Annotated in this window: 36 protein-coding genes and 3 pseudogenes; 31 read left to right on the top strand and 8 right to left on the bottom strand. The window is 63.7% G+C overall.

All coding sequences use genetic code 11. The features are described 5' to 3' along the window. Window positions 1-181: pseudogene (locus HV796_RS33315) on the top strand (alpha-ketoglutarate permease); the annotation flags it as partial. Window positions 182-265: 84 nt separating this feature from the next. Here HV796_RS33315 and HV796_RS33310 read toward each other — a convergent pair. Next, window positions 266-1,336: an MBL fold metallo-hydrolase gene (locus tag HV796_RS33310; protein WP_175232150.1), complete on the bottom strand. Its 1,071-nt coding sequence runs from the start codon at window positions 1,334-1,336 to the stop codon at window positions 266-268. A gap of 173 nt (window positions 1,337-1,509) precedes the next feature. On the opposite strand from HV796_RS33310, the gene HV796_RS33305 reads away from it, so the two are divergent. The 13 genes and pseudogenes from HV796_RS33305 (at window position 1,510) to HV796_RS33245 (ending at window position 15,046) form a co-directional block, all read left to right on the top strand. Continuing rightward, complete coding sequence (locus HV796_RS33305) at window positions 1,510-1,995, top strand: MerR family transcriptional regulator (RefSeq protein ID WP_175232149.1); 486 nt, start codon at window positions 1,510-1,512, stop codon at window positions 1,993-1,995. Window positions 1,996-2,068: 73 nt separating this feature from the next. Further along, on the top strand, window positions 2,069-3,880 hold the full coding sequence (gene aceK / locus HV796_RS33300; protein ID WP_175232148.1) for a bifunctional isocitrate dehydrogenase kinase/phosphatase: 1,812 nt from the start codon (window positions 2,069-2,071) through the stop codon (window positions 3,878-3,880). Between the two features lie 126 nt (window positions 3,881-4,006). Further along, window positions 4,007-4,783: a carbonate dehydratase gene (gene can / locus HV796_RS33295; protein WP_175232147.1), complete on the top strand. Its 777-nt coding sequence runs from the start codon at window positions 4,007-4,009 to the stop codon at window positions 4,781-4,783. Beyond that, the gene (locus HV796_RS33290) at window positions 4,776-5,966 is read left to right on the top strand and encodes an acetyl-CoA C-acetyltransferase (RefSeq protein WP_175232146.1); all 1,191 of its coding nucleotides are present in this window, start codon (window positions 4,776-4,778) and stop codon (window positions 5,964-5,966) included. The genes can and HV796_RS33290 overlap by 8 nt, the downstream gene beginning before the upstream one ends. Before the next feature lie 29 nt (window positions 5,967-5,995). After that, window positions 5,996-6,079, top strand: a pseudogene (locus tag HV796_RS33285) (SDR family oxidoreductase); the annotation flags it as partial. Window positions 6,080-6,105: 26 nt separating this feature from the next. Then, complete coding sequence (locus HV796_RS33280; RefSeq protein WP_175232145.1) at window positions 6,106-7,242, top strand: acyl-CoA dehydrogenase family protein; 1,137 nt, start codon at window positions 6,106-6,108, stop codon at window positions 7,240-7,242. 4 nt (window positions 7,243-7,246) lie between these two features. Further along, window positions 7,247-7,729: a YchJ family protein gene (locus tag HV796_RS33275; RefSeq protein ID WP_175232144.1), complete on the top strand. Its 483-nt coding sequence runs from the start codon at window positions 7,247-7,249 to the stop codon at window positions 7,727-7,729. A gap of 570 nt (window positions 7,730-8,299) precedes the next feature. After that, window positions 8,300-9,595 (top strand): dienelactone hydrolase family protein, encoded by a 1,296-nt coding sequence (locus tag HV796_RS33270; RefSeq protein ID WP_175232143.1) that lies wholly within the window; start codon window positions 8,300-8,302, stop codon window positions 9,593-9,595. A 497-nt stretch (window positions 9,596-10,092) separates the two neighbouring features. After that, complete coding sequence (gene bioA / locus HV796_RS33265; protein ID WP_246356165.1) at window positions 10,093-11,478, top strand: adenosylmethionine--8-amino-7-oxononanoate transaminase; 1,386 nt, start codon at window positions 10,093-10,095, stop codon at window positions 11,476-11,478. Beyond that, a complete protein-coding gene (gene bioF / locus HV796_RS33260; protein ID WP_246356164.1) occupies window positions 11,478-12,662 on the top strand; it encodes an 8-amino-7-oxononanoate synthase in 1,185 nt (394 codons plus the stop codon). The genes bioA and bioF overlap by 1 nt, the downstream gene beginning before the upstream one ends. Further along, window positions 12,659-13,420 (top strand): dethiobiotin synthase, encoded by a 762-nt coding sequence (gene bioD / locus HV796_RS33255; RefSeq protein WP_246356163.1) that lies wholly within the window; start codon window positions 12,659-12,661, stop codon window positions 13,418-13,420. The genes bioF and bioD overlap by 4 nt, the downstream gene beginning before the upstream one ends. Before the next feature lie 4 nt (window positions 13,421-13,424). Further along, the gene (gene bioB / locus HV796_RS33250; RefSeq protein ID WP_175232141.1) at window positions 13,425-14,510 is read left to right on the top strand and encodes a biotin synthase BioB; all 1,086 of its coding nucleotides are present in this window, start codon (window positions 13,425-13,427) and stop codon (window positions 14,508-14,510) included. Window positions 14,511-14,809: 299 nt separating this feature from the next. Continuing rightward, a complete protein-coding gene (locus tag HV796_RS33245) occupies window positions 14,810-15,046 on the top strand; it encodes a hypothetical protein (protein ID WP_175232140.1) in 237 nt (78 codons plus the stop codon). A gap of 11 nt (window positions 15,047-15,057) precedes the next feature. On the opposite strand, the gene HV796_RS33240 is transcribed toward HV796_RS33245, so the two are convergent. Then, window positions 15,058-15,675, bottom strand: a complete 618-nt coding sequence (locus HV796_RS33240; protein ID WP_175232139.1) for an RBBP9/YdeN family alpha/beta hydrolase — start codon at window positions 15,673-15,675, stop codon at window positions 15,058-15,060. 349 nt (window positions 15,676-16,024) lie between these two features. Between HV796_RS33240 and HV796_RS33235 the strand changes: the two genes are divergently transcribed. Genes HV796_RS33235 through HV796_RS33210 form a run of 6 tightly spaced genes read left to right on the top strand, consistent with a single transcriptional unit; the run spans window position 16,025 to window position 20,108 of the window. Continuing rightward, window positions 16,025-16,966: a 2-hydroxyacid dehydrogenase gene (locus tag HV796_RS33235; protein ID WP_175232138.1), complete on the top strand. Its 942-nt coding sequence runs from the start codon at window positions 16,025-16,027 to the stop codon at window positions 16,964-16,966. A 51-nt stretch (window positions 16,967-17,017) separates the two neighbouring features. Then, the gene (locus tag HV796_RS33230) at window positions 17,018-17,944 is read left to right on the top strand and encodes a hydroxymethylglutaryl-CoA lyase (protein WP_175232137.1); all 927 of its coding nucleotides are present in this window, start codon (window positions 17,018-17,020) and stop codon (window positions 17,942-17,944) included. 28 nt (window positions 17,945-17,972) lie between these two features. Further along, the gene (locus tag HV796_RS33225) at window positions 17,973-18,506 is read left to right on the top strand and encodes a YbaK/EbsC family protein (protein ID WP_175232136.1); all 534 of its coding nucleotides are present in this window, start codon (window positions 17,973-17,975) and stop codon (window positions 18,504-18,506) included. Then, window positions 18,503-18,727, top strand: coding sequence for a DUF1289 domain-containing protein (locus tag HV796_RS33220; protein ID WP_175232135.1), 225 nt, complete (start codon window positions 18,503-18,505; stop codon window positions 18,725-18,727). Before HV796_RS33225 ends, HV796_RS33220 begins: the two co-directional genes overlap by 4 nt. After that, window positions 18,724-19,191 (top strand): MaoC family dehydratase, encoded by a 468-nt coding sequence (locus HV796_RS33215; protein ID WP_175232134.1) that lies wholly within the window; start codon window positions 18,724-18,726, stop codon window positions 19,189-19,191. Before HV796_RS33220 ends, HV796_RS33215 begins: the two co-directional genes overlap by 4 nt. Next, window positions 19,188-20,108 carry an MBL fold metallo-hydrolase gene (locus HV796_RS33210; protein WP_175232133.1) on the top strand — a complete coding sequence of 307 codons (921 nt, stop codon included), beginning with the start codon at window positions 19,188-19,190 and terminating at the stop codon, window positions 20,106-20,108. The genes HV796_RS33215 and HV796_RS33210 overlap by 4 nt, the downstream gene beginning before the upstream one ends. A gap of 263 nt (window positions 20,109-20,371) precedes the next feature. Here the strand turns inward: HV796_RS33210 and HV796_RS33205 are convergent, their stop codons facing one another. Beyond that, on the bottom strand, window positions 20,372-21,274 hold the full coding sequence (locus HV796_RS33205) for a DMT family transporter (RefSeq protein ID WP_175232132.1): 903 nt from the start codon (window positions 21,272-21,274) through the stop codon (window positions 20,372-20,374). 124 nt (window positions 21,275-21,398) lie between these two features. Here HV796_RS33205 and HV796_RS33200 point away from each other — a divergent pair, with 124 nt between their 5' ends. Further along, window positions 21,399-21,917 (top strand): Lrp/AsnC family transcriptional regulator, encoded by a 519-nt coding sequence (locus HV796_RS33200; RefSeq protein ID WP_175232131.1) that lies wholly within the window; start codon window positions 21,399-21,401, stop codon window positions 21,915-21,917. On the opposite strand, the gene HV796_RS33195 is transcribed toward HV796_RS33200, so the two are convergent. Then, complete coding sequence (locus HV796_RS33195) at window positions 21,904-22,791, bottom strand: alpha/beta fold hydrolase (protein WP_175232152.1); 888 nt, start codon at window positions 22,789-22,791, stop codon at window positions 21,904-21,906. The genes HV796_RS33200 and HV796_RS33195 overlap by 14 nt on opposite strands. 286 nt (window positions 22,792-23,077) lie before the next feature. Between HV796_RS33195 and HV796_RS33190 the strand changes: the two genes are divergently transcribed. Next, the gene (locus HV796_RS33190; protein ID WP_175232130.1) at window positions 23,078-24,037 is read left to right on the top strand and encodes an NAD(P)H-dependent flavin oxidoreductase; all 960 of its coding nucleotides are present in this window, start codon (window positions 23,078-23,080) and stop codon (window positions 24,035-24,037) included. 61 nt (window positions 24,038-24,098) lie between these two features. On the opposite strand, the gene icmF is transcribed toward HV796_RS33190, so the two are convergent. The 4 genes from icmF to HV796_RS33170 form a co-directional block, all read right to left on the bottom strand. Next, on the bottom strand, window positions 24,099-27,584 hold the full coding sequence (icmF, locus tag HV796_RS33185) for a fused isobutyryl-CoA mutase/GTPase IcmF (RefSeq protein WP_175232129.1): 3,486 nt from the start codon (window positions 27,582-27,584) through the stop codon (window positions 24,099-24,101). A gap of 125 nt (window positions 27,585-27,709) precedes the next feature. Then, on the bottom strand, window positions 27,710-28,648 hold the full coding sequence (locus HV796_RS33180; RefSeq protein ID WP_175232128.1) for a LysR family transcriptional regulator: 939 nt from the start codon (window positions 28,646-28,648) through the stop codon (window positions 27,710-27,712). 127 nt (window positions 28,649-28,775) lie between these two features. Next, on the bottom strand, window positions 28,776-29,891 hold the full coding sequence (locus HV796_RS33175; protein ID WP_175232127.1) for a porin: 1,116 nt from the start codon (window positions 29,889-29,891) through the stop codon (window positions 28,776-28,778). Window positions 29,892-30,366: 475 nt separating this feature from the next. Further along, window positions 30,367-30,807 (bottom strand): hypothetical protein, encoded by a 441-nt coding sequence (locus HV796_RS33170; RefSeq protein WP_377693218.1) that lies wholly within the window; start codon window positions 30,805-30,807, stop codon window positions 30,367-30,369. Window positions 30,808-31,381: 574 nt separating this feature from the next. On the opposite strand from HV796_RS33170, the gene HV796_RS33165 reads away from it, so the two are divergent. The 9 genes and pseudogenes from HV796_RS33165 to HV796_RS33125 all read left to right on the top strand — a co-directional run. Further along, window positions 31,382-32,416 carry a bile acid:sodium symporter family protein gene (locus HV796_RS33165; protein ID WP_175232125.1) on the top strand — a complete coding sequence of 345 codons (1,035 nt, stop codon included), beginning with the start codon at window positions 31,382-31,384 and terminating at the stop codon, window positions 32,414-32,416. Between the two features lie 289 nt (window positions 32,417-32,705). After that, a complete protein-coding gene (locus tag HV796_RS33160) occupies window positions 32,706-34,553 on the top strand; it encodes an EAL domain-containing protein (RefSeq protein ID WP_175232124.1) in 1,848 nt (615 codons plus the stop codon). Window positions 34,554-34,993: 440 nt separating this feature from the next. Then, entirely contained in the window at window positions 34,994-35,980 is a 987-nt protein-coding gene (locus HV796_RS33155) for a LacI family DNA-binding transcriptional regulator (RefSeq protein ID WP_175232123.1), read from the top strand. Beyond that, the gene (locus HV796_RS33150) at window positions 35,977-37,296 is read left to right on the top strand and encodes an AGE family epimerase/isomerase (RefSeq protein WP_175232122.1); all 1,320 of its coding nucleotides are present in this window, start codon (window positions 35,977-35,979) and stop codon (window positions 37,294-37,296) included. Before HV796_RS33155 ends, HV796_RS33150 begins: the two co-directional genes overlap by 4 nt. Window positions 37,297-37,301: 5 nt before the next feature. After that, window positions 37,302-38,213 carry a carbohydrate kinase family protein gene (locus tag HV796_RS33145; protein ID WP_175232121.1) on the top strand — a complete coding sequence of 304 codons (912 nt, stop codon included), beginning with the start codon at window positions 37,302-37,304 and terminating at the stop codon, window positions 38,211-38,213. Between the two features lie 72 nt (window positions 38,214-38,285). Next, the gene (locus tag HV796_RS33140) at window positions 38,286-38,507 is read left to right on the top strand and encodes a hypothetical protein (protein WP_175232120.1); all 222 of its coding nucleotides are present in this window, start codon (window positions 38,286-38,288) and stop codon (window positions 38,505-38,507) included. Between the two features lie 139 nt (window positions 38,508-38,646). Beyond that, window positions 38,647-38,892 (top strand): hypothetical protein, encoded by a 246-nt coding sequence (locus HV796_RS33135; protein WP_175232119.1) that lies wholly within the window; start codon window positions 38,647-38,649, stop codon window positions 38,890-38,892. A gap of 345 nt (window positions 38,893-39,237) precedes the next feature. After that, window positions 39,238-40,038, top strand: coding sequence for an ion channel (locus HV796_RS33130; RefSeq protein ID WP_377693227.1), 801 nt, complete (start codon window positions 39,238-39,240; stop codon window positions 40,036-40,038). 189 nt (window positions 40,039-40,227) lie between these two features. Next, a pseudogene (locus tag HV796_RS33125) lies at window positions 40,228-41,538 on the top strand (indolepyruvate ferredoxin oxidoreductase family protein); the annotation flags it as partial.

The raw sequence follows: 41,538 nt of genomic DNA, 5'->3' as shown, positions 1-41,538 counted from the left end.
GTATGCGGTGGCCAATGCGATCTTCGGCGGCTCGGCTGAATATGTCGCGCTGTGGCTCAAGCAGGCGGGCATCGAGTCGACGTTCTTCTGGTACGTCACTGCGATGTGCGCAATCGGTCTGCTTGTATCGCTCACGATGAAAGATCCCTCGAAGGTAGGGTATTTGCGCCGCGAGCCGTGAACGCGGCACCACGCCCAACCGCTGCGAAACATGCCGCGGCCGGGATAGTCGTCGCGGCGATACACGGCGTGAAAGCACATACCGTCACGGGTGAAAGCGGGTCACGCCGTCAGCGCCTTTGACACGCTTCAGTTCCCCCGCATGCCATAGCACATGCAGATGGGCGAGCGCCTCGCCCATCGCGAATGTCAGTTGATGCAGGTCGAGCTTGCGATGGAACATCAGCGGCACGATATCCGCCGCGCTGCGCGGCTGCTCGGCACAAGCCGCGCGCACGTCGGCGAGCCGTGCCGCGTGATGGTCGCGCAACTGCGCAACACGCGTACGCACACCGCGAAATGGCTTGCCGTGCGATGGCAGCACAAGCGTATCGGCCGCCATCGGCTCGTAGCGTCCCAGCGCCTCCAGATAGAGCGCGAGCGGGTTGCCTTCCGGCTCGATATCGAACACCGACACGTTCGTCGAGATTCGCGGCAACACCATATCGCCGGAAATCAGCAGGCCCGCGTCTTCGCAATGCAGTGCGCAGTGTTCGGGTGAGTGACCGAATCCCGTCACGACACGCCACCTGCGACCGCCCATTTCCAGCTCATCGCCTTCACGCATGCGCCGGTACTGGCCCGGCATCGCGGGCACGAGGCTTGGGTAATAGCTCTTCCGATTGCGCAGTTGTTCGAGCAACTCGGGGTCCGCGAGTCCGTGCTGCGCGAAATGCCGCGCAGCACCGTCGCCGCCCGCGTTCGAACCTTCGCCGGCCGCCATCACGCGACCGAACACATACTCGCCTAGCGTCATCCACAAACGCACCTTCCAACGCTGCTGGTCACCCCCTTCACACAGCCAGTGCGCAAGACCGAGATGATCCGGGTGACAGTGCGTGACGATCACGCGCAGCACAGGCAAGCCGTCGAGTACGGTATCGAACACGCGTTCCCAGCTGGCCTTGATCGTGTCCGATGCGATACCGCAATCGATCACCGTCCAGCCGGGCTGCCCGTCGATTTCATCGCGCAGCAGCCACAGGTTGATGTGGTCGAGCGCAAAGGGCAGCGGCATGCGCAGCCAGTGCACACCGGGGGCGACTTCATGCACGGTGCCCGGCTCGGGCAGCGCATCGGCAAACGGGTAGTCAAGTTGATGTTCGAGTGCATTCATCGTAAAAGGCTTGTTCCCTGCAGGCCGGCCGCGCTGTCGCGCGAAGCAGCGCGGTAGCGCCCCGGCGCGGTTGCGCTTTGCGCAAGTTGACGATAACGTAAACGTCGATTTTATCGTCCAATTCGGGATCATGCCTGGCCGCTCGTCGGGCCGCCCCATCGGAAAGCAGAACAATGCCCGTGCAATACACGATCACCGAGCTCGCGCGCGAATTCGACGTCACGCCGCGCGCGATCCGTTTCTACGAAGATCAGGGTTTACTCTCACCCAGCCGGGAAGGATCGAGCGGCTTGCGTCGTGTCTATTCCGGTCGCGACCGTACGCGGCTGAAGCTGACGCTGCGCGGCAAACGCCTCGGCTTCACGCTGTCCGAGATTCGCGATCTGCTGGATGTGTATGAATCGCCGACCGACACGGTGGCGCAACTGCAGGCGTTTCTCGCGACCGTCGTGCGTCATCGCGAAGTGCTCGAGCGGCAGCGCGAAGACCTGAACGCGACGCTAGAAGATCTCGCGCAATACGAAGCACAGGCGCGCGCGCTGCTCGAGCGCGGCGGGATACAGACGCAACCCCGGACGCAACGGCAAACGCAGCAGAAGCAGAAGCACGAGCAAGAAGCGGATCACACCGATACCGGCGCTCAGCCGGAACGGTCCTGAAGCGGATGCCGAAGCTTGCGCAAACACTACAATGTCGGATGTCTTCACGACATTGAACGAATGCACGGTCGACATGAATCACTTCCCTAAACTGCTGTCATCGCAAATCGGCTTCGATGTCGCGCAAGCGATGCTCGAGGGTTTCGACCGGCATTACCGGATCTTCCGCGACGCGGCGATCCATGCGAAAGATCTGTTTGAAGCGGCGGACTGGCACGGCATTGCGCGTCTCGCGCGCGAACGCATCACGTCATACGACGAGCGCGTGACGGAGTGTGTCGAGCGGCTCGAAGACGAATACGACGCGGAAAATATCGACAATGAAGTCTGGCAGCAGATCAAGCTGCACTATATCGGCCTGCTGACTTCGCACCGGCAGCCGGAATGCGCGGAGACGTTCTTCAATTCCGTTTGCTGCAAGATTCTGCACCGCTCGTATTTCAACAACGACTTCATATTCGTGCGTCCGGCGATTTCGACCGAATACATCGAAAACGACGAACCCGCCGCCAAGCCGACGTATCGCGCGTATTACCCGGGTAAGGACGGCTTTGCCGAAACGCTCGAGCGCATCGTCACGAATTTCCAGCTCAACCCGCCGTTCCAGGACCTGGCGCGCGACGTCGGCTGCGTGCTGCAGTCGATTCACGACACATTCGGCCCATTCGCCGAGGCGCCCAACTTCCAGATTCACGTGCTGTCGTCGCTGTTCTTCCGGAACAAGGCCGCGTATATCGTCGGGCGCGTGATCAACGGCGATCTGCTGGTGCCGTTCGCGATACCGATCCATCATGTGCGGCCGGGCCTGCTCGCGCTCGACACCGTGCTGCTCAAACGCGAGCAGTTGCTGATCATCTTCAGCTTTTCGCATTCGTATTTCCTGGTCGACATGGAAGTGCCGTCCGCGTTTATCGAGTTTCTCGGCACGATCATGCCGGGCAAGCCAAAGGCGGAAATTTACACATCAGTCGGCTTGCAGAAGCAGGGCAAGAATCTGTTCTATCGCGACCTGTTGCATCATCTGTCGCACTCGAGCGATTTGTTTACCATTGCGCCCGGCATCAAGGGCCTCGTGATGCTGGTATTCACGCTGCCGTCGTTTCCGTATGTGTTCAAGCTGATCAAGGATCACTTTCCGCCGCCGAAGGACACGACACGCGCGCAAATCCAGGAGAAGTATCAGCTCGTCAAACGTCACGACCGGCTCGGCCGGATGGCCGACACGCTCGAATATTCGAGCGTCGCGCTGCCGCTGTCGCGCATCGACGACGCGCTGTTGCGCGAGTTGCGGAAAGAAGTGCCGTCGCTACTCGAATACGAAGGCGACAACCTCGTGATCGAGCACCTGTACATCGAGCGTCGCATGGTGCCGCTCAATCTGTTCCTGCAAAGCGGCACGGACGACGACATCGACCACGCAATCAAGGAATATGGCGACGCGGTCAAGGAACTGATGCAGGCAAATATCTTTCCGGGCGACATGCTGTACAAGAACTTCGGCGTCACGCGCCACGGCCGCGTGGTGTTCTACGATTACGATGAGATCGAGTATCTGACCGACTGCAATGTGCGGGCGGTGCCTCCGCCGCGCAACGACGAAGACGAGATGTCCGGTGAGCCGTGGTATACGGTCGGTCAGCACGACATCTTTCCCGAGACCTACGGCACGTTTTTGCTGGGCGACCCACGCGTGCGCAAGTCTTTTATCCGGCATCACGCGGATTTTTTCGATCCTGTGCTGTGGCAGCGGCACAAGGATCACATTCTCAAAGGCGAACTGCCCGACTTTTATCCGTATGACCGCGCGCTGCGGTTTCGCAACCGCTATCCGGAGCGCTTCGCGGCCAGTACGAACACGGCCGATCCGGCCGTGCGTGCCGCGTGAGACGTCGCATGAGCGAACGCATGCAGCACGCACCCGAACGACTACGCCGGCGCCGCCCGCCCGGCGGCCTGGCATCGCACCCCCAACGGACCGGCACGCCGGTCCTCATCACGGCTTCGACCGATCATGACTACCAACGCTACTTCCGCTCCTCACCCGCTCGCGCATCTGTTCGACAACAACGAGGCGTGGGTGAACCGAAAGCTGTCCGAAGACCCCGACTACTTCTCGCGTCTCGCGCATCAGCAAACGCCTGAGTATTTGTGGATCGGCTGCTCGGATTCCCGCGTGCCGGCGAATCAGATTATCGGTTTGCCGCCGGGCGAGGTGTTCGTGCACCGGAATATCGCCAACGTCGTCGTGCACAGCGATCTGAATTGTCTGTCGGTCATTCAGTTCGCAGTCGACCTGCTGAAGGTCAAGCACATCCTCGTGGTCGGCCACTACGGGTGCTCGGGCGTCGGGGCCGCGCTGCTCGGCCGGCGTGTCGGCCTCGCGGACAACTGGCTGCATCACGTGCAGGACGTGCGCGCGAAGCACGCCGACCTGCTCGAGCAGTGGCCGATCGGTGAGGCGCGGCACCGGCGCCTTGTCGAACTGAATACGATCGAACAGGTGGTCAACGTATGCCGCACGACGATCATCACCGACGCATGGGCGCGCGGCCAGGATCTAACCATTCACGGCTGGGTTTACGGCGTGCATGATGGCCGCGTGCGCGACCTTGGCATGACGATCGCCGATATCGATTCGCTCGAAGCCACTTACGAACAGTGCGTGGCCGCCGTGTCGACAAGTCACGCGCTTGAAGCGGAAAACGACATGGTCGTCGCCGATGCCGCGAAGCTCGGCGACGTGCCCGCGGTCGTCCGTGGCGTGATCAAGGAGCTGAAACATGAGTGAGACAACCGATCCGATCGTCATCGTTGCCGCTGCGCGCACGCCGATGGCGGCGTTTCAGGGCGATTTCGCGGCGCTCAGCGCGCCGCAGCTCGGCGCGGCCGCGATCGAGGCGGCCGTGCAGCGCGCCGGGCTCAAACCCGGGCAGATCGATGAAGCCGTGATGGGCTGCGTGCTGCCCGCCGGCCAGGGTCAGGCGCCGGCGCGTCAGGCGGCACTCGGCGCAGGCCTGTCGCTCGCGACCGGCTGCACGACTGTCAACAAGATGTGCGGCTCCGGGATGCGTGCGGCGATGTTTGCGCACGACATGCTGGCTGCGGGCTCGGCCGACGTGATCGTCGCGGGCGGCATGGAGAGCATGACGAACGCGCCGTACCTGCTGCCGAAGGCACGCGGCGGCATGCGGATGGGCCACGGCCAGGTGCTCGATCATATGTTTCTCGACGGCCTCGAAGACGCGTACGACAAAGGCCGGCTGATGGGCACGTTCGCCGAGGAATGCGCAGCGTCGTTCGATTTCACGCGCGAAGCGCAGGACGCGTTTGCGGTCGAATCGCTGACACGCGCAAAACGCGCAAACGAAGACGGTTCGTTCGCGTGGGAAATCGCGCCGGTCAAGGTGACGAGCCGCAAGGGCGAGGTGCTCGTCGAACGTGACGAGCAGCCGTTCAAGGCCCATCCCGACAAGATTGCGTCGCTCAAGCCCGCCTTCAGCAAAACCGGCACGGTGACGGCGGCGAACTCATCGTCCATTTCAGATGGCGCCGCGGCGCTCGTGATGATGCGCGCGTCGACTGCGCAACGCCTTGGCGTCACCCCGCTTGCGCGCGTGGTCGGCCATGCGACGTTCGCTCAGGAACCGGCGAAATTCACGACCGCACCGGTCGGCGCGCTGCGCAGACTGTTCGACAGGAATGGCTGGCGCGCGGGCGACGTCGACCTGTACGAGATCAACGAAGCGTTTGCGGTCGTGACGATGGCGGCAATGAAGGAGCACGGCTTGCCGCACGCGAAAGTCAATGTGCACGGCGGCGCCTGCGCACTCGGTCATCCGATCGGCGCATCGGGTGCGCGCATTCTTGTCACGCTGCTGGGCGCATTGAAGCATCGCGGGCTCAAACGCGGCGTCGCGAGCCTATGCATCGGCGGTGGCGAAGCCACGGCAATGGGCGTCGAACTGCTCTAACGCGACGGCGCGGGAGCAACGGAGACTGCATGAAAACCGTGTTGATCGTCGGCGCGTCACGCGGCATCGGCTGGGAATTCGCGAGACAGTATCGACAGGCCGGCTGGCGCGTGCCCGGCAACGAACAGGAGACGCACCCATGGTGCTCGATCAGGATCACTTGATGATCCGCGACGCGGTACGTACCTTCGTGCGCGATGAAATCGTGCCGCGCGCCGCGCAATGGGATCGCGACCGCACCTTCCCTGCCGACGTGCACAAAGGGCTCGCCGAACTCGGCGCCTACGGCGTGCTCGTGCCGGACACGTGGGGCGGCGCGGGTCTCGACGCGCTGGCGCTGGCGGTGATTATCGAGGAAATCGCAGCAGGTGACGGCGGCACGTCGACGGCAATCTCGGTCAACAACTGCCCGGTGTGCAGCATTCTTCTCACGTATGGCAATGACGCGCAAAAGCGCGACTGGCTGACGCCGCTTGCTCGCGGTGACATGCTCGGTGCGTTCTGTCTGACCGAACCGCAGGCCGGTTCCGACGCGTCGGCGCTGCGCACCACGGCGCAGCGCGTCGATAACGGCAGCGCGTATGTGTTGAATGGCGTCAAGCAGTTCATTACGAGCGGCAAAAACGGCGACGTCGCGATCGTGATGGCCGTCACCGACCGCGACGCCGGTAAGCGGGGCATCAGCGCGTTTATCGTGCCAACCAGGACGCCAGGCTACGTCGTTGCACGCGTCGAGGAAAAGCTTGGCCAGCACTCTTCGGATACCGCGCAAATCGTGTTCGAGCAGTGCCGCGTGCCGGCGGACAACCTGATCGGCAACGAAGGCGAGGGCTACAAGATCGCACTGTCCGGGCTCGAAGGCGGTCGCATCGGCATCGCCGCGCAAAGTGTCGGCATGGCGCGCGCGGCGCTCGAAGCGGCGCTCGTCTACGCGAAAGAACGCGAGAGCTTCGGCCAGCGGCTTTTCGAACACCAAGCCGTGCAGTTCCGGCTCGCCGACATGGCGACGCAGCTCGAAGCGGCGCGGCAGTTGATCTGGCACGCGGCATCGTTGAAAGACGCCGGGCTGCCCTGCCTCACCGAAGCCGCGATGGCGAAACTGTTCGCATCGGAAGCCGCCGAACGCATCTGCTCGGCGGCTCTGCAAATCCATGGCGGCTACGGCTATCTAAGCGACTTCCCAGTCGAACGCATCTATCGGGATGTGCGCGTGTGCCAGATCTATGAAGGCACGAGCGACATCCAGAAGATCCTGATCGCCCGCGGACTGAACTGACACGATGACAACCCGCGCAACCGGAAACACCGCACCGAAGGCGCAACGGGCGGCCACATGCCCATGCGGCGGCGCCGCGCCCGAACCGGCCCATGGACGGCGCGCCCCCCCGGCACAGGCACCATGCTTTGCCGAGTGCTGCGGTCGCTATCTCGATGGTGATGTGCCCGCGCCCACCGCGCTCGAACTGATGCGCTCACGGTATAGCGCGTACGTGCTCGGCGATACCGACTACCTGCGCGCAACGTGGGCGCCACACACCTGCCCAGCCGACCTGGACGTCGACCCGTCGGCGCCGGACGCGCCACGCTGGCTTGGTCTGCAAATCAAACGCTTCGCGACTGTCGATGACACGCATGCCGAAGTCGACTTCGTCGCACGTTACAAACTCGGCGGGCGGGCCCATCGGCTCGAGGAATCGAGCCGATTCGTGCGTGGCGACGATGGACGCTGGCGCTATGTCGACGGCGTGGTAAGCGATCGCTGACTTCACGCATTTATTACAGATTTGTTTCGGTTCACTGAACTAACATAACTCGGCATTCGGGACCGTTCCCTTTAAATCGCCATTTTTTCGCAGCAAAGATTGTTGGTTGTCCGCGACGTCCACGGGCCGCAACTTTTACGCGCAGCCAGCAGGGGCGCGGTTCGCGCGGCCGCATACCACATTCCGCAACGGCAATTCGTACGGCAGGGGTTTGTACTGAATTGCGCAAAGGGAAATTGTCGTGCCAGGATCGAGCCATAGTCTTGAACGTCCGTTGCGGAGGCGCGGATACACCGCCCCCGCATGATGTCCGGACACACCGTTGCAGAGCGCTTTTCCACTCGTGCGCGGCGTGTTTCAGACGACATCGCGCGACGCTCGTCATCGGCGTGTGGGGTGGCGTCGACTTAAGTTTGCGATTCACTCGGTGCGATTTGATCAGCGTGCGAACGCTTGTTCGACACGCAGGTGAACTTTTTTTGTCTTTTTGCAGCGCATCCGCGCCGCACAGGCAAATCGTTCACACCGGGCAGGCAATATTCAGGCGTTATTTGGAAGCGGGTAAAGCGGATGATGTTCAGGAAGATCCGAACGGGGTGTGCGATGGTTGTGGCGTGCGCAGCGCTGGCCGCAACGGCGGCTGCGCAGGCAGGCACGACCACGGACGTCGACGGTGGCCCGCTCTCGAACGCCACCGTGCCGCGTATCGCGCTCGATGACGACCACTATCTGCCGACCGTTCATATGAACGAAGAGGTCATCGGTATTCCCGGCGGCGCGGACGGCACGATCACATTGCAAACGACGGTCTACAAGCCCGACGGCCCGGGGCCGTTCCCGCTGGTTGTCTTCAACCACGGCAAGATTCACGGCGACCCGCGCTCGCAGGCGCGCAGCGATCCCGTCTCGTTCGCACGTGAGTTCGTGCGGCGCGGCTACGTGGTGGTCGCGCCGAACCGGCAGGGTTTCGCGCAGTCGGGCGGCACGTACGTGCAGGACGGCTGCGACGTCGAACGCAACGGCATGAGCCAGGCCGCGGACGTCGCGTCGACAGTCGACTACATGTCTAAACAACCGTACGTCGACGGGCAGCACATCGTGGTCGCCGGCACCTCGCACGGCGGCCTCGCGACCATCGCATACGGCGCGCAGGCCGCGCCGGGCGTGCGCGGACTGATCAATTTTTCGGGCGGCTTGCGGCAGGATGCGTGCACCGACTGGCAGGGCAATCTGACCCGCGCATTCGGCACGTACGGCGAAAAGGTGCACGTGCCCTCGCTGTGGCTGTATGGCGATAACGACTCGATCTGGTCGCCTGAACTCGTCTCGCAGATGTACACCGCGTACGACGCGCATGGCGCGACTTCGAAGATGGTCGATTTCGGCATGTACAAGAACGATGCGCATCGCCTCGTCGGCGACCGTGACGGCGTGCATATCTGGTGGCCGTCGGTCGAACGCTTCCTCGCGCGCGTCGGCATGCCCACGCGCATTCAATACCAGGTGTCGGAACCCTCGGAGCCGAAAGCGACCGACTTCGCGGCGGTCGATTCAGTCAATTCCGTGCCCTTTATCGACGATGCGGGCCGCAACGGCTACCGCAACTTCCTGCATCAGTACCCGAGCCGCGCGTTCGCGGTGTCGGCGTCGGGCGCGTGGTCGTGGGCCGAAGGCGGCGACGACCCGATGGCGGTGGCCGTGTCGAATTGCCAGAAGCAAAGCAGCGACCCGTGCCGGTTGTACGCGGTGAACGATACCGTGGTCTGGAAGCAGCGCTCGGCCGATACGCAAACCGTCGAAAACGGCAACGGCAACGACAGCAGCAATCCGAAGCACGACAGCAAGCCGGCGCTCGCGAGCAATTGATCTGAACGATCTTCGGCGCGGCGTTCCGCGACGGTTTCAACGACAGGCGCAACTCGATTGCGCCTTTTTCATTTGTCTTTACCCCGCGTTGCTTCCGCTCTGCGCCCGCCGGGATGGGCTGGCGCGCGACAGTGCGTTCGGCGCGACAAATCTTTCCGTACGGGCTGGTCACTCTGTCGTCGTCAACTGCATCGATTTGCGTCCTTCGGAAGCGATCCGCGCGAAGCTGCTTCGATCGTCGAAAAACCGTTACAAATCAAGCTCTCCCCGAGCACCGTCCGACAATTTTCACTTGGTGCATTGCGCCTGATTACGCGTTAATCTCACAGCCTCGCCCGCGCTCGCCGCGTGTTGTCGGGGCGCTTGAGGGGTGCTTGAGGGCTGCTTGAGCGGAGCCTGAGCGATACCTGAGCGCCCCGTTTCGCCCTTTTTGCATTCGTATGACCGTGCACGGTTCGCGCCCGCGCCGCCTGCACGCGTTTTGCCCGGAGTGGTTTTTGGAAACGCAAGCAACCCGCAGAACAACCCACGCAACGATCAACGCGACCGAGGCTGACGACTGGGTCGCACGAAGCCTGCGCGCCGTCTGGCATCCGTGCACGCAGATGAAACACCACGAGCAGTTGCCGCTTTTGCCGATCGCGCGCGGCCAGGGTCCGTGGCTGTACGATCGCGCCGGCCGGCGTTATCTCGACGCGATCAGTTCGTGGTGGGTCAATCTGTTCGGCCACGCGAATCCGCGCATCAACGCGGCGCTGAAACAGCAGCTCGACACGCTCGAACACGCGATGCTCGCCGGCTGCACGCACGAACCCGCGGTCGAACTGGCCGAACGGCTCGCCGCGCTGACGCGACACACGCTCGGCCACGCATTCTTCGCATCCGATGGCGCATCCGCCGTCGAGATCGCGCTGAAGATGAGTTTTCACACGTGGCGCAACCGCGGCTACGACTTCAAGCGCGAGTTTGTTTGCGTCGCGAACGGATACCACGGCGAAACGATCGGCGCGCTCGGGGTGACCGATGTCGCGCTTTTCAGGGACGCGTACGATCCGCTGGTCCGTCACGCGCATGTGGTCACGTCGCCGGATGCGCGCCATGCGCGTGATGGCGAAACGGCCGCCGATGTCGCGCGGCACGCGCTCGACAACGTGCGCATGCTTTTCGAAGCGCGCAGCGCCAATATCGCAGCGTTGATCGTCGAGCCGCTCGTGCAGTGCGCGGCCGGCATGGCGATGCACGATCCGTCGTATATCGCCGGCTTGCGCGCGCTGTGCGACCGCTACGGCGTCCATCTGATCGCCGATGAAATCGCAGTCGGCTGCGGGCGCACCGGCACTTTCTTCGCGAGCGAACAGGCCGGCGTGTGGCCGGATTTTCTGTGCCTGTCCAAGGGCATCAGCGGCGGCTATCTGCCGTTGTCGATCGTGTTGTCGCGTGACGAGATCTTTGAGTCGTTCTACGACGACGACACGACGCGCGGCTTCCTGCACTCGCACTCTTATACGGGCAACCCGCTCGCGTGTCGCGCGGCGCTTGCCACACTCGACCTGTTCGCGAGCGACGACGTGCTCGCCGTCAACGCCGCGAAGTCGGCTCGACTGCGTGCCGCGCTCGAACCGCTTGCGCAGCATCCGCATGCGCGCAACCTGCGCCAATGCGGGACGATCTTCGCGTTCGACGCCGCCATCGAAGACCCGCGTGCCGCGAAGACCTTTGCGCGTCGCTTTTTCGAGCACGCGCTACAACGCGAAGTGCTGCTGCGCCCGATCGGCACGACCGTCTACCTGATGCCGCCCTATGTGCTGGATTCCGCGGAGCTCGAATGGCTAGCCACGCGCACGCTCGAGATCTTCGACGCGACCGTCGCGGAGGGTCGCTGATGGCGTTGCTCGAGCGGCTCGAACGCGGACTCGCGGAGCTTGATGCGCAAGGGCTCCGCCGTCGCCGGCGAATTGCCGACAGCCCGTGCTCCGCGCATATGACGGTCGACGGCCGCGACGTCATCGGTTTTGCGAGCAACGATTACCTGGGTCTTGCCGCTCACCCGCTGCTGGTGGCGGCGCTCGTCGAAGGCGCGCGTCGCTACGGCGCCGGAAGCGGCGGTTCGCATTTGCTAGGCGGCCATTCGCGCGCGCATGCGCAGCTCGAAGACGACCTCGCCGAATTTGCCGGCGGCTTTTCCGACGCGCCGCGTGCGCTGTATTTCAGCACGGGCTATATGGCAAACCTCGCGGCGCTGACCGCGCTCGCGGGCCGTGGCACGATGCTCTTCTCGGACGCGCTGAATCACGCGTCGCTGATCGACGGCGCGCGTCTATCGCGCGCCGACGTGCAAATCTATCCGCATGCGGATGCCGAAACGCTCGCCGCCATGCTCGACGCGTGCGACGCACCGGCGAAGCTGATCGTCACCGATAGCGTGTTCAGCATGGATGGCGATCTCGCGCCGCTCGCGCGCCTCGTCGAGCTTGCGCAACGGCATGGCGCGTGGCTGGTGGTCGACGACGCGCACGGCTTCGGCGTGCTCGGCCCGCAAGGGCGCGGCGCGCTCGCCCATGCCGGGCTGCGCTCGCCGAACCTCGTGTCGATCGGCACACTCGGCAAGGCAGCGGGCGTCTCCGGCGCATTTGTCGTCGCACACGAGACGGTCATCGAATGGCTCGTGCAGCGAGCGCGCCCCTACATTTTCACGACCGCGTCGGTCCCGGCCGCCGCGCACGCGGTGTCGGCCAGCCTGCGCCTCATCGCCGGCGACGAGGGCGACGCGCGGCGCGCTCATCTGCGCACGCTGATCGAACGCACGCGCATGCTGCTGAAGGCCACGCCGTGGCTGCCGATCGAGTCGGATACCGCCGTGCAGCCGCTCATCATCGGCGCCAACGACGCGACGCTCGATATCGCCGCCGCGCTCGATCGCGCCGGTCTCTGGGTGCCCGCGATCCGGCCGCCGACCGTGCCCGAGGGCACGTCGCGGCTGCGCATTTCGCTGTCGGCCGCGCACTCGCACACGGATCTCGACCGGCTGGAAGCCGCGTTTTCCGTGCTGCCGGGAGCACGATCGTGAACGGCGCGCAATTGTCTGCCTTGTCGCTGTTCGTCACCGGCACCGACACCGAGATCGGCAAAACGCTTGTATCGGCGGCGCTGCTGCGCGGCTTTGCCCGCAAGGGCTTGCGCGCGGCCGCGATGAAACCGGTCGCGGCCGGTGCGTTCGAGCGCGACGGCGTCTGGCACAACGAGGACGCGGACCAGCTCGACGCCGCCGCCAATACGCCGCTTCCGCCCGCGATACGCACGCCGTATCTGCTAAAGGAGCCGGCCGCGCCGCATATCGTCGCGGCACAGGAACAGATCGCGCTCGATATCGCGCATATCGTCGACTGCCATCGGCAAGCGTTGCGCGCCGCGGATATCGTGGTCGTCGAGGGCGTTGGCGGCTTTCGCGTGCCGCTCGACGACGCACACGATACCGCCGACCTCGCCTGCGCGCTGAACCTGCCAGTGCTGCTCGTGGTCGGCATGCGCCTCGGGTGCATCAGCCACGCACTGCTGACGGCCGAGGCGATCGCCGCGCGCGGACTGCGCATTGCCGGCTGGGTTGCAAACCGTGTCGACCCGGCCATGCGTTTCGCCGACGAAAACATCGATGCGATACGCGAGCGCCTCGCCCGACAGTACGACGTGCCGCTCGTCGGCATCGTGCCGCATCTGCAACCGGCTTCGCCCGATGTGGCGGCCGGCCAGCTCGACATTGCGGGCCTTTTACAAACGCTGTGCGCGGTGCAGCCGCCAGCTTCCTGCGAATCCATCCACGAGGATTGAACCGATGACTCAACCGACAACTCAGGCAACGTCTCAGGCTACTTCGGCGCCCGCGTCGGCCGGCGCTGGACCGACCGACGCCGCGCCGCGCGCTCGCTGGCGCGTCGCTGACGTGGTCGCGCTATACGAGCTGCCGCTCAACGACCTGCTGTTTCGCGCGCAGCAAGTACATCGCGAACACTTCGACCCGAACGCTGTGCAGCTGTCGACGCTGCTGTCGATCAAGACCGGCGGCTGCGAGGAAGATTGCGCGTACTGCCCGCAGTCGGTCCACTACGACACCGGTGTGAAGGCCGACAAGCTGATGCCGGTCGACGAGGTGCTCGCCGCCGCACGCACCGCGAAAGAGAACGGCGCGACGCGCTTTTGCATGGGCGCCGCATGGCGCAATCCGAAAGACCGCCACCTCGAACCAATCAAGGAGATGATCCGCGGCGTGAAGGCGATGGGGCTCGAAACCTGTGTGACGCTCGGCATGCTGGAACCGCATCAGGCGCAAGACCTCGCCGAAGCGGGCCTCGACTACTACAACCACAACCTCGACACGTCGCCGGAGTTCTACGGCCAGATCATCTCGACGCGCACGTACCAGGACCGTCTCGACACGCTCGAGCGTGTGCGCGATGCCGGCATCAACGTATGCTGCGGCGGCATTGTCGGCCTCGGTGAATCGCGTCGCGAACGCGCGGGCCTGATCACGCAGCTGGCGAACATGGAGCCGTACCCGGAGTCGGTGCCGATCAACAATCTGGTGCAGGTCGAAGGCACACCGCTCACCGGCACCGAAGCCATCGATCCGTTCGAGTTCGTGCGCACCATCGCGATCGCGCGAATCACGATGCCGCGCGCGATGGTGCGGCTCTCCGCGGGTCGCGAGCAAATGGACGACGCGTTGCAGGCGATGTGTTTCTTCGTGGGTGCGAATTCGATTTTCTATGGCGATCAGTTGCTCACGACCAGCAATCCGCAAGCAGAAGCGGACCGCAAACTGCTCGCGCGTGTTGGCATGCGAGCGGAAACGGCGCAGCAGATACCACGCGCGGAACACGCCTGCGAACATCGCGATGAAGGCCGCTCGATGCCAAGCTGACCGGTGCTGAACCGCATGCGCACGCATGCGGCTTGCACTTGCGCGACGCTGCGCGAAAACAATGAGGCCGCCTGGCAAGGCGGCCTTTGTCTTTCTGATACCTGCCTGATGTTCGCCTATGCCATTCGGCTGACTTCCGATATCGATCAGCATACCGTACGATATTTTTCATCGCGAGTTGCGAAGGGTACGGCGGGCAGCTTTTGTCTCCGTGTTTATCGGTTGCTGATCTGCTGTTTTTCTCGTTAGAAACAGCACAGCTTAGGAGAAGAAAAAGGTAGGCTATGTTTTCGAAATCAATGAATCACACTGCAAACGAAAAGCCCTCTGGTCGGTTGCGTCAATTTGGAGAAAAAGCTATGGAAACACGTACCACGCGCGTCGAAACATCTCTCGATCATGTTCATGAAGATATCAAATCGTTGCGCAGCGACATCAAAGATATCCGTCGGTCTCAGCGGTCCGATTTTCATCTCACCTGGGCAGGGCTCGTCGGCGTCTGCACGATGATCGCGAAGGGGTTCCACTGGTTCTGACCGCCGTACGGTCAGGCAACGGCCTGTGAAGCCTGCACGAACGGGTCGGTATCGTCATGAAACCGCAGTGGCGCCGCGCAGTGCGCCAGCGTATCCACGAGGTACTTTGCGCGCGGCCACGGGCCAAAGCCCGCGGCCGTGTTGATATGCCCCGCGTCACCGAGGTTCACGAATGCACTGCCGAAGCGTTGCGCAAGTTCGCGTGCTTCCGCGAGTGGCATCCATGGGTCCGTTTCGCTGCCGACCAGAATGGACGCAACGGCAACGCGCGACGCGTCAAACGCACCTGCGAATGCAAACTTCCGCGGGCTTGCGGGCGCGACGAACAGCACGCCCACCACATCGGCGGAGCTCGCGCGTTGCGCGCGCCGCTGCAGCGCGTGCGCGGCTGCAAGGCAACCGAAGCTATGCGCGGCCAGCACAAATGGACCACGCTGCTGTGCAAGAAAATCGTTCACCGACTGAGCCCATCGCTCGAGGTTCGGCGCATCCCAGTCCGCCTGCTCGACCCGCAACGAACGCGCAAACTGCCGCTCGAGCCATGTTTGCCAGTGCGCGTCCTCGCTGCCATGCAAGCCCGGTACCGTCACAAGCCGGGGTGGCCACAACGATGTCCTGCATGAAAACATGATTCTTTCCTCGCTACCGGGGTCGGAGAAATCATTGTGGCGTGCAAGCTCACTCAATCGAACCAATTTTTCGTGCTTTGGATATCGGGCGAACGCCAAACGCGTCCCTACATCGTGTGGCTCCGTCACTGACGTTGCCGGCAAAATGCACGGGTGCCCGAAAAAAGTAGAATGACACTCATCCAATAAAAGACCGGTCCCGACCGACCCGTGCCGCAGTTCGCTTTCCAGGAGACGCCGTTCGAAGCGGGCGCCACGTGCGCCGTGACGATCGAACGAACTCTGCGGTCAAGCTGACCACGGACACGCGCCATCACGACGGCTGGTCGACCCACCACGAGTTGCTCGCATGAAGATTCTGTTCTACACGCCGCAATCGGATGCCGCCGTCTGGCTCGCCGATCTGCAACGTGTGTTGCCTGAAGCCGACCTGCGCGCATGGCAACCCGGCGACCACGCACCGGCCGATTTCGCGATTGTCTGGCGCCCGCCGTGTGACATGCTGGCGGGCCGCAACAGCCTGCGGGCGGTGTTCAACCTGGGCGCGGGAGTTGATGCGATTCTCGCACTCGAACGTGAGCGACCGGGCGCCTTGCCATCCGATGTGCCGCTGGTGCGGCTGGAAGACAGCGGCATGGCCGGGCAGATGGCCGAGTATGTCGTCCATGCGGTGTTGCGCTACCTGCGCCGCTTTGACGAATACGCACAGTTGCAAGCGGAACACCGCTGGCACGTGCTCGACCCGCACCCGCGCGAATCGTTTACCGTCGGCGTGCTGGGACTCGGTGTGCTCGGCGCGCATGTCGCGCAGGCTATCGCGTCGTTCGGATTGCCGGTGCGCGGCTATAGCCGCAGCGCCCGGCGCATCGACGGCATCGCGACTTACGCCGGCCCGTCGCAGTTCGACACGTTCCTCGACGGCGTCAAGGTGCTCGTCAATCTGCTGCCGCATACGCCGGAAACGCGCGACGTGCTGAATGCCGGGACATTCGCGAAGCTCGCGAATGGGGCATACCTGATCAACGTTGCGCGCGGCGCGCACCTGGTCGAGCGTGATCTGCTCGATGCGCTTCGCAGTGGCCGGATTGCGGCAGCCACGCTCGACGTGTTCCGCGAAGAACCGTTGCCCGTCGATCATCCGTTCTGGCGCGAGCCGCGCATCACGATCACGCCACACAGTTCGGCGCTCACGCTGCGCGCCGAAAGTGTCGCGCAGATCGCGCAGAAGATCGCCGCGTTGATGCGCGACGAACCGATCACCGGCATCGTCGACATCGCGCGCGGCTACTGACCGCGCCACTGAACCACCCGACACACCGCGCAATGCGGCAGGAGAAACGACATGGCAATCCCGCAATCGGTCAAGATCGTCGAGGTCGGTCCGCGCGATGGACTGCAGAATGAGAAGGCGCAAGTGCCGACCGCCGTCAAGATTGAACTCGTCAATCGGCTGTCGGCAGCCGGGTTTCCGAACGTGGAAACCACGTCGTTCGTATCGCCGAAATGGGTGCCGCAAATGGCGGACGCCGCAGAGGTGATGGCCGGCGTCGAGCGTCGCGCAGGCACCCTCTACTCGGTGCTCACGCCGAACATGCGCGGCTTCGAAGGTGCGCTCGCCGCGGCCGCCGACGAAATCGTGATCTTCGGGGCGGCCAGCGAAGCGTTCTCGCAGAAGAACATCAACTGCAGCATCGCCGAGAGCATCGAGCGTTTTGCGCCAGTCGCGCATGCGGCAAAAGAGCAGGGACTGCGGCTGCGCGGCAGCGTCTCGTGTTCGCTCGGCTGCCCGTACCAGGGTGAAGTGCCGGTCGCGTCGGTCGTCGACGTCGTTGAGCGGTTCGCCGCGCTCGGCTGCGACGAAATCGACATTGCCGACACGATCGGCGTCGGCACGCCCAGGCGCACCAAAGAGGTGTTCGCGGCGGTCACGCAGGTCTTTCCGCACGAGCGTCTGTCCGGCCACTTCCACGACACCTATGGTCAGGCGCTCGCGAATATCTACGCCGCGCTGCAGGAAGGCATCGCGATCTTTCACGCGTCGGTCGCCGGGCTGGGCGGCTGCCCTTACGCAAAAGGCGCAACCGGCAATGTCGCGACCGAAGACGTGCTCTATCTGATGAACGGCCTTGGCATCGAGACCGGCGTCGATCTCGCGCAGGTCGTCGAGATCGGTGACTTCATCTCGACGTCGATCGGACGACCGAACGTATCGCGCGCGGGCAAGGCACTGCTCGCGAAGGCGCGCAGTGATCAGCCACGCTGTGCATGAATCCACTCCAGAACCGATAGTCAGAACAATGACAGACAACGCTTCGTTCCAGAACTCCACCGCCGCTAGCGATCTCGACGCGCTGCCGGACGCCGCGCGCCGCGTTGCGCTGCTGTTGCGCGAGCGCGGCCACGCCGGCCAGATCGTGATGCTGCCCGAGACCGGCAAGACTTCAGCCGAAGCGGCCGCGGGCCTCGGCTGCTCGATCGCGCAGATCGCGAAGTCGATCCTGTTTCGCCGCCGCGACGACGATGCGCCGGTGCTTGTCATTGCAAGCGGGGTCAATCGCGTCGATGAACACAAAGTGGCCGCGCACGTTGGCGCGGTCGGACGCGCGGACGCGAAGTTCGTCCGCGAAAAGACCGGCTACGCGATCGGCGGGGTGTGCCCGATCGGGCACATCACGCCACCGGTTACGCTGATCGACTCGGATCTGCTCGCGCTCGAAAGCCTTTGGGCCGCCGCAGGGCACCCGCATGCGGTGTTCAACCTGTCGCCGCGGCAACTGGTTGAGCTCACTGGCGCGCCGGTCGCGGACATCGCGCTGCGCGAGCCTGTATGACAGCCGACGCGTCCCGTGCGGAAGATCCGGCCCCAGTGCCTTCGCCGTGCATCAACATCTGCCGGATGAACGACGCGACCGGCTGGTGCGACGGGTGTCTGCGCACGATTGACGAGATTGCGAACTGGTCGTTACTCGACGAAGCGACCAGGCGCTCGGTCTGGGATGCGCTCGAAACGCGGCATATGCAACTGATGGCGCAACGCGGGGCAGCGCGATGAACGCGCCACCGCGCGTCGTGACCGTCGGCGAAACGTTCAGCTCGACGCTCGCGCTCAGCGCTGACTCGGTGAAATCGTTCGCGACCCTGGTCAACGACCTGAACCCGTTGCATCACGACGATCGGTACGCGGCGCAAAGCCGCTTCGGCGGGCTAATCGCCTCGGGTACGCAACCGAGCGCGTACCTGATGGCGCTCGTCGCGACGCACTTTGCGCAATACGCGCAACCGCTCGGCCTCGAATTCGACATCAAGCTGAAGCAGGCGGCGCACAGCGACGACACGCTGACTTTCACCTGGCAAGTGCGCAGTGCGTACTGGAAGCCGAGCCTGAACGGCGATCTTGTTCAACTCGACGGCAACGCAGTGAACCAGCGCGACGAAACGGTCGTGCTTGCCAACGCGACGGTGCTGGTGATGCCGAAACCGGCTTCGCAACACGCGGGTGAAGGTCGCGCGCGATGATAAGCCTGCCCCCATCGATACGCGTGTTCGAACGCGGCTGGCTGTCGTCGAACAACGTGTTGCTGGTCGATGACCGTCGCACGGCACTGATCGATACCGGTTACGCAACGCATGCGCCGCAAACCGTCGCGCTGGTACGGCACGCGCTCGGCGCGCGGACGCTCGATTGCATCGTCAACACCCATCTGCATTCCGATCATTGCGGCGGCAACGCGCTCCTGCAGCACACATGGCCGTGCGAAACACTGATTCCGGCCGCGGAGGCGGACACCGTGCGGCGCTGGGATGAAACCCGCCTGACGTTCCGCGCAACCGGCCAGTTCTGCGAGCGCTTTTCAGCCACCGGCTCGCTCACACCCGGCACGCACATTGAACTGGGCGCACTCGATTGGCACGTGCTCGCTGCACCGGGCCACGACCCGCATTCACTGATGCTCTACTGCGCGGACGAGCGCGTGCTGATCAGCGCGGACGCGCTGTGGGAGAACGGTTTTGGTGTGATTTTTCCGGAGCTGGATGGCGAGAGCGGATTTGCCGAACAGCACGCGGTACTCGAATCGATCGCAAGCCTCGACGTTGCCATGGTGATTCCCGGTCATGGTGCACCGTTTGCTAACGTGCAGCCGGCACTCGAACGCGCCTTTTCCCGTGTCGCGTGGTTGCGCGCGGACCCCGCGCGCAACGCAAGAAACGCGCTCAAGGTGCTGCTCGTGTTCAGGCTGCTCGATGTGCGCAGCACGCACTTCGACGCGCTCACCGACATGCTCGAAAACGCGAGCGCGATGCGTGCCGCCGCTACACGATTGGCGCCGCGTCGCGCATGGCCGGCGCTGGTGCGGCAAATCATCGAAGATCTCGCCCGCAGAGATGGGCCGCTGCGTATCGACGGCGAGCAGGTGAGCACGCGCATAACATGAATTTAGGCAGCACAAAAAAGAAAAGCCGCTCGGCAAGTCTGGCGAGCGGCACAATACTTTGTGTGACTTCTGTGTGACGTGATCAGCGTCGCTATAAATCATACTTCCATAACGCATATCCCCGCATCGGGGGTTTCCCTACGGACATCGGCGTGCGGCAGCAAAGAGCCCAATCAAGGACGTCAACCCCGGCTTTACAGCCGCCTGAAGCGAACGGACCGCGAACGGATCGAACGCCATGTTCTGTAATCCATATTATCTGATCAGGTCGACGAAAAGCGACGTGCCGGCACAATGCGCCACCCGAGATTGACACCCGCGGCAGCCAGCAGGATCAGTATGGCGCCTAACACCTGAATCCATGCGAGCTTTTGCCCGAACGCCACCCGATCAACGACGATCGCCACCACCGGGTAAATAAACGACAGCGCGCCGGTCATTGCGGTCGGCAGCTTCTGGATCGCGCCGTACAGCAGCACATACATCACGCCGGTATTGACGACGCCGAGCGTCGCAAGCTGCAACCAGTGCACGCCGCTGGTTGGCAATGCATCGAAGCGGACAAACGGCGCGAGCATCACGACACCCGTTGCTGTGGTGATCAACGCAATCAGATGCGGCGGCGTCGACTTCAGATACTTCGTGATAATCGACGACACGGCCCACAGAAACGCCGCGCCCGCCGCGAGCGCCACACCTTGCAGGTATTGCCCCGGCACGGCAAGCACCGCCGGTTCAACTTTCACGACGAGCACCAGCCCGGCGAATGCGACGACCAGCCATGCGATCGCCGACGCCGTCACGCGCTCGCGAAGCACGAACGCACCCAGCGCGACCAGCATGAAGGGTTGCGTGCTATAGACCGTGGTCGCCATCGAGATCGACGCGCGTGAATACGCGGCAAACAGTAGCACCCAGTTGATCACGATCGCGATGCCGCCGAGCGTGGCGAGCGCAAGCATGCGCCAGGTGAACAGCTTGTGCTGGAACAGACCGCGCGCTGCGCAGACGAGCGCGAGCGTCGCGCCGCCGAACAGACAACGAAAGAACACGACGTTCTGTGACGATTGCTGCGACGACACGACCAGCCACCCGATCGTGCCGGACATCAGCATCGCGATGGTCATTTCGAGCGCGCCGCGCCGGATGTCGCTATTCGCCGCCATGGGATCCTCCCGAACCATTGCTAACCCTTTCTCATCAATGAAGGCAGTGTAATGAATGTGACGCCCTGAATACAGGGCTAAACTTAAGTAAACACGCGTGTCGACCTGTCAAACGAAGGCTCAAATGACAAAACGCCTCAGTTCCTCCGCATCGGTCGCAACTTCGCCGCCGGTTGCGCCGCTCGACGATACCGACCGTGCATTGCTGTCCGCGCTCGCCGGGGACGCCCGTCAACCGGTCAGCGAACTCGCGCGGAGTGTCGGCCTGTCGGCCCCCGCCACCGCCGACCGCGTGCGCCGCCTCGAAGCATCGGGCGTGATCGAACGGTTCACCGTGCACATCAATCCGCGTGCGCTCGGCTATACGTTGCAGGCGATTGTCCGGGTCAAGCCGCTGCCCGGCCAACTGCATCTGGTTGAAGAGGTGATCCGGCGTATTCCAGAGTTTGTCGAATGCGACAAGGTGACCGGCGACGACTGCTTCATCTGCCGGTTGTATTTGCGCTCGATCGAGCAGCTAGACGAGATTTTGTCAAAAGTGACGGAGCGCGCGGAAACCAGCACCGCGATCGTCAAATCGACGCCGGTGCCGCGCCGCCTGCCGCCGCTGGGTGCGCGCGCCGCGCCCGCTACGAATCGATAGCCTCGAAAAACGACAGCATCTCGGCGAGCAGTTCGTCGGGCGCTTCCTCGGGCATGTAGTGGCCGCACGGCAGCGCACGGCCGCTCACGTCCCGCGCGACTTTGCGCCACTCGGCGAGCGGCTCGAAGCATTGCTCGATCACACCTTGCACACCCCAAAGCACCCGCAACGGACAACCGATCCGGTGGCCGCGTTCGATATCGGCGCGGTCGTGTTCGAGATCGATCGTCGCGGCCGCGCGGTAGTCCTCGCACATCGCGTGTACCGCACCGGGTTGCCGCAGCGCGTGGCGATACGCATCCAGTGCGTCCGGTGCGAACGGTGCGAGCCCCGCGTGCGTCGCCATGACGCGATCGACGTAGGCCGCCGGGTTGGCTTCGATCAGCGTCTCCGGGAACGGCGCCGGCTGAATCAGGAAGAACCAATGGAAGTACAGCGTCGCGAATGCGCGATCGGTGCGCTCGTACATCGCAAGGGTCGGCGCGATGTCGAGCAGCATCAGACGCTCGACTGCGTCCGGATAATCAAGCGCCATCCGGTGCGCGACGCGCGCGCCACGGTCGTGCGCGCACACGAGGAAGCGTTCGAAACCGAAGTGACGCATCATCGCGACCTGATCGGCCGCCATCGCGCGCTTCGAATACGGCTCGTGCGACGCGTCGGTCGGCGGTTTCGCCGACGCGCCGTAGCCGCGCAGGTCCGTTGCGATCACGGTGAAATGCTCAGCGAGACGAGCGGCGCACCGATGCCAGATCAGATGGTTTTGCGGATGACCGTGCAACAGCAGCAGAGGCGGTCCCGATCCGCCCTTGACGCCATGGATATCGACGCCATCCGCCGCGACGCGAAACGGTGTGAAGTTCTCGAAGAACATCGGTGCGGCCTCGTTGTCGTTGTGAGTCTGCGCATTGTAGAAGCCCAACGTGACTGCATGAGGTGGGTTAGCCCACGCAAACATAGAAACCGAACTCTCCTTCCAACCGTCGAGCACACACGTAAGGCCCGCGACTCGCCTATAATCGAACGGTCGTTCTTAAGCTGTTCTTAGGCGACAGGTGGCTCCCCGCTACACTTATTCATCATGCCGACCTGGCGCGCGGCACAACCTGCCGATGCATGCAGGGACGCGCGCCCGATCCGTCGCTCAGGAGACTTCCGCCATGGCACTGCCAGCCGTTCTGCAAAACCTCACGCTGCCGGTCGTCGGGTCGCCGATGTTTATCGTCAGCTATCCGGAACTCGTGCTTGCGCAGTGCAAAGCCGGTATCGTCGGGGCTTTTCCGGCGCTCAACGCGCGCCCCGCGGAGCGGCTCGGCGAATGGCTCACACAGATTCAGAGCGCGCTTGCCGAGCACCAGGCGGCGCATCCGGACGCGGTGATCGGGCCCATCGCAGTCAACCAGATCGTCCATCAGTCGAACGAAAGGCTCGAACACGACGTCCGTGTGTGCATCGAGCACAAGGTGCCGATTTTCATCACGAGTCTGCGCGCGCCGGCGAGAGAGATTGTCGATGCCGTGCATAGCTACGGCGGCATCGTGCTGCACGATGTGATCAATCTGCGTCATGCGCAAAAGGCGCTCGATGCGGGCGTCGACGGGCTGATCCTGGTGGCCGCCGGCGCTGGCGGCCACGCGGGCACCACATCGCCGTTCGCGCTTGTCGGTGAAGTGCGGCGCGTGTTCGACGGGCCGCTCGTGTTATCGGGCGCGATTGCGAACGGCGGCTCGATTCTCGCCGCACAGGCGATGGGCGCGGACCTCGCGTATATGGGCACGCGCTTTATCGCGACGCAGGAAGCGCACGCTGCCGACAGCTATAAGCAAGCGATCGTCAACGCGAGCGCCGCCGACATCATCTACACGAATCTCTTTACCGGTGTGCATGGCAACTACATCCGCGAGAGCATCATCGCGGCGGGGCTCGACCCGGATGCGCTACCCGAGTCGGACAAATCGAAGATGAACTTCGCCGGTGATAAATCGAAGGCGTGGCGCGACATCTGGGGCGCGGGGCAGGGCGTCGGTCTGATGGACGACGTGCCGAGCGTCGCCGAACTGGTCGCTCGGCTCAAGCAGGAATATGCGGACGCGAAGGCGCGCCTCGGCATCGCACGCTAGGGCGTGCCTCGAGACAAATTTACATTTTATATGTGCTGCGAACACGCCTAACCGCGAAAACCTACATATTGCGTCGATACTGCCCGCCCACTTCGAACAACGCATGCGTGATCTGCCCGAGCGAGCAGACACGCACCGCATCCATCAGCACCGCAAACACGTTTTGATCGTCGATCACCGCCCGCTGCAAGCGTTCGAGCGCTGCGGGCGCGGCATCGCGGTGGCACACCTGAAACGCGCGTAGCCGCGCGAGCTGGCTTTGCTTTTCATCTTCGGTCGAACGCGCGAGCGCGATCGGCGGCGGCGCGTCATGCGGTTGCGCGCCGAGGAATGTATTGACACCCACGATCGGATAGGACCCGTCGTGTTTGCGATGCTCGTACAGCATCGACTCGTCCTGAATGCGCGCTCGCTGATAACCGGTTTCCATCGCCCCCAGCACGCCGCCGCGCTCGGTCAGCCGGTCAAACTCCGCGAGCACCGCGGCTTCGACGAGATCGGTCAATTCGTCGATGATAAAGCTGCCCTGGTTCGGATTCTGGCTCTTCGCGAGCCCCCACTCGCGGTTGATGATCAGCTGGATCGCCACGGCGCGACGCACCGACTCTTCCGTCGGCGTGGTGATCGCTTCGTCGAATGCGTTCGTATGCAGCGAGTTGCAGTTGTCGTAGATCGCAATCAGCGCTTGCAGCGTCGTACGGATGTCGTTGAAGTCGATTTCCTGTGCATGCAGGCTGCGGCCCGACGTCTGCACGTGGTACTTCAGCTTCTGGCTGCGTTCGTTCGCGCCATAACGCTCGCGCAGCGCCACCGCCCAGATCCGCCGCGCGACGCGACCGAGCACGGTGTATTCCGGGTCCATTCCGTTCGAGAAGAAGAACGATAGATTCGGTGCAAAGTCATCGATCGACATGCCGCGCGCAAGATACGCCTCGACATAGGTAAAGCCGTTCGCGAGCGTGTACGCAAGCTGCGAGATCGGGTTAGCGCCCGCCTCCGCGATGTGATACCCGGAGATCGACACCGAATAGAAGTTGCGCACGCCGTGCTCGACGAAGTACGCCTGGATGTCGCCCATCACTTTCAAGCTGAATTCGGTCGAAAAGATGCAGGTGTTTTGCCCCTGGTCTTCTTTCAGGATATCCGCCTGCACGGTGCCACGCGCGTTTTCCAGCGCAAAGCGACGCGCGGCGGCGAGTTCGTCGACGCTCGGCGCGCGTCCTTCCTGTTGTGCACGCTCGCGTGCGCGCCCGATCTGCTGGTCGATGGCGACATTGAAGAACATCGCGAGTATCGCCGGCGCGGGTCCGTTGATCGTCATCGACACCGACGTGTCCGGCGCGCACAGGTCGAAGCCGTCGTAGAGCGCTTGCATATCGTCGAGCGTCGCGACCGACACGCCCGAGTTGCCCACCTTGCCGTAGATATCCGGGCGCTCGTGCGGCTCTTCGCCATAGAGCGTGACCGAATCGAACGCGGTCGACAGGCGTTTGGCCGGCATGCTCGCCGACAGCAGCTTGAAGCGGCGGTTGGTGCGAAACGGATCGCCTTCGCCGGCGAACATGCGCGTCGGGTCTTCGTTCTCGCGCTTGAACGGGAACACGCCCGCGGTGAACGGGAAATAGCCGGGCAGGTTCTCGAGCATCAGCCAGCGCAGAATCTCGCCCGGGTCGCTGAACTTCGGCAGGGAGACCTTGCGGACCATGGTGCCCGATAGCGTCTCGACAGTCAGCGCGGTGCGGATTTCACGACCGCGGATCTTCACGACGTGTTCGTCGCCTGAATACGTAGCGACCGTTCGCGGCCATGCGTCGAGCAACGCTTTTTCGCGTTCGCCGAGTTGCGCGGCGCGTGCGGCGATCAGCGCGTCGAGCCGCTGTGCCTGCCCTCTGTCCGACGCGGTAGCTGCTGCATTCGAATCGTTCGACGACGACGCGCGCTCGTGTTCGGCCAGCATACGGCGCGTTTCCGTCAGTTGCCATTGCTCGCGCGCGACGCGTGCCTGCGCCGCGGCGCGCACGCGATAGTCACGCACGGTCTGCGCGACGTCCGACAGGTAGCGCACACGCTCGGGCGGCACGATTGCGTGACGCCCGCTCGAATGACGCAAGCCGTCGAACAACGGCAGCCGCGCGTGACCCGCGCGCAATCCGCGCGCGTGCAACGCGCGGACAACGTGCTGATATAGCGCGGTCACGCCGTCATCGTTAAAGCGTGACGCGATCGTGCCGAACACCGGCATGCTGGCAGACGCCGTCGAAAATTCGCCGCGATTGCGCTGCACCTGCTTGGCGACGTCGCGCAGCGCATCGGCCGCGCCCTTGCGGTCGAACTTGTTGATCGCAACGAAGTCGGCAAAATCGAGCATGTCGATCTTCTCGAGCTGGCTCGCCGCGCCGAACTCCGGCGTCATCACGTACAGCGACTCGTCGACGTGCGGCACGATCGCGGCGTCGCCCTGGCCGATACCCGAGGTCTCGACGATCACCAGATCGAAGCCCGCCGCCTTGCATGCGGCGATCGCGTCGGGTAACGCGTCGGAAATTTCGCTCGACGCATCGCGCGTCGCCATCGAGCGCATAAACACGCGCGCGCCCGCGCCCCAGTCGCCGATCGCGTTCATCCGGATGCGGTCGCCGAGCAGCGCGCCGCCGGATTTGCGGCGCGACGGGTCGATCGCGAGCACGGCAATCGTCAGCGCGTCGTCGTAGTCGAGCCGAAAACGGCGAATCAGTTCGTCGGTCAGCGAAGATTTGCCCGCGCCGCCGGTGCCCGTGATGCCCAGCACCGGTGCGTGCGACGCTCGCGCATGAGCCGCGAGTGCGGCGCGCACAGCTTCGGGCTCGGCGCCGGTTTCGAGTCGGGTGATCAGTTGCGCGAGTTTGCGAAAAACCATTCCGTTGTGGTCAGCGGCGTGTTTCGCCGGCTCGCGTTCGTCACGCGCCTCCTGTCCGACACGCGCAACGCCAGCGTGAAGCGCGAGCGCGATATCGCTGGCCAGTTGCGCGGCGGCCCGACGGCCAACGTCTTCACCCTCGTTGCGCGCGGCTGGCGAACAGCGCGCGATCATATCGTCGATCATCCCTTGCAAGCCCAGACGCTGGCCGTCGTGCGGCGCATAGATCCGCTCGACGCCATCGCGCTCGAGTTCGGCGATCTCTTCGGGCACGATCACGCCACCTCCGCCGCCGAACACCTTGATGCGCTCGCCGCCGCGCGCACGCAGCAAATCGACGAGGTAGCGGAAATATTCGATGTGACCGCCCTGATAGCTCGAAACCGCGACGCCGTCGGCGTCTTCCTGCAACGCGGCGGTAGCGACTTCATCGACCGAACGGTTGTGGCCGAGATGAATGACCTCGACACCGCTCGACTGCAAGATGCGCCGCATGATGTTGATCGACGCGTCGTGGCCGTCGAATAGCGCGGCCGCCGTGACGAATCGCAGGCGGGCGGGCCGTACAGCCCGCTGCGGCGACACGCTTGCGGCTGCCTGTGCGGATAGCGCGGCGCCGCCCGCACGTTGCGGCGTGGAAAGATCAGTCATGTCTCCCCCGGGTCATATTGGCGCGACGGTGTGACCGCACGCGTTTGTGGCGGCGGACGCACCGTTACGTCTGGCGGGTGCTCATTGCAGTATATCGAAACGGTCCAGCGCGGACGCGCGTGAACTCAACGCGCTGCAAGCGTGCGCACCTGCTCGAGCGTGGGCCACAGCGACTCGTTCGCGAACCGCCCTGCAAGGAAATCGACAAACGAGCGCACCTTCGCGGACACATGCCGCCTGCTCGCGTAGATCACGTGAATCGGCAGTTCGCGCGGCGGCAGTTCGTCGACGAGCAGCGGCACCAGCCGCCCGGAGGCGAGATCGTCGCCGACCACCTCGGTGCCAAGCAGCGCGATCGCCGCGCCTTGCAGCACGACCACGCGTAGCGCCTCGAGGTGATTGACGATCATATTGCCGGTGAGTCGCGGCTGCGCGCCGCCCGCGTTCGACGCGGTAACCAGATCCTGCGCCGACATGCCCGAATATTCGATGAAGTTGTGCCGCGCGAGATCCGCGAGCGTCTTCGGCACGCCGTGCCGCTGCAGATAGTCGGGCGACGCGCACAGCACGATATGCGCGGTGGCCACCTGCCGCGCGATCAGCGACGACGACTTCAAGCCGGTCGGCGACGCGCGGATCGCGACGTCGAAGCCCTCGTCGATCATCTCGACGACGCGGTCCGACAACGTGATGTCGACCGTCACTTGCGGATGAAGGGTCGCATAGGCGGCGGTTGCACTCATGACATGACGCAAGCCGAACGCCGACAGCGTCGACACGCGCAACCGCCCTTGCGGCACCACGCTCGCCGCGCCGACCGCCTGCTCCGCCTCGTCGAGTTCGGCGAGCACCTGGCTGAGCCGCTCGTAATACTCGCGCCCGGCCTCGGTCGGCGCGACGCGACGGGTCGTGCGATTCAGAAGGCGCGCGCCGAGCTGCTGCTCGAGGTGCATCACGTGCTTGCTCGCCATTGCCGCCGACATGTCCATCCGTTCCGCGGCACCGACAAAGCTGCCGATTTCGACGACATGACGAAACACCTTCATGCTGACCAGCGTATCCATGGCAAATCGCTCGGGATGGGAATCAATCGATAGGTTCCCGTCGACTTTATCAAAGAGCGCTCAACAAAGTACGCGTATTCGCGCGGAGGCCGGCCCGAACCGGCACCCGGATAGCAGCGCAAGCCGCTCAGAACTTCGTGCGCAGACCGACGCCGAACGTATCGCCGGTCGATTGGCCGGAGAAGTGATCGTACAGATAGGCCGCGTAGACGTCGGTCCGTTTGGATAGCGGGTAGTCGTAGCCGATCGCCCACGTCTGTCGCGTCTGATCGAGGCCACCGCTGTCGCGCGACCACGCGTACGACGCCATCACGGTGCCGGGCCCGGCTGGCACGGTGACGCCGCCCTGCGCGGTGTTGACATGCCAGCTGCCCATCTGCTGGTCGTTCTTCGTGTACATGTACTGACCGTAGAACTTGACGAACTTCAGATCGTAGGTCGCACCGAACTGACCGACGCCCTGGCTTTTCATACCGGACACGAGCGTATCGAGGTCGGCCGGATCGTTGTTGAAGTTCACGTACTGATAGACACCAGTCGCCGCGAATGGGCCATTGAAGTACAGGAACTGCACGCTGTACTTTTTCGAACCGTTCTGTCCGGCCGTGTTGCCGAACGCGTACATCGCACTACCGGAGAGTCCGTTAAAGCCAGGCGACGAATACTGGATCGCATTGTTCCAGCCCGAGTCGCCGACCACGCCCTGGTCGGTCGTATAGGTCGGGAACGTGCCGAGGCCGAGGAACACGTGATACACCATTGGCGAAAACACATACGAATCGCTGAACGGGTTGAAGAGAATCGTCGAGATGAACAACTGAGTGGTCAGACGCCCGGCGGTCACGGTGCCGTACGGCGACTCGATGCCGACATACGAGTTGCGACCGAAAAAAGTGTCGCCATCGAAGCGGCCGGAACTGCCGTTCTGCGCGCGAAAAAAGTTTTCGAGCGTGAAGATCGCCTTGAAGCCGTTGCCGAGATCTTCGGAGCCCTTCATTCCCCAGTACGACGTCGACATCCCGCCGCCCGACACCTGCCATGCTCGTTCGCCGCCGGGAAACTTCTGGGCGCCAACCCATTCGTCTACCTGACCATAGAGCTGCACGCTCGACTGCGCATGGACCGAAGCCGCACCGGCCGCCAGCGTCACAACGGTGCTCGCCTTCAGCAGCGTGCGTGACGCACGGCTGACGACCGGACGGCTAACGCAGCGGCCAACTGAGCGGCTAATCGCTGTTCTCATGGGTTCTCCTGTCTTTGTCAATTGGGATAGGGCTGTGCGGTGGGGTGCTCGCCGATCCGTCGCGGTGGCCAGTGCGGTGGTCGAGCCAATCTGGGCTGGACCATCTTTGCCGGCCATTTTTCTGGACAAAAACAGGAGGACTTATTGCGGGTATAGCGTCCTGATTAGTTTGGTTGACTGATTAGTGTGCGACGCGCGCCCGCGTTGCGCCGCCGCGAGCGCGCGATCGTGCGGAAATGAGCGCGGCGATCAGCGGTGCTTCGGGAGAAGGTGCGTGGTCGAATCGGATCGACTGATGACACGAAAAGAGCGCAGTCGGTCTTGCGTGGAGAAAGACGGATGCGTGACGACCCTATGCGGCGCGCGCATCCATTCAGGCACTACTGTGGGAAATAAACCGTGGGCAATGAACCGGTGAACGCGCAACATTGAACGGCGGCACGGTTCTCATACCACCCGCCGCCGTCAGCAATGGTTAGTTCCGGTACGGAGATGGGCCTTGCGGCCGGCCGCCATCGGCAGGCGGACGCGCAATCTGGCGCGACACACGCTCTTCGTTGTAACGCGCGACGTCGTCACGGATCGAGCCCGTGTGCATGGTTTGCGTGTTGGACGGCGGATGCGGTGCGCCGCGCGTCTCGGTGCTGATCGGCGTAATCGCACCCGCATATTGCACACCGGCGTAGTGCGTAGCCGGGCGTGTTGCGACCCGATCAGGATAAGGACTGGCGAACGCGGTGCTGCGGGGCGTGGAAACTCGCGTCGCGTCATATACCTGGTACGACGCGTTGGCACTATACGGTGCCGTATGGTGCAGACCCGCTGTCGGATTCGCATGGGCGAACGAAACGGCGGCCGCGAAAATCGCGCCCGAAAGCCAGTACTTCGTCCGAGAATACCCAGCGCTCACGTTCATTCACCTGCGGAAAACCTGTTTGCGGCCGCGCGGATTCGCCATCCGGGAGCGGCAAAACCGGCGGGAACGCCGTGAACATCGTGCGCCGATCGCTCGGCGCAATACATGCTCAATCAGTCGTCCCAATAAGCCTTTTCAGCAGTAATTTATGGGGGGCACCTGGCACTGTCGAGGCAAAAAGTGTTATGCCCTGAGCAGGGTTGTAACACCATGTTACCGCGTCCTTTTCTAGAGAAGGACCTTGTTTCAAAAGCACGATGGACGGGCGAGACAGACATTTTCGCGACAGTGAAAGGGGAGCGGAAACGCGTCGGCGGAAACGCTCGGGGAAGGCGCGCGACCCAGTCGCAACCGGACGGGCGCGCCCCGCTCGCCAATGGGTCAAACAGAGCGTTTCCCAAACAGGAAACCGCGACACCCAGTTGCGTCACGGAACGACCCACGTAAGCCTTTAGCTTTCATGCGCTCGACGCATCAATCAATTCTTCAAATGAATTTGCATATTTAATTCTAAAGCATGGAGAATAAGCGTTTTCCCTAATACAGCGCGTTTTCCTCGCATCGAGATTTCGAGATGGCTCGCCCGAAACTGCTTCCGGACAACTTCACGCTGTGCCTTGTCGGCACGGTGCTTCTCGCCAGCCTGCTGCCCGTTCACGGGCAGGCCGCGGCCGCATTCAACTGGGTCACGGACATCGCGGTCGGCCTGCTGTTCTTTCTGCACGGCGCCAAGCTGTCGCGCGAGGCGATCGTGGCCGGCGCAACACACTGGCGCCTGCATGCAGTCGTGCTGCTAAGCACGTTCGCGCTGTTTCCGCTGCTCGGTCTCGCGCTCAAGCCGCTTCTTGCGCCGATCGTCACGCCATCGCTCTATGTCGGCATCCTCTTCCTTTGCACGCTGCCGTCGACGGTTCAGTCGTCGATCGCCTTCACGTCGATAGCCAAGGGCAATGTCCCAGCCGCCGTGTGCAGCGCGTCCGCCTCCAGCCTGCTCGGTATCTTCGTGACGCCCGCGCTGGTCAGCGTCATCGTCACGAGCCAGTCGGCGGGCGGCGTGTCGCCGTGGCATACGGTGTGGAGCATCGTGCTGCAACTGCTCGTGCCGTTCGTCGCCGGCCAGTTGCTGCGCCCGCTGATCGGCAACTGGATCGACCGCAACCGTGGCGTGCTCAAGTACGTCGACCAGGGCTCGATCCTGCTCGTGGTGTATGCGGCGTTCAGCGAAGCGGTCACCGAAGGCTTGTGGCACCACATTCCGCTTTCTGCGCTTGGCGGGCTGCTGGTCGCGTGTGCGGTGTTGCTCGCGCTCGCGCTGGCGCTCACGATGTTGATCAGCAAGCGTCTCGGCTTTAACCGCGCCGACCAGATCACGATTATCTTCTGCGGTTCGAAGAAGAGCCTCGCCGCCGGTGTGCCGATGGCGAAGGTGATCTTCGCGACGCACGCAGTGGGCGCCGCCGTGCTGCCGTTGATGCTGTTCCACCAGATCCAGCTGATGACCTGCGCGGCGCTCGCACAGCGCTGGGGGGCGCGCGAAGCGAACGCCCAGAAGCGCGCCGCTCAGCAGAACGCAGCGGCTACCGCGAGCGGCGGCCGGGTTGGCCCTTGAACCTGATACGACCTTCATACACTCTCTCCCTGAGTCTGTGTTCCGGAAAGCCGCGCGATGCGGCTTTCGTTTTGCGTGCCGTCGTTGCTTCGTGTGTTGTGTTGCGACCGTTATTTGACCGCGCGCACACGTTTGCCGTCAGCCTGGCCGGATGGCATAGGCAAAACGCACCGGTTCCGCGCACCGTTCCGTTTACGCGGTGTTTATGCGGAATTCATCAAAAGTTCATTCAAGTCTTCAGCGCCGCCGCCGATATGCCGAATATCCCCTGTCTGTCTGGCTGTCCGCCATGTCACTTCGTCCGCTCGCCCGGTCCAGCACATCCCGTGTCGCAGATCTGATCGCCAAGCGCAGTTTGTCCGCCGTCTTCCAGCCGATCGTCGACTTCGACGGCGGCGCGATCATCGGTTATGAGGGGCTGATTCGCGGGCCAGCGGGGTCCGATCTCGAAGCGCCATTTGCGCTCTTCGCTCAGGCGCTCGCCGAGGACGCGGTGATCCCGCTCGAGCACGCCGCCGCGCACGCCTGCATTGAAGCGTTCGCGCGACTCGACTACGACGGCAAGCTGTTCCTGAACTTCAGTGCCGGTGCGATCCGGCAACTGGCCGATGCGCGTGACGAAACCTTCGCGCTGCTGCGCCGCTCGGGCGTCGACGCGAGCCGCATCGTGATCGAGCTCACCGAGCAGAGCGCGATTCCCGACGTGAACCACGTGCTGCCCGCCATCGCGACGCTGCGCACCGTGGGTGCGCAATTCGCGCTCGATGACTACGGCACCGCGAACGCCAGCATGAATCTGTGGGTGCGGCTGCGGCCGGACGTGGTGAAGATCGACCGCTTTTTCATCCACGACATCGCTAGCGACCCGCTCAAATTCGAAGCGGTGAAGGCGATGCAGTCCTTCGCGAATGCGAGCGGGGCGACGCTCGTCGCGGAAGGAATCGAAAACGAAGCCGATCTGATTGTCGTGCGCGACATGGGCATCGGCTGCGGGCAGGGCTATTTCTTCGGCAAACCGCACGCACGGCCGCCGCGCAAGGTCGCCAACGATGCGCGGCAAGCGATCCGCGCCGGTCATATCGCGGTATTTCCGGAGGCAACGCGCACGCTGGCCGCGTCGCCGTCGGGCGGCATGGCGTCGGCCAAAATGATGGTGCACGCGCCCGCGTTGCCGCGCCACGCGACCAACAACGACGTGCTGGAGCTCTTCAACCGGTTGCCGCATCTACACGCGGTGGCGGTGGTCGAACGGGACCTGCCGGTCGCGCTGATCAACCGGCGCGCGTTCATGGACCGCTACGCGCTGCCGTATCACCGCGAACTTTTCGGCAAGCGGCCGTGCCTGCTGTTCGCGAATGAATCGCCGGTGATCATCGAGCAATCGATGACGGTCGAACAGATGGCGAAGCTGCTCGCGAGCGACGACCAGCGTTATCTGGCCGACGGTTTCGTGATCACCGACAACGGCAAATACGCGGGACTCGGCACGGGAGAGAACCTCGTGCGCGCGGTCACCGAGGTCCGGATCGAAGCCGCACGCTACGCGAACCCGCTGACCTTCCTGCCGGGGAACATCCCGATCAGTTCGCACATTGCGCGGCTGCTCAATAACGGCGCAGGTTTCTATGCCTGCTATGTGGACCTGAACCACTTCAAGCCTTTCAACGATCAGTACGGTTACTGGCAAGGCGATGAAGTGCTGAAGTTCGCCGCCGCGGTACTCGCGGACGTCTGCGACCCGACGCGCGATTTCCTCGGCCACGTCGGCGGCGACGATTTTCTGATCCTGTTTCAGAGCGACGATTGCATCGAGCGCGTGCAACGCGCGATTCACGCGTTCAACGAAGGGGCGCAGCGCTTCTACGCGCCTGACGACCGTCTCGCGGGCGGCATTCACGGCGAGGACCGGCGCGGCAATCCAACCTTTTTCGGCTTCGTCACGATGGCGATCGGCTGCGTGCACGTGCGCCCGAATAGCGACCGCGCACCGCGTACCAGCGAAGACATCGCGTCGATCGCGGCGCTCGCGAAACGCCGCGCGAAGCATGAGTCAACCGGGCTGGTCCTGATCGACGCACAGGAGAGCGAGACGTTGATGCAAGGACGCGCCGAAGCATCGCACGCCACGCTGGATTAAGCGACGCCCGGGGGGGCAACTGCGAGGCCACTGCGAGGCAACTGCGAGGCCACTGCGGGGTAACTGTGGGGTCACTGCCGGACAACCGTGGGACAACCGCGGAACCCGCTGCGACATCGCGCGCAAAACTCACCGCACCGTCTCTCCGACTTCTGATTGCACGTACGTGCTGGCCGCTTCCGAACGCCCACGTGCGGTCCGGCCATGCGTGCCCGGGCACCACACACGCTTCAAACCCGTTTCACCCAACCTCCGCAGCCCACGCATCTGTTTAGCATTTTTACTAAACACGCACTTACCGGCTCAAGCCTTCGTGTACGGGTATTTACGCGTGTTTCGACAGCACTTCGCGGGGTTTTGACGGTGAGTTTTACTATACAATCGCCCGAACTCAAACAAACCCTGCCGCGTCGCGCCTCGCGTCCGGCGTCATCCCTTCGATGGCAACCACGATTCGCGACGTCGCTCGCGAGGCCAGCGTGTCGATCGGCACCGTCTCGCGTGCATTGAAAAACCAGCCGGGCCTGTCCGACGCGACGCGTATACGCGTCGTCGAAGCGGCGCGCCGGCTTGGCTACAACGCCGCCCAGTTGCGCCCGCGCATTCGCCGGCTCACGTTCCTGCTGCATCGGCAGCACAACAACTTTGCTGCGAGCCCGTTTTTCTCTCATGTGCTGCACGGCGTTGAAGACGCGTGCCGCGAGCGCGGCATCGTGCCGTCGGTGCTGACCGCCGGACCGACCGAAGACGTGGTCCAGCAGATGCGGCTGCATGCACCGGACGCGATCGCGGTGGCCGGCTTCGTCGAGCCGGAGACACTTGCCACGCTCGCCGCGATGCACCGCCCACTCGTGCTGATCGACCTGTGGGCGCCCGGCCTGCGCTCGGTGAATCTGGACAATGCGACCGGCGCGGCACTGGCGATGCGCCATCTGTTCGAACAGAAGCGCACGCGCGTTGCGTTTATCGGCGGGTCGCTCGCACACTACAGCATTGCGCAGCGCGCGCTCGGCTATCGCAAGGCGTTCTTCGAAGCGGGACTGCTATTCGATCCGTCGCTCGAAGTGACAATCGATGCGGGACTCGACCCCGCGACCGGCGCCGCGCTCGCGATGCAGCGCCTGCTCGACGCACCCGGTCCGCGGCCCGATGCGGTCTTTGCGTATAACGACGCCGCCGCGCTCGCCGCCTTGCGCGCATGCATCGCACGAGGCCTGCGCATACCCGACGATATCGCGATCATCGGCTTCGACGATATTCCCGCCGCGGCGCACGCGACACCCTCGCTGTCGACCATCGCGGTCGACAAGGAAGCACTCGGCCGCAGCGGCGTCGAACTGCTGCTCGAAGACTCGCCAGCCGAACTCGAAGTACGTCTGCCCGTCCATCTTGTTGTTCGCGCCAGTACCTCGGTGACCCCGTTATGACCCAATCCGACACGCTTCTTTCCGACCCGACGACGTCCGCGGCCAACGCGCCGCCGGTCGCAAGCTACCGCGACCGCGACTTCCTGCTCACGCACATCGAGCACACGCTGCGCTTCTACGCGCCGAACGTGTTCGATCCGAGCGGCGGCTTTCACCATTTTCTGCGCGACGACGGCACGATCTACAACCGTACGACGCGCCATCTCGTCAGCAGTTGCCGCTACGTGTTCAACTACGCGATGGCGTACCGGCAGTTCGGCGACCCGCAGCACCTCGAGTACGCGCGGCACGGTGTCAAGTTTCTGCGCGACGCGCATTGGGACTCGCACAACGAAGGCTACGACTGGGAGCTCGAGTGGCGCAACGGCCACAAACGCACGCTCGACGGCACACGCCACTGCTACGGTCTCGCCTTCGTGCTGCTCGCGTACGCGCATGCGTCCATGGCCGGCATCGAAGAAGCGAAGCCGATGATCGCCGCGACCTTCGATCTGCTGGAGCACCGCTTCTGGGACCCGGCAGCAGGCCTCTATGCGGACGAAGCGACGCCCGACTGGCGCGTCAGTACATACCGCGGCCAGAACGCGAACATGCACACGACCGAAGCGCTGCTCGCCGCCTATGAAGCGACCGGCCATCTCGTCTATCTGGACCGCGCGGAACGCGTCGCGAGCAACGTCACGATTCGTCAGGCGAAGCTGTCGCAGGGCCTCGTCTGGGAGCACTATCACGCCGACTGGTCGGTCGACTGGCATTACAACGAGGAAGACAGCTCGAACATCTTCCGCCCGTGGGGCTTCCAGCCGGGCCATCAGACCGAATGGGCGAAGCTGCTGCTGATTCTCGAGCGGTATCGTCCGTTACCGTGGCTGCTGCCGCGCGCGATCGAACTGTTCGACGCGGCGATGACATTCGCATGGGACAACGATCACGGCGGTCTCTACTACGGCTTCGGCCCAGACCGCACGATCTGCGATCACGACAAGTATTTCTGGGTCCAGGCCGAAACCTTCGCGACGGCGGCCCTGCTCGGCAAGCGCACCGGCAACGAACGCTTCTGGGACTGGTACGACGAGTTGTGGCGCTACAGCTGGGCGCATTTCGTCGATCATCGCTACGGCGCGTGGTATCGCATTCTCACTTGCGACAACCGTAAGTACAGCGACGAGAAGAGTCCGGCCGGCAAGACCGACTATCACACGATGGGCGCCTGCTACGAAGTCCTGATGCACGCGCTGCCCGACCCCGAAGCCGTAATGGAAACCGCGGATGCGAGCGCGCACGCCGCGCTCCCTCTGCATCGAACCGCACGGTGAGCACCATGACCGCGAGCACTGAATTACCCGTCTTCGTATCGGCCGGCGACATACTGACCGACCTTGTGCGCACTGGCGACTCGCACTGGCTGTCGCGCCCCGGCGGCGCCGGCTGGAATGTCGCGCGCGCCGTCGCACGGCTCGGTCTGCCGACCGCCTGCGCCGGGTCCCTCGGCACCGACTGTTTCTCCGACGAACTGTGGGACGCCAGCGTCGCAGCCGGCCTCGACATGCGCTTCATGCAGCGTGTCGACCTTCCGCCGCTGCTGGCGATCGTTCATCAAACGCATCCGCCCGCCTACTTCTTTATGGGTGAAAACGGCGCGGATCTCGCGTTCGACCCGCAAAGGCTGCCCGACGGCTGGATGTCGCAGGTGAAGTGGGCGCACTTCGGCTGCATCAGCCTCGTGCGGCAACCGCTCGGCGCCACCCTCGCGCACCTCGCAGCGGAGCTGCGCGCGCGTGGCGTGAAGATCAGCTTCGACCCGAATTACCGGAATCTGATGGAGCACGGCTACGAGCCGACGCTGCGCAAAATGGCCGCGCTGGCGGACCTGATCAAGGTCTCCGACGAAGACTTGCGGTTGCTGTTCAAGACCAGCGAAGCGAATGCGCTCGACCAGTTGCGCGCGATGAATCCGGACGCGGTAGTACTGGTGACGCGCGGTGCGGACAAGGCGACCCTGATCGACGGCGGGCTGATCGTCGAAGCCGCGCCGCCGCGCGTCGAAGTGGCTGACACGGTCGGCGCCGGCGATGCGTCGATCGGCGGTCTACTGTTCAGCCTGATGAGCGCGCCACAACGCAAATGGAACGAGCATCTCGCGTTCGCGCTGGCCGCGGGCGCGGCCGCTTGCCGCCATGCGGGCGCGCACTCGCCGACGCTCGACGAAGTGGTCTCGCTGCTCAATGACTGACCTTCACGCGCGGGTCTGAAAGCGATCGAAGGGCGTGCTACGATGGAATCTCCTTCCTGAAGGAGATGCATCATGGAGGACGTCACCTACACGAAAGGGCTCTACACGGCCACCGCAAGCGTGCGGCCGGTAGACGGTGGACGCTATCAGGGCGTCGTCGCGCTCGAGCGCGACGAAGGCGACGAGACCGAAAACACGGTCTACGAAGTCGACAGCGTATCGGCCAGCTCCGAAGAAGCGCTTGAAGAAGCAAAAGCGCTTGCCCATCGGATTCTCGGCGAACTCGAACTCTAGCGGGCGAACGCGGCGTGCGTTCGCCGCGTGCCGCGTCCTGTCCCGCCTGAGCGGCTGCATCGACGATGTGTGCACTCGCATCGATCCCACATCGATCCATCTCCTCACGAATTGTCGTCCTCAACAGGCGGAGGCGAACATGACTGAACCGCTCTTCCTCTACGGCGTGTACTCGATTCACGTCCGGCCGCTCGCGCTGCAGGGCGCGCGCTGGGACGCGGAGTACGAGATCCGGCATCGCGACCACGCAGTGCAACGCTGGACAACGATTGGCGGCAACACCGGCTATGCAACCGAAGCGGAGGCGGTCGAATCCGCGCATCAGCACGCGGTCGCCGATATCGACCACGGCGCCGGCATTCCAAAGCCGCGCGCTTTTCCGTGAAGCGCGCACGTCCGTATGATCTGACCGAACGTTGAGCGCGCGGCGCCGGCTGGTTGCCGCGCACGGCTTGTGCCTGCCATTGTTGTCGCCGCGCCGTCGGGCTGCTGGGCCTTCCACGGAAATCCAGATGATGCCCATGCGTTGCGTGCTACGCTTTGCGCGTTTTCATACCCCGAGGATGCGATGGCGCGCGGCACGTCCGATCGGCCCGACGAACCGAACCCTTCCCGTCAACGCGGCGGCCGCGTGATGATCGACCGCACGCTGCGCGTGCGCGCCCATACGATCATTACGCACGGGTTGCCGTTGCGCGTCTGGCATGACCTCTATCACCGCGCGTTGACGATGAAGTGGCCTACCTTCTTCGCGTCGCTGGCGGCGGTGTTTCTCGTACTCAACACCGCGTTCGCATCGCTTTACATGCTCGGCCACGCGCCGATCGCGAATCAGAACCCACAAGGCTTCGTCGGCGCGTTTTTCTTTAGCGTCGAAACCCTCGCGACCGTCGGCTACGGCGACATGCATCCGCAGACCATCTACGCCCATCTGGTCGCGACGCTCGAAATCTTCGTCGGGATGTCGGGCATCGCGCTGGCCACCGGACTCGTGTTTGCACGCTTCTCGCGACCGCGCGCACTCATCATCTTCGCGCGCCTCGCGGTTGTGCATCCGATCGAGGGCCGCACGACCCTGATGGTACGCACAGCCAACGCGCGTCAGAACGTGATCGCCGAGGCGCGCGCACGGCTGCGGCTGATGCGCATCGAAACGACGCAGGAAGGCTACCGGATCCGCCGGATTCTCGATCTCCCACTCGTGCGCGATCAGCATCCGCTGTTTGTGTTCGGCTGGAACCTGATGCATGTGATCGATGAAAAGAGCCCGCTCTTCGGCGCAACCACCGAGTCGCTCGTGAAGCAGGACGCGGAACTGCTGCTGACGATCGAAGGCTCCGACGAAAACACCGCACAGACGATGCAGGCGCGGTATTCGTGGCTCGCCAGCGATATCCGGTGGCAGCACCGTTATGTCGACATCATTCGGGAAGAGGGCGGCATCAGTCACGTGGACTACTCGCAGTTCGACGATGTCCTGCCGTTCGAGCCCTTGGCGCCTGTCGACCCCGCCCGGCAGCAGCACGCGTAACCCGTTGGACCGGTCCGCACCGCACCCCGGCAGATTTATCTCAAAATAGGCGAAATTCGCCCGCGCCATCGCGCTGCCACGTCGTCTTCGCGCAAAGTTAGTAAAAATTTTCCCGGATCGGCGCGAAAAAATAGAGTCTCTTTCGAAGCCGGAAGTCGCGCCGACGCGCGCATCACGAGGAGACGCCCTATGACCGCCCGCCTGCCTGCCGATCTCAGCCACGGCACGCCCGCGCTCGCCGACTATCGGCTTTCCGACAACCTCACCGCGACGCGCGGCCGCATCTTCCTGACCGGCACCCAGGCGCTGGTGCGTCTCGTGCTGATGCAGCGTGCGCTCGACCACGCGCGCGGGTTGCATACCGCCGGCTTCGTCAGCGGCTATCGCGGCTCGCCGCTCGGCATGGTCGATCAGCAATTGTGGAAAGCCGGCAAGCTGCTCGCCGCCAGCGAGATCCGCTTTCTGCCCGCGATCAATGAAGAACTGGGCGGCACCGCCGTGCTCGGCACGCAGCGCGTCGAGGCGGACCCGCAGCGGACTGTCGAAGGCGTATTCGCGATGTGGTACGGCAAAGGCCCAGGCGTCGACCGCGCCGGCGACGCGTTAAAGCACGGCAACGCCTACGGCTCGTCGCCGCACGGCGGCGTGCTGGTGGTCGCGGGTGACGATCACGGTTGCGTGTCGTCGTCGATGCCGCATCAGAGCGACTTCGCGATGATCGCGTGGCACATGCCGATCGTGAACCCGTCGAACGTCGCCGATATGCTCGAATTCGGACTCTACGGCTGGGCACTGTCGCGCTTTTCGGGCGCATGGGTCGGCTTCAAGGCGATCTCGGAGACGGTCGAGTCCGGCTCGAGCGTCGACCTCGATGCGCTGCGCACCGACTGGTCCACGTGCGCCGACTTCACGACGCCGGATGACGGCTTGCACAATCGCTGGCCCGATCTGCCGAGCCTCGCGATCGAAGCGCGTCTCGCCGCCAAGCTCGACGCGGTGCGACACTTCGCGCGCGTCAACAGCATCGACAAGTGGATTGCGCCGAGCCCGCATGCGAACGTCGGCATCATCACATGCGGCAAGGCGCACCTCGATCTGATGGAAGCGCTGCGCCGCCTTGATCTGACGGCCGCCGACCTGGACGCGGCTGGCGTGCGGATCTATAAGGTCGGCTTGTCGTTCCCGCTCGAAATGACCCGCATCGACGCGTTCGTTGGCGGTCTGACCGAAGTGCTGGTGATCGAAGAGAAAGGCCCGGTCGTCGAACAGCAGATCAAGGAATACCTGTACAACCGGCCAAGCGGCGCCCGCCCACTCGTGATCGGCAAACAGGCGACGGACGGCACGCCGCTGCTATCCGCGCTCGGTGAATTGCGGCCATCGCGCATTCTGCCGGTATTCGCGAGCTGGCTCGCACGCCACAAGCCCGCGCTTGACCGGCGCGAGCGCGTCGTCGACCTGGTCGCGCCGCAGATCCTGTCGAACGAAGCCGATGCGGTG

This window comes from Paraburkholderia humisilvae (genome assembly GCF_902859855.1).
Classification (GTDB): Bacteria; Pseudomonadota; Gammaproteobacteria; order Burkholderiales; family Burkholderiaceae; genus Paraburkholderia; species Paraburkholderia humisilvae.
This window is presented reverse-complemented; position numbering and strand designations above follow the sequence as displayed.

Excerpts from the sequence above, each read along its gene's own strand:
- HV796_RS33270 (WP_175232143.1), top strand. The coding sequence starts at position 8,300 with ATGATGTTCAGGAAGATCCGAACGGGGTGTGCGATGGTTGTGGCGTGC.
- HV796_RS33160 (WP_175232124.1), top strand. The coding sequence starts at position 32,706 with ATGTCACTTCGTCCGCTCGCCCGGTCCAGCACATCCCGTGTCGCAGAT.
- HV796_RS33140 (WP_175232120.1), top strand. The coding sequence starts at position 38,286 with ATGGAGGACGTCACCTACACGAAAGGGCTCTACACGGCCACCGCAAGC.
- HV796_RS33310 (WP_175232150.1), bottom strand. The coding sequence starts at position 1,336 with ATGAATGCACTCGAACATCAACTTGACTACCCGTTTGCCGATGCGCTG.
- HV796_RS33130 (WP_377693227.1), top strand. The coding sequence starts at position 39,238 with ATGAAGTGGCCTACCTTCTTCGCGTCGCTGGCGGCGGTGTTTCTCGTA.
- icmF (WP_175232129.1), bottom strand. The coding sequence starts at position 27,584 with ATGACTGATCTTTCCACGCCGCAACGTGCGGGCGGCGCCGCGCTATCC.
- HV796_RS33305 (WP_175232149.1), top strand. The coding sequence starts at position 1,510 with ATGCCCGTGCAATACACGATCACCGAGCTCGCGCGCGAATTCGACGTC.
- HV796_RS33280 (WP_175232145.1), top strand. The coding sequence starts at position 6,106 with ATGGTGCTCGATCAGGATCACTTGATGATCCGCGACGCGGTACGTACC.
- HV796_RS33190 (WP_175232130.1), top strand. The coding sequence starts at position 23,078 with ATGGCACTGCCAGCCGTTCTGCAAAACCTCACGCTGCCGGTCGTCGGG.
- HV796_RS33220 (WP_175232135.1), top strand. The coding sequence starts at position 18,503 with ATGACAGCCGACGCGTCCCGTGCGGAAGATCCGGCCCCAGTGCCTTCG.
- HV796_RS33245 (WP_175232140.1), top strand. The coding sequence starts at position 14,810 with ATGAATCACACTGCAAACGAAAAGCCCTCTGGTCGGTTGCGTCAATTT.
- HV796_RS33205 (WP_175232132.1), bottom strand. The coding sequence starts at position 21,274 with ATGGCGGCGAATAGCGACATCCGGCGCGGCGCGCTCGAAATGACCATC.
- HV796_RS33155 (WP_175232123.1), top strand. The coding sequence starts at position 34,994 with ATGGCAACCACGATTCGCGACGTCGCTCGCGAGGCCAGCGTGTCGATC.
- HV796_RS33180 (WP_175232128.1), bottom strand. The coding sequence starts at position 28,648 with ATGGATACGCTGGTCAGCATGAAGGTGTTTCGTCATGTCGTCGAAATC.
- HV796_RS33235 (WP_175232138.1), top strand. The coding sequence starts at position 16,025 with ATGAAGATTCTGTTCTACACGCCGCAATCGGATGCCGCCGTCTGGCTC.
- HV796_RS33195 (WP_175232152.1), bottom strand. The coding sequence starts at position 22,791 with ATGTTCTTCGAGAACTTCACACCGTTTCGCGTCGCGGCGGATGGCGTC.
- HV796_RS33135 (WP_175232119.1), top strand. The coding sequence starts at position 38,647 with ATGACTGAACCGCTCTTCCTCTACGGCGTGTACTCGATTCACGTCCGG.
- HV796_RS33225 (WP_175232136.1), top strand. The coding sequence starts at position 17,973 with ATGACAGACAACGCTTCGTTCCAGAACTCCACCGCCGCTAGCGATCTC.
- HV796_RS33275 (WP_175232144.1), top strand. The coding sequence starts at position 7,247 with ATGACAACCCGCGCAACCGGAAACACCGCACCGAAGGCGCAACGGGCG.
- HV796_RS33175 (WP_175232127.1), bottom strand. The coding sequence starts at position 29,891 with ATGAGAACAGCGATTAGCCGCTCAGTTGGCCGCTGCGTTAGCCGTCCG.
- bioF (WP_246356164.1), top strand. The coding sequence starts at position 11,478 with ATGGCGTTGCTCGAGCGGCTCGAACGCGGACTCGCGGAGCTTGATGCG.
- HV796_RS33240 (WP_175232139.1), bottom strand. The coding sequence starts at position 15,675 with ATGTTTTCATGCAGGACATCGTTGTGGCCACCCCGGCTTGTGACGGTA.
- HV796_RS33210 (WP_175232133.1), top strand. The coding sequence starts at position 19,188 with ATGATAAGCCTGCCCCCATCGATACGCGTGTTCGAACGCGGCTGGCTG.
- HV796_RS33145 (WP_175232121.1), top strand. The coding sequence starts at position 37,302 with ATGACCGCGAGCACTGAATTACCCGTCTTCGTATCGGCCGGCGACATA.
- HV796_RS33150 (WP_175232122.1), top strand. The coding sequence starts at position 35,977 with ATGACCCAATCCGACACGCTTCTTTCCGACCCGACGACGTCCGCGGCC.
- aceK (WP_175232148.1), top strand. The coding sequence starts at position 2,069 with ATGAATCACTTCCCTAAACTGCTGTCATCGCAAATCGGCTTCGATGTC.
- HV796_RS33200 (WP_175232131.1), top strand. The coding sequence starts at position 21,399 with ATGACAAAACGCCTCAGTTCCTCCGCATCGGTCGCAACTTCGCCGCCG.
- HV796_RS33230 (WP_175232137.1), top strand. The coding sequence starts at position 17,018 with ATGGCAATCCCGCAATCGGTCAAGATCGTCGAGGTCGGTCCGCGCGAT.
- HV796_RS33215 (WP_175232134.1), top strand. The coding sequence starts at position 18,724 with ATGAACGCGCCACCGCGCGTCGTGACCGTCGGCGAAACGTTCAGCTCG.
- HV796_RS33165 (WP_175232125.1), top strand. The coding sequence starts at position 31,382 with ATGGCTCGCCCGAAACTGCTTCCGGACAACTTCACGCTGTGCCTTGTC.
- HV796_RS33290 (WP_175232146.1), top strand. The coding sequence starts at position 4,776 with ATGAGTGAGACAACCGATCCGATCGTCATCGTTGCCGCTGCGCGCACG.
- bioB (WP_175232141.1), top strand. The coding sequence starts at position 13,425 with ATGACTCAACCGACAACTCAGGCAACGTCTCAGGCTACTTCGGCGCCC.
- can (WP_175232147.1), top strand. The coding sequence starts at position 4,007 with ATGACTACCAACGCTACTTCCGCTCCTCACCCGCTCGCGCATCTGTTC.
- HV796_RS33170 (WP_377693218.1), bottom strand. The coding sequence starts at position 30,807 with ATGAACGTGAGCGCTGGGTATTCTCGGACGAAGTACTGGCTTTCGGGC.